General features: G+C 73.4%; 58 protein-coding genes (2 of these 58 cut by a window edge). 24 read left to right on the top strand and 34 right to left on the bottom strand.

The annotated features are described in order from the left end of the window. Positions 1-494, bottom strand: partial view of a helix-turn-helix transcriptional regulator gene (locus NLX85_RS09120; protein WP_254333295.1) — the 5' portion only. Its footprint begins 307 nt before the window's first position; the window shows 494 of its 801 coding nt (coding positions 1-494); it begins with the start codon at positions 492-494; its stop codon lies off the left edge, out of view. Between the two features lie 205 nt (positions 495-699). Here NLX85_RS09120 and NLX85_RS09125 point away from each other — a divergent pair, with 205 nt between their 5' ends. After that, entirely contained in the window at positions 700-1,050 is a 351-nt protein-coding gene (locus NLX85_RS09125; RefSeq protein ID WP_254333297.1) for a hypothetical protein, read from the top strand. 604 nt (positions 1,051-1,654) lie between these two features. Here the strand turns inward: NLX85_RS09125 and NLX85_RS09130 are convergent. The 6 genes from NLX85_RS09130 to NLX85_RS09155 form a co-directional block, all read right to left on the bottom strand. Beyond that, positions 1,655-2,980 carry an ABC transporter ATP-binding protein gene (locus tag NLX85_RS09130; RefSeq protein ID WP_254333299.1) on the bottom strand — a complete coding sequence of 442 codons (1,326 nt, stop codon included), beginning with the start codon at positions 2,978-2,980 and terminating at the stop codon, positions 1,655-1,657. Positions 2,981-3,129: 149 nt separating this feature from the next. Beyond that, on the bottom strand, positions 3,130-5,322 hold the full coding sequence (locus NLX85_RS09135) for a bifunctional glycosyltransferase family 2 protein/CDP-glycerol:glycerophosphate glycerophosphotransferase (RefSeq protein ID WP_254333301.1): 2,193 nt from the start codon (positions 5,320-5,322) through the stop codon (positions 3,130-3,132). Between the two features lie 16 nt (positions 5,323-5,338). Then, entirely contained in the window at positions 5,339-7,306 is a 1,968-nt protein-coding gene (locus NLX85_RS09140; protein ID WP_374628061.1) for a DUF5941 domain-containing protein, read from the bottom strand. After that, positions 7,303-8,046, bottom strand: a complete 744-nt coding sequence (locus tag NLX85_RS09145; protein WP_254333303.1) for an ABC transporter ATP-binding protein — start codon at positions 8,044-8,046, stop codon at positions 7,303-7,305. The genes NLX85_RS09140 and NLX85_RS09145 overlap by 4 nt, the downstream gene beginning before the upstream one ends. Continuing rightward, positions 8,047-8,874, bottom strand: a complete 828-nt coding sequence (locus NLX85_RS09150) for an ABC transporter permease (protein WP_254333305.1) — start codon at positions 8,872-8,874, stop codon at positions 8,047-8,049. Positions 8,875-8,938: 64 nt separating this feature from the next. Then, complete coding sequence (locus tag NLX85_RS09155; RefSeq protein ID WP_254333314.1) at positions 8,939-10,309, bottom strand: L-serine ammonia-lyase; 1,371 nt, start codon at positions 10,307-10,309, stop codon at positions 8,939-8,941. A 301-nt stretch (positions 10,310-10,610) separates the two neighbouring features. Here NLX85_RS09155 and NLX85_RS09160 point away from each other — a divergent pair, with 301 nt between their 5' ends. Beyond that, the gene (locus NLX85_RS09160; RefSeq protein ID WP_254333316.1) at positions 10,611-10,817 is read left to right on the top strand and encodes a PspC domain-containing protein; all 207 of its coding nucleotides are present in this window, start codon (positions 10,611-10,613) and stop codon (positions 10,815-10,817) included. Positions 10,818-10,862: 45 nt separating this feature from the next. On the opposite strand, the gene NLX85_RS09165 is transcribed toward NLX85_RS09160, so the two are convergent. The 7 genes from NLX85_RS09165 to pdxH form a co-directional block, all read right to left on the bottom strand. Then, entirely contained in the window at positions 10,863-11,627 is a 765-nt protein-coding gene (locus NLX85_RS09165; protein WP_189193200.1) for a DUF4230 domain-containing protein, read from the bottom strand. Positions 11,628-11,727: 100 nt separating this feature from the next. Further along, the gene (locus tag NLX85_RS09170; RefSeq protein ID WP_254333318.1) at positions 11,728-12,888 is read right to left on the bottom strand and encodes an acyl-CoA dehydrogenase family protein; all 1,161 of its coding nucleotides are present in this window, start codon (positions 12,886-12,888) and stop codon (positions 11,728-11,730) included. A 31-nt stretch (positions 12,889-12,919) separates the two neighbouring features. Continuing rightward, a complete protein-coding gene (locus tag NLX85_RS09175; protein ID WP_089011473.1) occupies positions 12,920-13,225 on the bottom strand; it encodes a type II toxin-antitoxin system VapB family antitoxin in 306 nt (101 codons plus the stop codon). A gap of 131 nt (positions 13,226-13,356) precedes the next feature. After that, positions 13,357-13,959, bottom strand: coding sequence for a nitroreductase family protein (locus NLX85_RS09180; RefSeq protein WP_254333320.1), 603 nt, complete (start codon positions 13,957-13,959; stop codon positions 13,357-13,359). A 2-nt stretch (positions 13,960-13,961) separates the two neighbouring features. Continuing rightward, positions 13,962-14,891 carry an aldose 1-epimerase family protein gene (locus NLX85_RS09185; protein WP_254333322.1) on the bottom strand — a complete coding sequence of 310 codons (930 nt, stop codon included), beginning with the start codon at positions 14,889-14,891 and terminating at the stop codon, positions 13,962-13,964. A 156-nt stretch (positions 14,892-15,047) separates the two neighbouring features. Further along, positions 15,048-16,346, bottom strand: coding sequence for an MFS transporter (locus tag NLX85_RS09190; protein ID WP_254333324.1), 1,299 nt, complete (start codon positions 16,344-16,346; stop codon positions 15,048-15,050). Further along, positions 16,343-16,972 carry a pyridoxamine 5'-phosphate oxidase gene (gene pdxH / locus NLX85_RS09195; RefSeq protein WP_254333326.1) on the bottom strand — a complete coding sequence of 210 codons (630 nt, stop codon included), beginning with the start codon at positions 16,970-16,972 and terminating at the stop codon, positions 16,343-16,345. Before pdxH ends, NLX85_RS09190 begins: the two co-directional genes overlap by 4 nt. 274 nt (positions 16,973-17,246) lie before the next feature. Between pdxH and NLX85_RS09200 the strand changes: the two genes are divergently transcribed. The 4 genes from NLX85_RS09200 to NLX85_RS09215 all read left to right on the top strand — a co-directional run bounded on the left by NLX85_RS09200 (position 17,247) and on the right by NLX85_RS09215 (position 22,053). Beyond that, the gene (locus NLX85_RS09200) at positions 17,247-18,353 is read left to right on the top strand and encodes a citrate synthase 2 (protein WP_254333327.1); all 1,107 of its coding nucleotides are present in this window, start codon (positions 17,247-17,249) and stop codon (positions 18,351-18,353) included. A gap of 249 nt (positions 18,354-18,602) precedes the next feature. Beyond that, on the top strand, positions 18,603-19,730 hold the full coding sequence (gene serC, locus NLX85_RS09205; RefSeq protein WP_091314975.1) for a phosphoserine transaminase: 1,128 nt from the start codon (positions 18,603-18,605) through the stop codon (positions 19,728-19,730). A 189-nt stretch (positions 19,731-19,919) separates the two neighbouring features. Then, positions 19,920-21,008, top strand: a complete 1,089-nt coding sequence (gene sepH, locus NLX85_RS09210; protein ID WP_254333329.1) for a septation protein SepH — start codon at positions 19,920-19,922, stop codon at positions 21,006-21,008. Positions 21,009-21,066: 58 nt separating this feature from the next. Continuing rightward, positions 21,067-22,053 (top strand): aldo/keto reductase, encoded by a 987-nt coding sequence (locus tag NLX85_RS09215; protein ID WP_254333331.1) that lies wholly within the window; start codon positions 21,067-21,069, stop codon positions 22,051-22,053. Positions 22,054-22,107: 54 nt separating this feature from the next. On the opposite strand, the gene thpR is transcribed toward NLX85_RS09215, so the two are convergent. The 5 genes from thpR to NLX85_RS09240 form a co-directional block, all read right to left on the bottom strand. Next, entirely contained in the window at positions 22,108-22,686 is a 579-nt protein-coding gene (gene thpR, locus NLX85_RS09220) for an RNA 2',3'-cyclic phosphodiesterase (RefSeq protein WP_254333333.1), read from the bottom strand. A gap of 3 nt (positions 22,687-22,689) precedes the next feature. Next, positions 22,690-23,199 (bottom strand): hypothetical protein, encoded by a 510-nt coding sequence (locus tag NLX85_RS09225; RefSeq protein ID WP_254333335.1) that lies wholly within the window; start codon positions 23,197-23,199, stop codon positions 22,690-22,692. A gap of 118 nt (positions 23,200-23,317) precedes the next feature. Then, on the bottom strand, positions 23,318-24,604 hold the full coding sequence (locus NLX85_RS09230; protein ID WP_254333342.1) for an MFS transporter: 1,287 nt from the start codon (positions 24,602-24,604) through the stop codon (positions 23,318-23,320). Between the two features lie 76 nt (positions 24,605-24,680). After that, a complete protein-coding gene (locus tag NLX85_RS09235; RefSeq protein WP_254333343.1) occupies positions 24,681-25,130 on the bottom strand; it encodes a MarR family winged helix-turn-helix transcriptional regulator in 450 nt (149 codons plus the stop codon). 64 nt (positions 25,131-25,194) lie between these two features. Next, positions 25,195-26,676: an NCS2 family permease gene (locus tag NLX85_RS09240; protein ID WP_254333345.1), complete on the bottom strand. Its 1,482-nt coding sequence runs from the start codon at positions 26,674-26,676 to the stop codon at positions 25,195-25,197. Between the two features lie 134 nt (positions 26,677-26,810). Here NLX85_RS09240 and NLX85_RS09245 point away from each other — a divergent pair, with 134 nt between their 5' ends. Next, positions 26,811-27,026: a DUF2530 domain-containing protein gene (locus tag NLX85_RS09245; RefSeq protein WP_256566634.1), complete on the top strand. Its 216-nt coding sequence runs from the start codon at positions 26,811-26,813 to the stop codon at positions 27,024-27,026. Positions 27,027-27,044: 18 nt separating this feature from the next. Here NLX85_RS09245 and NLX85_RS09250 read toward each other — a convergent pair whose 3' ends face one another. Beyond that, entirely contained in the window at positions 27,045-27,884 is an 840-nt protein-coding gene (locus NLX85_RS09250; RefSeq protein WP_254333349.1) for a DUF3027 domain-containing protein, read from the bottom strand. Between the two features lie 87 nt (positions 27,885-27,971). On the opposite strand from NLX85_RS09250, the gene NLX85_RS09255 reads away from it, so the two are divergent. Next, positions 27,972-29,567, top strand: coding sequence for an MFS transporter (locus tag NLX85_RS09255; RefSeq protein WP_254333351.1), 1,596 nt, complete (start codon positions 27,972-27,974; stop codon positions 29,565-29,567). Next, a complete protein-coding gene (locus NLX85_RS09260) occupies positions 29,564-30,214 on the top strand; it encodes a futalosine hydrolase (RefSeq protein ID WP_254333353.1) in 651 nt (216 codons plus the stop codon). Before NLX85_RS09255 ends, NLX85_RS09260 begins: the two co-directional genes overlap by 4 nt. Before the next feature lie 2 nt (positions 30,215-30,216). On the opposite strand, the gene NLX85_RS09265 is transcribed toward NLX85_RS09260, so the two are convergent. After that, the gene (locus NLX85_RS09265; protein WP_308210690.1) at positions 30,217-30,885 is read right to left on the bottom strand and encodes a response regulator transcription factor; all 669 of its coding nucleotides are present in this window, start codon (positions 30,883-30,885) and stop codon (positions 30,217-30,219) included. After that, positions 30,882-32,108, bottom strand: a complete 1,227-nt coding sequence (locus tag NLX85_RS09270; RefSeq protein ID WP_254333361.1) for a sensor histidine kinase — start codon at positions 32,106-32,108, stop codon at positions 30,882-30,884. The genes NLX85_RS09265 and NLX85_RS09270 overlap by 4 nt, the downstream gene beginning before the upstream one ends. Positions 32,109-32,254: 146 nt before the next feature. Between NLX85_RS09270 and NLX85_RS09275 the strand changes: the two genes are divergently transcribed. Together NLX85_RS09275 and NLX85_RS09280 are read left to right on the top strand one after the other, a co-directional pair. Further along, on the top strand, positions 32,255-32,812 hold the full coding sequence (locus tag NLX85_RS09275) for a hypothetical protein (protein WP_254333363.1): 558 nt from the start codon (positions 32,255-32,257) through the stop codon (positions 32,810-32,812). 70 nt (positions 32,813-32,882) lie between these two features. After that, entirely contained in the window at positions 32,883-33,713 is an 831-nt protein-coding gene (locus NLX85_RS09280; RefSeq protein ID WP_254333365.1) for a 1,4-dihydroxy-6-naphthoate synthase, read from the top strand. Here the strand turns inward: NLX85_RS09280 and NLX85_RS09285 are convergent. Together NLX85_RS09285 and NLX85_RS09290 are read right to left on the bottom strand one after the other, a co-directional pair. After that, positions 33,674-34,060, bottom strand: a complete 387-nt coding sequence (locus NLX85_RS09285; protein ID WP_026267952.1) for a cold-shock protein — start codon at positions 34,058-34,060, stop codon at positions 33,674-33,676. The genes NLX85_RS09280 and NLX85_RS09285 overlap by 40 nt on opposite strands. A 27-nt stretch (positions 34,061-34,087) precedes the next feature. After that, the gene (locus NLX85_RS09290; protein ID WP_254333367.1) at positions 34,088-34,711 is read right to left on the bottom strand and encodes an HAD family hydrolase; all 624 of its coding nucleotides are present in this window, start codon (positions 34,709-34,711) and stop codon (positions 34,088-34,090) included. 62 nt (positions 34,712-34,773) lie between these two features. Here NLX85_RS09290 and NLX85_RS09295 point away from each other — a divergent pair, with 62 nt between their 5' ends. Next, a complete protein-coding gene (locus tag NLX85_RS09295) occupies positions 34,774-37,239 on the top strand; it encodes a helicase-associated domain-containing protein (RefSeq protein WP_254333369.1) in 2,466 nt (821 codons plus the stop codon). Between the two features lie 35 nt (positions 37,240-37,274). Here NLX85_RS09295 and NLX85_RS09300 read toward each other — a convergent pair whose 3' ends face one another. Next, entirely contained in the window at positions 37,275-37,511 is a 237-nt protein-coding gene (locus NLX85_RS09300) for a hypothetical protein (RefSeq protein ID WP_254333732.1), read from the bottom strand. Between the two features lie 103 nt (positions 37,512-37,614). Beyond that, on the bottom strand, positions 37,615-38,481 hold the full coding sequence (locus NLX85_RS09305; RefSeq protein WP_254333371.1) for a L,D-transpeptidase family protein: 867 nt from the start codon (positions 38,479-38,481) through the stop codon (positions 37,615-37,617). A gap of 175 nt (positions 38,482-38,656) precedes the next feature. On the opposite strand from NLX85_RS09305, the gene NLX85_RS09310 reads away from it, so the two are divergent. The 3 genes from NLX85_RS09310 (at position 38,657) to NLX85_RS09320 (ending at position 42,170) form a co-directional block, all read left to right on the top strand. After that, entirely contained in the window at positions 38,657-40,336 is a 1,680-nt protein-coding gene (locus NLX85_RS09310; RefSeq protein WP_254333373.1) for a DNA repair helicase XPB, read from the top strand. Positions 40,337-40,473: 137 nt separating this feature from the next. Next, complete coding sequence (locus NLX85_RS09315; protein WP_254333375.1) at positions 40,474-41,286, top strand: alpha/beta hydrolase; 813 nt, start codon at positions 40,474-40,476, stop codon at positions 41,284-41,286. Continuing rightward, the gene (locus NLX85_RS09320; protein WP_374628072.1) at positions 41,172-42,170 is read left to right on the top strand and encodes an alpha/beta fold hydrolase; all 999 of its coding nucleotides are present in this window, start codon (positions 41,172-41,174) and stop codon (positions 42,168-42,170) included. The genes NLX85_RS09315 and NLX85_RS09320 overlap by 115 nt, the downstream gene beginning before the upstream one ends. A gap of 402 nt (positions 42,171-42,572) precedes the next feature. On the opposite strand, the gene NLX85_RS09325 is transcribed toward NLX85_RS09320, so the two are convergent. Next, positions 42,573-43,436 (bottom strand): GNAT family N-acetyltransferase, encoded by an 864-nt coding sequence (locus tag NLX85_RS09325; protein WP_254333378.1) that lies wholly within the window; start codon positions 43,434-43,436, stop codon positions 42,573-42,575. Positions 43,437-43,540: 104 nt separating this feature from the next. Between NLX85_RS09325 and NLX85_RS09330 the strand changes: the two genes are divergently transcribed. Next, entirely contained in the window at positions 43,541-44,014 is a 474-nt protein-coding gene (locus NLX85_RS09330) for a DUF1801 domain-containing protein (RefSeq protein ID WP_254333379.1), read from the top strand. A 78-nt stretch (positions 44,015-44,092) separates the two neighbouring features. Here the strand turns inward: NLX85_RS09330 and NLX85_RS09335 are convergent, their stop codons facing one another. The 3 genes from NLX85_RS09335 to NLX85_RS09345 are packed head-to-tail and all read right to left on the bottom strand — an operon-like array spanning position 44,093 to position 46,341. Continuing rightward, a complete protein-coding gene (locus NLX85_RS09335) occupies positions 44,093-44,938 on the bottom strand; it encodes a patatin-like phospholipase family protein (RefSeq protein ID WP_254333387.1) in 846 nt (281 codons plus the stop codon). A 59-nt stretch (positions 44,939-44,997) separates the two neighbouring features. Next, a complete protein-coding gene (locus NLX85_RS09340) occupies positions 44,998-45,735 on the bottom strand; it encodes a TIGR03089 family protein (protein WP_254333389.1) in 738 nt (245 codons plus the stop codon). A 27-nt stretch (positions 45,736-45,762) separates the two neighbouring features. Then, positions 45,763-46,341 (bottom strand): TetR/AcrR family transcriptional regulator, encoded by a 579-nt coding sequence (locus NLX85_RS09345; RefSeq protein ID WP_254333391.1) that lies wholly within the window; start codon positions 46,339-46,341, stop codon positions 45,763-45,765. Between the two features lie 87 nt (positions 46,342-46,428). Between NLX85_RS09345 and NLX85_RS09350 the strand changes: the two genes are divergently transcribed. After that, the gene (locus NLX85_RS09350; RefSeq protein ID WP_254333393.1) at positions 46,429-46,797 is read left to right on the top strand and encodes a DUF4267 domain-containing protein; all 369 of its coding nucleotides are present in this window, start codon (positions 46,429-46,431) and stop codon (positions 46,795-46,797) included. 28 nt (positions 46,798-46,825) lie between these two features. Continuing rightward, a complete protein-coding gene (locus NLX85_RS09355) occupies positions 46,826-47,320 on the top strand; it encodes a cupin domain-containing protein (RefSeq protein WP_189193234.1) in 495 nt (164 codons plus the stop codon). A 27-nt stretch (positions 47,321-47,347) separates the two neighbouring features. On the opposite strand, the gene ligD (NLX85_RS09360) is transcribed toward NLX85_RS09355, so the two are convergent. Together ligD (NLX85_RS09360) and ligD (NLX85_RS09365) are read right to left on the bottom strand one after the other, a co-directional pair. Continuing rightward, complete coding sequence (ligD, locus tag NLX85_RS09360) at positions 47,348-48,262, bottom strand: non-homologous end-joining DNA ligase (RefSeq protein WP_254333395.1); 915 nt, start codon at positions 48,260-48,262, stop codon at positions 47,348-47,350. Then, on the bottom strand, positions 48,252-49,190 hold the full coding sequence (gene ligD / locus NLX85_RS09365; protein ID WP_254333397.1) for a non-homologous end-joining DNA ligase: 939 nt from the start codon (positions 49,188-49,190) through the stop codon (positions 48,252-48,254). Before ligD (NLX85_RS09365) ends, ligD (NLX85_RS09360) begins: the two co-directional genes overlap by 11 nt. Positions 49,191-49,275: 85 nt before the next feature. Here ligD (NLX85_RS09365) and NLX85_RS09370 point away from each other — a divergent pair, with 85 nt between their 5' ends. Next, on the top strand, positions 49,276-50,313 hold the full coding sequence (locus NLX85_RS09370; protein ID WP_254333399.1) for a Ku protein: 1,038 nt from the start codon (positions 49,276-49,278) through the stop codon (positions 50,311-50,313). Positions 50,314-50,352: 39 nt separating this feature from the next. On the opposite strand, the gene NLX85_RS09375 is transcribed toward NLX85_RS09370, so the two are convergent. Then, positions 50,353-50,745: a PPOX class F420-dependent oxidoreductase gene (locus NLX85_RS09375; protein WP_212838326.1), complete on the bottom strand. Its 393-nt coding sequence runs from the start codon at positions 50,743-50,745 to the stop codon at positions 50,353-50,355. Between the two features lie 170 nt (positions 50,746-50,915). Between NLX85_RS09375 and NLX85_RS09380 the strand changes: the two genes are divergently transcribed. From NLX85_RS09380 to NLX85_RS09400, 5 genes are all read left to right on the top strand, one after another. Further along, positions 50,916-51,581, top strand: a complete 666-nt coding sequence (locus NLX85_RS09380; protein ID WP_254333401.1) for an FKBP-type peptidyl-prolyl cis-trans isomerase — start codon at positions 50,916-50,918, stop codon at positions 51,579-51,581. 139 nt (positions 51,582-51,720) lie between these two features. Beyond that, entirely contained in the window at positions 51,721-52,578 is an 858-nt protein-coding gene (locus tag NLX85_RS09385) for a hypothetical protein (protein ID WP_254333733.1), read from the top strand. 26 nt (positions 52,579-52,604) lie between these two features. Then, positions 52,605-52,865, top strand: coding sequence for a YciI family protein (locus NLX85_RS09390; RefSeq protein ID WP_254333403.1), 261 nt, complete (start codon positions 52,605-52,607; stop codon positions 52,863-52,865). A gap of 27 nt (positions 52,866-52,892) precedes the next feature. After that, positions 52,893-53,546, top strand: coding sequence for an HAD family phosphatase (locus NLX85_RS09395; protein WP_254333405.1), 654 nt, complete (start codon positions 52,893-52,895; stop codon positions 53,544-53,546). Between the two features lie 166 nt (positions 53,547-53,712). Further along, a complete protein-coding gene (locus NLX85_RS09400; RefSeq protein ID WP_254333406.1) occupies positions 53,713-54,726 on the top strand; it encodes an NADPH:quinone reductase in 1,014 nt (337 codons plus the stop codon). A 185-nt stretch (positions 54,727-54,911) separates the two neighbouring features. Here NLX85_RS09400 and NLX85_RS09405 read toward each other — a convergent pair whose 3' ends face one another. After that, on the bottom strand, positions 54,912-55,272 hold the end of the coding sequence (locus NLX85_RS09405) for a fatty acid--CoA ligase (RefSeq protein WP_254333408.1). 1,289 nt of this gene lie beyond the right edge of the window; only the last 361 of its 1,650 coding nucleotides appear in the window; the start codon falls outside the window, past its right edge — the gene reads right to left on this strand; the stop codon is at positions 54,912-54,914.

Genomic DNA, 55,272 nt, shown 5'->3' on the forward strand with positions numbered 1-55,272 from the left:
CCGACCGGCCGCTCCAGCACGGTGTAGTCGAGGACCGCCACGAACTGCGGCGGCCCCGGCCGGTTCAGCACCGCCTGCCGGGCCAGCCGCGCGGCGAGCGGCTGCTCGATCTCCTCGCCGACGAGCTGCGCCGCCCCCTCGTAGAGCGCCCGGGCGTACGCCTCCGTCTGGAGCAGCCCCGGCACCACCAGCGGCTCGAAGCTGCGCAGCGCGGTTGCCTCCTGCTCGATGGACACCCACTCGCGGAACCAGGGCATGAGGCTCTCCCGGATCAGGGCGTCCCGGATGCGGACCAGCAGACCACCGGCCCGCAGCGCCTCGTCGCAGCGCTGGGCGAACTCCTCCCGGGGCGGGCGCCGGCACTGCTCGACGGCGGCCACCAGCGACGCCGAGTAGTTGACCCGCTCGCCCAGCGCCTCCTGGGAGAGCCCCGCGTCGCCGCGCAGCCGGCGCAGCTCCCCGGCGAACAGCTCCAGCATCGGCATCCGGCTCATCTGCACACCTCTGCACACCTCTGCACATCGGGGAACGACCGGCCGGACGGCCGGGCTGGTGGGGGCGGAACGGCTTCCGACCCTAACGCCCCGGTGACCAGACTGTCACCCAGCGGAGTCGCCCGTACCCGTCGAGGAGCGACTCCCGGGCCCGCCCCCTTCCCCCGATCCGGGGCGGGCCCACCCCCGACGAAGCGAGGCGCACATGCACCCATCCAGTCGAGCAGAGGGACCGGCCACAACGGGCGGGGCGGGCGGGGCGGCGGACCGGCCGAGGGCGTACCCGTCGCACGCGCCGCCGCACACGCCGCTGCGGCCGGTGTGGTGCTGCCGGGCCTGTGGGCAGCCGTGGCCGTGCGCGCAGGCGCGCCTGCTGCTCAAGGCCGAGTACGCGGACGACCAGATCGGCCTGTCGCTCTACCTGTGCGGGCTGCTCCACGAGGCCGCCCGGGACCTCTACCGGCTGAACCCGGACGACGGGCCGGCCCCCGCCGACCTCTTCCGCCGGTTCGTGGCCTGGGGCCCCTACCGCCGGCCGGTCGTGGACCCGCCGTAGCGGTTCCCGGGCTCCACGACCCGGACCACCGCCGAGCCATCCGCCGTTCACTGGCGCCGCTCCCCGATGCCGCGGTCACTGTGCGTGCAGGCGCCACTGGTTTCACCGTGAGTGACACCGCCGGCGGGCGGCGAAGCCTCTGCCCGCCTTTGCTCTGCAGCCCTCCACGCACCACTAGCTTGAGCTGCACTTTCTCCGCGGCCTCCCGCGTGCCTCCGGGCCGGTGCGGTCACTCAGCGCAAGTGCTGCCTCCGTGGCTGCAGAGCAAAGGCGCGGCGAAGCATCCCTCCGGCCGGACCGACCGTGACATCGCGTGACCCGCCCCGACCGTGACACCGCGCGGCCCAGCGCGCCCGAGCGCCCCGCCCCGACCGTGACACCGCGCGGCCCTACCCGGCCCGCCCCACCCGGCCCCGACACCGCGCAGCCCACCCGGAACGCCGCGGGGAGGACGTAACACAGCGCGGCCCACCACAGGCAACCAGGATGGAAGGCACCGCACAGGCAACCGCACGCCGACGGGCACCCGGCGGGGAGAACCGCCGGTGACGCTAGACCGGGGTACCGCCGACCTGTCGCCCCCGGCCCGACTCCGTCACTATCCTCAGCGCCAGCCCACGTCGATCCGGTCGCCGCGCTCGTCGAAGAAGTGCAGCGCGTCCATCCGCACCTGGACGGCGAGCGGGTGCCCCGCCGACACCGCCGGGTACGGGGCCAGCCGCACGGCCAGCTCCGCCGGACGGCGGTGGTGCCGGCCCGGGTCGGGAAGCACGCTGGTCCGGCTCCCGCCGCCGGTGCCGTTGCCGTTGCCGTTCGGCGCGGCGGAGACCGGGGCGTCCGCCGCCCGCCCGGCGAGGCGCTGCATCACCTGGCCGAACCGGCGCAGGCCGCGCTGGCCGGAGGCGGCGTTCTCCGCGGGGGTGCCCATCTCGTCCACCACGATGGCCGTGGCGCCGATGTCGAGGAAGGCCAGCGACTCGTGGCCGTGGTGCTCCAGGTAGCGGATCCGGCCGTGCAGCACGTCACCGACGGTGTCCGGGGCGACCGGGGTGAGCGCCTCGGCCCGCATGCCCACCACGATCCGCTCGCCGTGGTAATGCGCCACGGCTCGGCTGCGGATGTCGTCCCAGGGCAGGTAGAGCGCCTGCTCGCCGAGGTTCAACGCCACGTACCGGTCGAGGTGGACGTAGACCGAGGCCTCCAGCAGGTTCATCCGCGGGCTGCCGAGGAACGCGGCGACGTAGAGGGTGGCCGGGCGGCCGTACACCTGGGTGGGTGTGCCCACGTCCTGGAGCACGCCCTTGCGCATGATGGCGACCCGGTCGGCCATGGTCAGCGCCTCGGCCTGGTCGTGCGTGACGTAGATGGTGGTGACGCCCAGCTCGCGGGTCAGCCCGGAGATCTCGGCGCGCAACTCGGCGCGGAGGCCGCTGTCCAGGTTGGAGAGTGGCTCGTCCATGAGGAAGAGGCCGGGCCGGCGCACTATCGCCCGCCCCATGGCCACCCGCTGCCGCTGGCCGCCGGAGAGCTGGCTGGGCTTGCGCCCCAGCACGTCACCGATGCCCAGCGCGCTCGCCACGTCCTGGATCCGCTCGCCGCGCGGCCCGGGCTCGATGCCGGAGAGCCGGAGCGGGAAGCCGATGTTGTCGCCCACGGTCATGTGTGGATAGAGGGCGAAGTCCTGGAAGACCATGGCGATCTTCCGGTCCCGGGGCGGCAGGTCGTTGGCCACCTCGCCGCCGAGCATCACCGCGCCCGAGGTGGGATCCTCCAGCCCGGCGACCATCCGCAGCACGGTGGACTTGCCGCAGCCCGAGGGGCCGAGGAGCACCATGAACTCGCCGTCGTTGACATCCAGATTGATGGTGTCGACCGCGACTGTTCCGTCCTGGAACACCTTGGTGACATCCTTGAGCGCGACGGTCGTCACCGTCTCCTCCCCAGCTCTCGGCGAACCCGGGAATGACTGTGACCAGGATCATGGGATCCGCACATCGGGTAAACGTGCGATGTTCACATCGTGAAAGACCTATTACGCGGGATAGGCGGCCTTCCATCCGCAAGGTGACCGTCGAGTAACTATCGGGCCGGCTCGTTCAGGAAGACCCGGCGGACCACCCGCTCGGCGGCGTGCCCGTCGTCCAGCGCGCAGAACCGCTTCCGGAACCGTTTCCGGGCCTGCTCGGCTTCCGCCCCGCGCACCGCGCCGCCGCGGAAGACGTCGAGCAGCCCGGGAAAGTCGACGGCCACGGCGCCCGGCGGCTCGGCGAGCAGGTCGAAGTAGACACCCCGGGCCACCCGGTACGCGTCCCAGTCCGGCGCGTAGACCACGATCGGCCGGTCCAGCACCGCGTAGTCGAACATCGCCGAGGAATAGTCGGTGACCAGCACGTCCGCCGCGAGGTACAGGTCCTCCACCCGGTCGTACGTGCTCACGTCCAGCACCGCGCCGTCGGACGCGCCCCGGAGTTGCCGTTCCCGGTCGTGGAAGTAGTGGCTGCGCATCAGCAGCCGCCCGGACGGGCCGAGCACGTCGCGCATCCGGTCCGGGTCGAACGGGGGCCGCCAGCCGGGCAGGTGCTCGCGGTGGGTCGGCGCGTAGAGCACCACGTACTCGTCGGGGCCGATGCCCAGCGCGGCGCGGGCCTGGCGGCACTCCTCGGCGGTGGCCAGCGCCAGCCGGTCGTTGCGCGGATAGCCGACCTCCAGCGTGGTGTAGTCGGCCGGGTAGGCCCGCTCCCACATCTGGGTGGAGAAGCTGTTCGCGCTGACGCTGTAGTCCCAGCGGTCCATCCGGTGCAGCAGCTTCGTGAAGTTCATCCCCACGGCGCCGACCGGATAGCGCTGCTGGTCCAGGCCCATCACCTTGACCGGGGTGCCGTGGTGGGTCTGCACGTGCACCGAACCGGGTCGCTTGCGGACGAAGTCCGGGAAGTTGACGTTGTTGACCAGCCAACGGGCCCGGGCCAGCACCCGGTAGTAGTCCCGGGTGCCGGCGACCACGTACTCCACGCCAGGTGGCAGGACGTCCACCCGGTCCCGGCGGACGATCCAGACGCCGCGCACCTGCGGGGCGAGCCGGCGTGCGGCCGTGTAGATCGCGGCCGGGTTGCAGGCGTAGCCCCGGTACCAGTACGCCGCGTAGACGGCGAGCGTCGGGTCGAGCGGGCGGTGCAACTCGGCCCGGTAGTACTCGCGCAGCGCCGCGTCCCGGGCCCTGCGGGCGGTACGCCGGGCCACCGGCAGCACCCGCCGCCGGACCCGCCGGGCCGTGTGCCGCGCCTGCTCCTCCGCCTGGTGGGCGGCGCGGAGCGCGCCGAACGTACGCCACCGCCCGGCCGCCACCAGCCGGTGCTTCACCCCCTCCAGGCCGGGCGGGACCGGGTAGCCCTCGGGCGGCAGGAAGCGGACGTAGTCGGCGTGGATCTGGGCGAAGAACGGCGGCCGCAGATCGGCGTCGAGCCGCTCGCCGTTGCCCAGCACGGTCAGGTAGTGCCAGATCATCCGCTCGAAGACGGCCGGGCGCAGGTCGGCCACCGCCGGCCCCCAGCGGTCCATCAGCCGGAACACCCGGTGCCACTGCGCGAAGACCTCGAAGTGCCGGTCACCCCGGGTCCGGGTGATCGCCCCGGTCCGGCGCTGCCGGTAGTTGAGGCACACCCGGTCCAGCACGCCGATCCGCTCGGCGGCCATCAGCGCGGGATAGCTGAACGAGACGTCCTCGTACCAGCCGGGTTCGAAGCGCAGCCCCTGCTCGACCAGGAACTCCCGGCGGACCAGCCGGTTCCAGGCGGTGTGCAGCAGCCGCAGGGTCTCCGGCCGGTCCCGCAGCCCGAAGGTCGCCTCGCCGGGCGGCTCGGGGAACACGTCCCGCATGGCGCTGCGGGTGGCGGCGTTGTTCCAGTGCGTTCGGACGTGGTCGACGACCAGCACGTCCGGGCGGGTGGCCCGGAGCCGGTCGGCCACGTGCGGCAGGCAGCCGGCGACCAGCCAGTCGTCCCCGTCGACGAACCAGACGTACTCGCCGACGGCCCGGTCCAGCCCGATGTTGCGGGCCGGACCGAGCCCGACGTTCTCGACGAGCCGCACCGGGTGGACCCGGGGGTCGCGGGCCGCGTACTCGTCCAGGATCTCGCCGCTGCCGTCCGGGGAGGCGTCGTCGATCCCGATCACCTCGAGGTCGTCGAACGGCTGGTCGAGGATCGAGTCGAGACACTCCCGCAGGTAACCCTGCACCTTGAAAGCCGGTACGACGAAGCTGATCAGGGTCATCCCGGCCGGCCCTCCGTCAGCCCGGCGAGCGGTCACCCCCACGGACGCGGGCCGGCAGGACCACCCAGGCGAGGACCACGCTCGCGACAAAAACCACGAGAAGGTACGTACCGAGTGTAGCCAGAGCGATGCTCGCAATTCCGGCGATCGACCCGATGGTCAGCAACGCGGAGCGCCCCTCCCAGCCGAGCGTGGCGGCGTGCAGCGGCGGAGCGGCCTGCCGCTTCTCCAGCCGGGCGGTCAGGTCGTAGTGGTGCAGGGTCAGCACGAAGACGTACCCGAAGATCAGCCACGGCGACACCCGCCCGGCCACCCCGACGGCGATGGCGAAGAGATACTCCCCCGCCCGCAGCGCGGCCGGGACCAGCCAGTCCAGCGGTCCGCCGTGCGCGCTCCGCGCGCCGTGCGCCCCGCTCATCAGGAGGACGAACGCGAACGCGAACGCCCAGCCGGGCAGGTCGTCCCCGACGCGGATCGTCAGCAGCGCCCACAGCAGCAGGCCCGCCGCGCCGAGCGCACCGAGCACCGCCAGCACCAGCGGTTGCCGCACCGCCGGCAGCCGCCCGGCCGCCGGCAGCGTCCGGGCCAGCGGCCCGTCGTCGCGGTGCAGGCCGGTGTCGACCGTGGTCAGCACCGGCACCCGCATCCAGCGCGCCCGCAGCGTGCGCAGCGCCCCGGTGTACGCGAACGCCAGCACGCCCCACACCAGCACCGCGCAGAGCGCCACCAGCGGCCCGAACAGCGCGGCGGCCACCGCCATGAGCGCCCACCGCTCACCGATCGGGAAGACCACGGTCCGCTTCAGCCAGTAGGAGACCGAGCCGGTGTCCGCCTGCACCTTGGTCGAGGCGGCGTTCAGCTTCCCACCGATGCCGCCCGCGTCCCCGGTCGCCGCCCGGGGGCGTCGCGCCGCCTCGTCGTGCAGCACCCCGTACCAGGTGTCGGTCATGTGCCGCACGGTCTGGAGGGTCATGGCGGCGATGGCGAGGGCCCAGCCGTAGCGGAAGCCGGCGTGCGTGGCGCCGTAGCCGAGACCGGCGTAGACGACGTACTCCTTGGCCCGGTCGGCCATGGTGTCCAGCCAGCCGCCCCAGGCGCTGAAGTGCCGGGTGTAGCGGGCCAACTGGCCGTCCACGCAGTCGAGCACGAAGCCCAGGTAGAGCAGCACCCCACCGGCCACCAGCGCGGCCCGCCCGCCCACGCCGAAGAGCACCGCTGCGGCCACCGCGAAGGCCACCGAGATCATGGTGACCCCGGTCGGGCCCAGCCCGATCCGGGCCGCCGCCTTGGTCACGTAGGGGGACCAGGTGCTGACGAAGAACGTGGTGAAGAAGTCGTCCCGCTCCTTCACCGACAGCTTCAGCTCGGCCCGGTCCTCGTTCACCGCCGCCACGGCGGCCTGCGCCGCGGCCAGTTCCGCCGGGTCGGCGACCCGGTGCGCCACGAGCAGGCGTACCCGGTGGGCGAAGACCAGGGCGCCGCAGCCGACCAGACCGGCGACGATCCGGTCCAGGGCGGACGCCGGGCCGTCCGGGGCCGGGCCGCCGGTCGCGGGCCCGGCCGCGGCGCGGGCGGCGGTGGCGAGGGCCGGCAGGTCGGCCGGGCCGACCCGCAGCGCGCCGCCGAACACGCCGGTCGCGCCCTCCGGGTCGTCCACCGCGACCACCTGGCCGCGCTCCTCGCGGACCGTGGCCTGCCCGGCGGCCGGCGGATCGGTGAGCACCAGGGCGACCGTCGGCCCCACCGGGCTGGTCGCCAGATGCTTGAGTACGGCGGTGTGCGCCACCAGGTCCGCCCCGCTGACCAGCACCGGCCCGGTGGCGGCGGCCACCAGGTCGGCCAGCTCGGACAGGTCGGCGGCCACCCGCACCTCGTCCGCCCCGGCCCGCCGCCACTGCCCGGTGAGCCGGTCGGCCAGGCGCTCCCCGGCGTCGGTGGTCAGGCCCGCCGCCGGCCCGGCGGCGAGCACGATCGCGAGCGTCACCGCTGCGTCGCGCTGGCGTACGCGTGCAGCGCCTGGTCGATCGTCCCGTCGACGGTCATCCGCCCGGCGTCGAGGTAGAGCCCCCGACGACAGAACCGGGTGAGGTCCTTTTCGTTGTGTGACACCAGCACCAGCGTGCGCCCTTCCGCGAGAAGTCGCTCGATGGTCGCATAGCACTTCGCGCGGAACTCCGCGTCCCCGACCGCGGTCACCTCGTCCACCAGCAGCACGGGGTGCGGCAGGTGGGCGATCACCGCGAAACCCAGCCGGACCTTCATCCCCGACGAGTAGTGCCGGACCGAGGTGTCGATGGCCCGTTCCACCTGCTCACCGGCGAACGAGACGATCTCGTCGAAGTGCCGCCGCAGGTATCCCGTCGACAGCCCGTGCAGCCCGCCCACCAGGTAGAGGTTCTCCCGGCCGGTCAGGTCCCCGGAGAAGCCGGCGGAGAGTTCCAGCAGCGGGGCCACCCGGCCGTGCACCCGGATGGAGCCCTCGTCGGGGATCAGCACCCCGGCGATCAACCGCAGCAGCGTGCTCTTGCCCGTGCCGTTGCGCCCGACCACGCCGACCGTCTCGCCCGGCTCGATGCGGAACGAGACGTCCCGCAGCGGCCAGAACCGGCCGGCGTCCGGGTCCCGGGAGCCCCGGTGGATGAGCAGTTCCCGCAGCCGGAGCTGGCGGCGGCGGTTGCGGACGAACCGGATGCCGAGCCCGTCCGCCTCGATGATGGCCGCCATTCACAGTTCCTTGAGCACGGCGGGTTCGAGGCGGCGGAACGACCACCAGCCCAGCGCGAACACCAGCAGGCTGCCCGCCACGGTGACGGTGAGCAGCCGGGCGTCCGGGAACTCGTCCGGATACCAGATCGCGTGGTGCAGCTGGAAGATCCCGACCAGCGGGTTCAGCTCGTACGCGACCTTCAGCCAGCCCGGCATGCCCGAGCCGCGGACCAGGTCCAGCGGGTAGATGATCGGGGTGGCGTAGAAGAGCAGCCGGATGATCAGCCGCATGATGCGCTCGATGTCGCGCATCAGCACGTTGCCCGCCGACAGCAGCAGCGCGAGCCCCACCAGCAGGACGAACTGCACCGCCACGGCCAGGGGCAGCGCGAGCAGCGTCCAGCCGAGGTGGATCCGGCCGTGGGCGGCGTAGAGGGCCGCGATGGCGACCAGGATGGGCAGGCCGGCGGCGTACTCGGCGAACCGGCCGGTGACCCGGCCGATCGGGAAGACCTGCCGGGGCAGGTTCATCGTGGTGATCAGCCGGGCCTGCCCGGTCAGCGCGTTGGCCGCCTCGGTCAACGCCGAGCTGGCCCACATCCAGGCGAAGATCCCGGTGATCAGGAAGAGCGGGTACGACCCGGCCGCGTCACCGAGGTGCCGCCGGGTGGCGCCGGAGTAGAGCACGCCGAAGACGAACCAGTAGATCAGGCCCATGCCGAGCGGCTCGATGAGCGACCAGAGGTAGCCCAGCACGGACTGCTGGTACTTCACCGCGAGATCGCGCCGGACCAGGATGCGCAGCGAGGTGCGGGCGGACCAGAGCGCGGCGACGCCGGACGTCACCGTCCCATCCTCGCCCCGGCCGCCCCGGCCCGTCGTACGGACGGGCGGGGTCACCCCTTCGGGTTCAGCACTCGATGACGTTGACGGCGAGGCCGCCCCGCGCCGTCTCCTTGTACTTGATCTTCATGTCGGCGCCGGTCTCCCGCATGGTCTTGATGACCTTGTCCAGCGACACGGCGTGCACGCCGTCCCCGCGCAGCGCCAGCCGGGCCGCGGTGATCGCCTTGATGCTGGCCACCGCGTTCCGCTCGATGCACGGGATCTGCACCAGGCCGCCGACCGGGTCGCAGGTGAGCCCCAGGTTGTGCTCCATGCCGATCTCGGCCGCGTTCTCCACCTGCTCGGGCGTGCCGCCCAGCGCCTCGGCCAGCCCGGCCGCCGCCATCGAGCAGGCCGAGCCCACCTCGCCCTGGCAGCCGACCTCGGCCCCGGAGATCGAGGCGTTCTCCTTGAACAGCACACCGATGGCGCCGGCCGCGAGGAGGAAGCGGATCACGCCCTCCTCGGAGGCGCCCGGCACGAACCGGGTGTAGTAGTGCAGCACGGCGGGGATGATCCCGGCGGCGCCGTTGGTCGGCGCGGTGACCACCCGCCCGCCGGCCGCGTTCTCCTCGTTGACCGCGAGCGCGAAGAGGGTGACCCAGTCCATGGCGTGCAGCGGGTCGCCGGCGTCGCCCTCGGCCTCCAGGCTGCGGCGCAGCTCGGCGGCCCGGCGGCGCACCTTCAGCCCGCCCGGCAGCACGCCGTCATGGGCGCAGCCGTTCTCGACGCACTCCCGCATGACCCGCCAGATCTCCAGCAGTCCGGCCCGGACGTCGGCCTCGCTGCGCCAGGACAGCTCGTTGGCGAGCATCACCTCGCTGATCGACAGGCCGGTCCCGCTGGTGACCGTGAGCAGCTCCGCCCCGGTGAGGAACGGGTGGCGGACGCGGGTGCTGTCCGGCTTGATCCGGTCGGCCCCGGCGGCCGCCTCGTCGACCACGAACCCGCCACCGACGGAGTAGTAGGTGCGCGCCCGGACCTGCTCCCCGGCCGCGTCGAAGGCCGCGAAGGTCATCCCGTTCGGGTGGTACGGCAGGGAGCGGCGGCGGTGCAGCACCAGGTCCCGGTCCGGGTCGAAGTCGATCTCCTGGCTGCCGAGCAGGCTGAGCCGCCGCTGCGCGCGGATCCGCTCCACCCGCGGCCCGACCGAGTCGGTGTCGACCGTCTCCGGGGACTCCCCCTCCAGCCCGAGCAGCACGGCGCGGTCGCTGCCGTGGCCGTGGCCGGTGGCGCCCAGCGAGCCGAACAGCTCGGCCTGCACCCGCGTGACGTCGGCGAGCTGGCCGTCGGCCTTGAGCCCGGCCACGAACGTCCGCGCGGCGCGCATCGGCCCGACGGTGTGCGAGCTGGACGGCCCGATGCCGACGCTGAAGAGGTCGAAAACACTGATCATGGCTGCACTTCCTCGCCGTCGTCCCCGTTGTGCGGGTCCGGCCCGGTGTGTGCCGCTCCCCGGTGCGGGGGCGGCGGGCGGCACCCGGGGTGTGGGCGCCCGACCGGCGAGCCTACCCTCCGCGCCTGCCGTCAACCCACCGTCACCGTCTGGCCGGCCGGTGAATCGGTCATGGCCGGCGGGGGTAAAGCACCTACGGGTTCCCGGGTCGCCGATCCTCCTCGGGGCCGAGGGCGGGACGCGCTCCCGTTCCTACCGTGGAATCAGCGCGGCGGATCGCCGCAGAAGTGGGAGTTCGACGATGAGTCGCAAACTGGTCCGGCCCCGCCAGGGGCGCGTGTTCGCCGGTGTCTGTGCCGGCCTGGCCCAGCGGTTCGGCATGTCGGCCGGCATGGTCCGGCTGCTGTTCCTGCTGTCGCTGCTGCTGCCCGGCACCCAGGTGATCGTCTACCTGATCCTCTGGGTCCTCATGCCGAACGAGGACCGCTACCTCGCGACCGGCCGCTGACCCGCGCCGCCCGCCCCGGTAGCACCGGGGCGGGCGACGGCGGCGTCAGGACGCCGTGTAGGTGACCGTCACCTTCTGGTAGCCGAGGGACCGGAGCAGGCCCTCCAGCATCTTGCGGGTGTTCTCCTCGGCCCGGGCGGTGAGGCCGCTGTCCCGGGCCGCCGCGGTGATCCGGTCCTCGGCGAGCTGGTAGACCTGCTGCTGCCGGTTGGGGTCGCCGCCGACCAGGTCGTTCAGCCGGTTGATGAGGCCGCGCTGCTCGGCGAAGACGTAGCTCTTGTCCATGTCCAGGTCGGTCTCGCCGAGCTGCGGCGCGGGCAGCTTGATCTCCACGGACTTGCCGTCGTCGGAGACCACCACCGCCCCGTCGGCGATCTTGGCAAAGTCGACGTACGCCTCGATGCGGCCCGCCCCGACGAAGAGCGTGCGCTCGTTGAGCAGGAAGTCGGGCACGTTGCGGCGGTCCTTCTGCACGTCGACCACCACCTGGAAGTTGCCCTCGGCGGCCACGTAGCGGCTCAGGTCGCGGATCGACTTGAGCAGCGGCGGCTGGCTGCGGTCGGTCTGCTCCTTGGCGAACGGGTTGCGGAAGTCCGGGAGCAGGCCGGTCGCCTGCACGCCGAGCAGCACCACCACGGCCAGCGCGGCCGCGCCGAGCACCCAGAGCAGGCCGCGTGCCGGGGCGCCCGGCGAGCCCGGGCCACCACGGCCGGGCTCGGGTGGGACGTCCGACCGGGCCCGGAGAGACTCACCGGTCGGATATTCCGGGAACTCCCTGGTGGGCTGGTTGATGTCACCGTCGCGGGCCATCGCCCCTCACCGTCCTCGTCAGAAACATCGACTGAGAATGACGGTACGGCCACCGTGCGACACTCGCTCGCCGAGCGAGCCGATCGGGTGGATCCGCAGGTCAGGCGAAGGCGGAGAGCCCGGTCAGCCGCTGGCCGATGACCAGCTGGTGGATCTCCGAGGTGCCCTCGTAGGTCAGCACGCTCTCCAGGTTGTTGGCGTGCCGCATCACCGGGTACTCACCCGAGACGCCGTTCGCGCCGAGGATGGTCCGGCACTCCCGGGCGATGGCGATGGCCTCCCGGACGTTGTTCAGCTTGCCCACGCTGACCTGGTCCGGGCGCAGCTTCCCGGCGTCGGCGAGCCGGCCCAGGTGCAGCGCCAGCAGCAGCCCCTTGTTCCACTCGACCGCCATGTCGGCGAGCTTGGCCTGGGTGAGCTGGAAGCCGGCCAGCGGCCGGCCGAACTGCGTCCTGGTGGTCGCGTAGGACAGCGCCGTCTCCAGGCAGTCCCGGGCCGCGCCGAGCGCGCCCCAGACGATGCCGTGCCGGGCCTCCGTGAGGCAGCTCAGCGGCGCCTTGAGCCCGGTCGCCTCGGGCAGCCGGGCGTCCGCCGGGAGCCGCACGTCGTCGAGGGCGATCTCGCCGGTCACCGACGCGCGCAGCGACATCTTGTGCCGGATCTCCCGCGCCGTCACCCCCGGCGTGTCCATCGGTACGGCGAAGCCGCGCACGCCCTCGTCGGTGCGCGCCCAGATCACCCCGACGTCGGCGATCGGCGCGTTGGTGATCCACAGCTTGCTGCCGTTGAGGATCCAGTCGTCGCCGTCGCGGCGGGCGCGGGTGGCCATCGAGGCCGGGTCGGAGCCGTGGTCCGGCTCGGTCAGCCCGAAGCAGCCGATCGCCTCGCCGGCCGCCATGGCGGGCAGCCAGCGCTGCTTCTGCTCCTCGCTGCCGTAGCGCCAGATGGCGTACATGGCCAGCGACCCCTGCACCGAGACCAGCGAGCGGATGCCGGAGTCGCCGGCCTCCAACTCCAGGCAGGCCAGCCCGTACGCGACGGCCGACGCGCCGGCGCAGCCGTAGCCGGTCAGGTGCATGCCGAGCAGGCCGAGCTTGCCGAACTCGCGGGCCAGCTCGCGGGCCGGGACGTGGCCGTCCTCGTACCAGCCGGCGACGTGCGGGCGGACCCGGTCGTCGATCAGTTGGCGCACGACGGCGCGGATCTGCCGTTCCTCCTCGCCCAGCGACGCGTCGATGTCCAGCAGGTCGAGAGGGGTCATGGCGTCACCTTAACGAAGACTCAGGGGCGCGTCACTCGGCCTGACCGCTGAGCACCAGCACCCGGGCGTGGATCTGGTTGCGCTGCTGGAGCGCCGCGCGCAGCGCCCGGTGCAGGCCGTCCTCCAGGTAGAGGCCACCGTTCCACTGCACGACGTGCGGGAAGAGGTCGCCGTAGAAGGTGGAGTCCTCGGCGAGGAGCTTGTCCAGCGCCAGCTCCCGCTTGGTGGTGATGAGCTGGTCCAGCCGCAGCGGGCGCGGCGGGATCTCGGCCCACTGCTTGAGCGTGAGGTTGTGCTCCGGGTAGGGACGCCCGTCCCGGACCGCCCTGAAGATCACGGCACGCTCCCCTCCCCCCGGCCGGCCTGATGATGTCGGTGCCAGCCTAGCCGCACCCGCCACACCGCGTTTTACTCCCTCATGTCGGTTTCGCTACCGCCGATACCCAGGCCGGAAGCGCTGAACCACGGTCAATTCCAGCGACCTCGCCGGACCACCTCGTCCACCGGACGGCGGCCGCGGCGCAGCGACGGTGACCGGTGGTCGGGTGCCCGGTAACCTACCGTGACCGCGCCGATCGGGTGGTACTCCGCCGGCACGCCGAACGCCTCCCGGTACGCCCCGATCCGCTGCGGCGGGATGCCGAAGAAGCAGGCGCCCAGCCCCTCGTCGACGGCGGTGAGCAGCATCAGCAGGGCGGCGAAGCCGGTGTCGACGTACCAGTAGGGCACCGGCCAGCGGTCCTCGGAACGGTCCGCCCACCCCTTGTCCGGCTCGGCGTAGCGGTCGAGGTACGCGGAACGGTTGGCGTGCGGCACCACGATCAGCGGGGCCTTGCGCATCCCGGCGAGCCAGCGTTCCCGGCCGCCGCCGTCCGGGGTGGCCGCCGCCCAGAACCGCTCGCGGTCGGCCGGCTCCTCCAGCACCAGGAAACCCCAGCCCTGGGCGAACCCGGCCGACGGGGCCCGGACGGCGTGGTCCAGCAGCCGGTCCACCACCTCGGGCGGGACCGGGCGGTCCGGGTCGTAGTTGCGGACCATCCGGCGGCGCCGGACGACCTCGGCGAACTCCACGCTCAGGCCCCGGGCCGGATGCCCCAGGCGCCCCGCCAGGTCTGCCCGGGAGCCAGCGTGATCAGGTCCTTGCCGGAGCGGAACGCGTCCGCCGGGCAGGTCATCGGCTCGACCGCCACCGAGCGCCGGTGCCGCTCCCCGGTGAGGGTGTCCCCGGTGAAGACCTGCCACCAGCCGAACTCGGCGTCCGCCCAGATGTGCACCGCGGCCGAGCCGTCCGGCGCGGCCAGGGTCACCGCCGAGCCGCCGTCGGCGTCCCGCTCCACGTCGCCGAAGGCCAGGTCGAGCACCGCGTCGCCGATCGGGCGGGGTTCGGTCCAGTCGTACTCGGTGCCGGCCACCTCGGTCGCGGCCACCGGCAGCAGCCGGGTGTCCAGCAGCACCCGGGTGCGCCCCGGCACCCGCAGCGACAACTCCTCCACGCCGACCTTGGGCAGTTGCAGGTAGGGGTGCACGGAGAAGCCGAACGGCGCCGGCTCGCCGGACAGGTTTGTCACCTCGTGCTCGGCGCGCAGCCCGCCCGCACCGACGCTCCACCGGCTCCGCAGCCGCAGCGCCCACGGGTAGCCCGGGCTCGGCGGCAGCTCGTAGCCCAGCGTCACGCTCCCCGGCGACTCCTCGACGAGCTGCCACCGCACCCAGTTGACCAGGCCGTGGATGGCGTTGTGCCGGGCGGGCTCGGTCAGGTCGAGCTGCAACGACCGGTCGCCGAACGTGTACGCGCCGTCCCGGATGCGGTTCGGCCAGGGGGCCAGCACGTGACCGGCCGAACCGGGGCAGAGCTCGTCCGCCTCGTACCCGTCGAGGTAGTCGACCCCGTCGTGCCGGTAGGTCCGCAGGCCGCCGCCGACCTCGACCACGACGGCCTCGTGGCCGCCGGCGGCAATGGTCCACTGTGTCCCCGACGGGGACGGGCGCGCGTCGGTCTCCATGCCGGCGACCTTAGCCCGTCACCCCCACCCGGCGCGGGGCCCGCCCGGCGGCGTCCCAGCGTGCGGCCGGTTCCGGGCCCCGGGCCGCGGTTCGCCGCCCCGGGCCACCGTCAGTTCCGCCCGCCGGCCCGGCGTCGGTCCGCCCCGGGCCGGCGCTCAGTTCCGGTCGCCGGACTGGGCGGCGGCGCGGTAGCGGAGCAGCGCCGGGAAGACCGCGACAAGCGCGACCGCGAGGACGGCGGAGGCCAGGCCGCCGGCGACCATGGCGGCCCCGGTGCCGAACCCGGCGGCCATCGCCCCGGCCCGCAGGTCGCCCAGGCGCGGGCCACCGGCGACCACCACGGTGTTGACGCCCTGGAGCCGGCCGCGCATCCGGTCCGGTGCGTAGACCAGCAGCATCGACTGGCGCAGGGTCGCGCTGACCAGGTCGGCGGCGCCGGCCAGGCCGAGCAGCGCCACCACCAGCCAGAGCTGGCGGGCCAGCCCGGCGGCGGCGATCGCCACGCCCCAGCCGACCACGGCCACCACCAGCGCGAGCCCCTGCCGGCGCACCCGGCCGATCCAGCCGGAGGTGAGGCCGCCCAGCATGGCGCCGATGGCGATGGCGCTGTAGAGCCAGCCGACCGCCGCCCCGCCGCCGAACCGCTGGTGCGCCAGCTCGGGGAAGAGGGCCCGGGGCATGGCCAGGATCATGGCGATCAGGTCGATGGCGAAGGAGAGCAGCAGCACCGGCGTGGTGGCCAGGTAGCGGAGCCCGTCGACGATGCTGGCCAGCCCGGCCTTGCGGGACGTGCCGTCGCCGCCCGGGTCGGGCTCGGGCGGCATGGTCGGCAGCCGCAGCGTGGCCCAGAGCGACACGGTGAAGAGCAGCGCGTCCACGCCGTACGCGATCGGCAGCCCGGCGTCGGTGCGCCAGGTGGCGAAGATCAGGCCGGCGGCCAGCGGCCCGAAGACCGAGGTCGCCGTGAACGTGGTGAAGTTCAGCGTGCTGGCCGCCGGAACGAGGTCGGCGGGCACCAGGCGGGGCAGGATCGCGCTGCGGGCCGGCGAGGTGATCGCGAACGCGATCGACTGCACCGCGACCAGGGCCAGCAGCAGCGTCGGGCTGCCCACCCGCAGCAGCGACTGGAGCAGCAGCGCCAGGGTCGACGCCCAGAGCAGGCCGCCACCGGCCAGCAGCACCAGCCGCCGGTCCCGGGCGTCGGCGACCGCCCCGCCCCAGAGCCCGAAGACCAGCAGCGGCAGGAAGCCGGCGATCCCGAGCAGGCCGACCCAGAGCGAGCCGCCGGTCAGGTCGAACATCTCCACCGGCACCGCCACGGCGGTGAACTGGAAGCCGAACATCGCCACCGCGTTGCCGAGCCACACCCGGCGGTACGCGGGCACGCCCAGCGGGCGCAGGTCGATCGCCCAGCGGCGCGCTCCGCGCGGCCGGGCCTCCCTGACCCCCGTCACGGGGCCAGCCGCTCGGTGACCCAGACCCCACCCTCGGTACGTCGGAACCGCAGCCGGTCGTGCAGCCGGCTGGCCCGGCCCTGCCAGAACTCCACCGTCTCCGGGCGCACCCGGAACCCGCCCCAGTGCGGCGGCGCGGGGATCACGTCCACGTCGGCGAAGCGCTCGGCCGCCGCCCGGTACGCCGCGTCCAGCGCCGCCCGGTCCGGGACCACCTCGGACTGGGTGCTGGCCCAGGCGCCCAGCTGGGAGCCGCGCGGCCGGCTGGCGAAGTACGCCTCGGTCTCCGCCCGGTCGACCCGCTCGACCCGCCCGGTGACCGTCACCTGCCGGTGCATCGGGAACCAGGGGAAGACCAGGCTGGCCCACGGGTTGGCGGTCGCCTCGCCGCCCTTGCGGGAGCCGTAGTTGGTGTAGAAGACGAAGCCGTCCGGGTCGTACCCCTTGAGCAGCACGGTGCGGCCGCTCGGCCGCCCCTGCGCGTCGGCGGTCCCGACCACCATGGCGTTCGGCTCGGGCAGCGGATGAGCCACCGCGTCGGCGAACCAGCGGCCGAACTGCGTGTGCCAGTCCGGCGCGAGATCCGATTCGGAAAGGCCCAGGTCGGCGGCGTACTCGTTACGCATACCGGCCGGGGCAGGTGTGTCGCCCGTCACTCTCGTCGTCCCTCTCCCGGGGATGCCGGCGTCCCCCGACGCTGGCCAGGCCCCACCACCCAGTCTTCTCCAGCCCGTGAGCCTGTCCACCGGCGGGGATGTCATGTGGCGCACAGTCGCCGCGGGTCGCGAATCCGGTTACCGAGCAGGCAAGATGTTCCGAACACATCCCTGAGGGTCGCCTAAGCCGCGGGCCCGCCGAGCCCCGCGCGGCCACCACCACCGCCGGAAGCCAGGAGACGACATGGCCGACTTCAAACCGGGCCTGGAGGGCGTCGTAGCCTTCGAGACCGAGATCGCCGAACCGGACCGCGAGGGCGGCGCGCTGCGCTACCGCGGCGTGGACATCGAGGATCTGATCGGTCAGGTCTCCTTCGGCAACGTCTGGGCGCTGCTGGTGGACGGGCGCTTCGGCCCGGGCCTGCCGCCGGCGGAGCCGTTCCCGGTGCCGGTGCACTCCGGCGACATCCGCGTCGACGTGCAGTCCGCGGTCGCCATGCTGGCCCCGTACTGGGGGCTCAGCCAGCTCCTCGACATCTCCGACGAGCAGGCCCGCGAGGACCTGGCCCGGGTGTCGGTCACCGCGCTCTCCTTCGTGGCCCAGTCCGCCCGCGGCCTCGGCCTGCCCGCCGTGCCGCAGAAGGAGATCGACAAGGCGGAGACCATCGTCGAGCGGTTCATGAAGCGCTGGCGGGGTGAGCCCGACCCGCGGCACGTCAAGGCCGTCGACGCCTACTTCATCTCGGCCGCCGAGCACGGCCTGAACGCCTCCACCTTCACCGCCCGGATCGTCGCCTCCACCGGCGCCGACGCCGCGGCCTGCATTTCCTCCGGCATCGGCGCGCTCTCCGGCCCGCTGCACGGCGGCGCCCCGTCGCGGGTGCTCAGCATGCTGGCGGCCGTCGAGCGCAGCGGCGACGCCGAGGGCTACGTCAAGGGCGTCCTCGACCGGGGCGAGCGGCTCATGGGCTTCGGCCACCGGGTCTACCGGGCCGAGGACCCGCGCGCCCGCGTGCTCCGCCGCACCGCCAAGGAGCTGGGCGCGCCGCGCTTCGAGATCGCCGAGGCGCTGGAGAAGGCCGCCCTGGCCGAGCTCCAGGCCCGCCGCCCGGACCGGGTGCTCGCCACCAACGTCGAGTTCTGGTCGGCCGTGGTGCTCGACTTCGCCGAGGTGCCGGCGCACATGTTCACCTCGATGTTCACCTGTGCCCGGATGGGCGGTTGGTCCGCTCACATCCTGGAGCAGAAGAAGCTCCAGCGGCTGGTCCGCCCGTCGGCCCGCTACGTCGGCCCGGGCAGCCGGAAGCCGCAGGAGGTCGAGGGCTGGGACGCCATCCCGCACGGCGTCTGACCCTCCCCCGCGTACCCCGTCCAGGGCCCGGTCCGTCGCGGACCGGGCCCTGGCGCGTTGTGGCGCATCCCTCAGCCCCGGTGGTGGGACCAGCCGCCGGAGCGGGTGGCGCGGGTGCGAGGATGAAGGCCGGCAGTGCCGCCGGACCGGGCTCGGACCCGGCTCCGCCGCGCGCCCGCGCGTGGCCGCCGTCGCTCCGCGCCCGCTGAAAGGGCCCGCCCTCGCCCATGCGGAAGGATCGAGAAAACCGTGGCTGACGCACCGACCATCCGGATTCCCGACGACATCAGGCCCGCCGACGGCCGCTTCGGCTGCGGGCCGTCCAAGGTCCGTCCGGCGGCGGTCTCCGCGCTCGCCGACGTCGCCACCAGCTACCTGGGCACCTCGCACCGGCAGAAGACGGTCCGCGACCAGGTGGCCCGGCTGCGCCGGGGCATCGCCGAGTTCTTCTCCCTCCCCGAGGGCTACGAGGTGGTGCTCGGCAACGGCGGCACCACCGCCTTCTGGGAGGTCGCCACCTTCGGCCTGGTCCGCGACCGGGCCCAGTTCGCCAGCTTCGGCGAGTTCGGCGCCAAGTTCGCCAAGTCGGTCAAGGACGCCCCGTTCCTGGGCGAGCCGACCGTGCGCAAGTCCGACGCGGGCAGCGCGCCGACCCTGGTCGCCGAGGCGGGCGTGGACGTCTACGCCACCCCGCACAACGAGACCTCCACCGGCGTGGCGGTGCCGATCAGCCGGGTGCCGGGCGCCGACGAGGGCTCGCTGCTGCTGGTCGACGCCACCTCCGGCGCCGGCGGCCTGGAGGTCAACGTCGGCGAGACCGACGTCTACTACTTCGCGCCGCAGAAGTGCTTCGGCTCCGACGGCGGCCTCTGGCTGGCCCTCATGTCGCCGGCCGCGCTGGCCCGGGCCACCGAGATCAAGGAGTCGGGCCGCTATATCCCGGCCTTCCTCGACCTGGTCACCGCGATCGACAACTCGCGGCTGGAGCAGACCTACAACACGCCGGCGCTGGCCACCATCTTCCTGGCCGCCGAGCAGACCGACTGGATGAACTCGCAGGGTGGGCTGGCCTGGGCGGCCAAGCGCACCGCCGAGAGCGCCGGCATCGTCTACGGCTGGGCGGAGCGCTCGTCGTTCGCGACCCCGTTCGTGACCGACCCGGCGCTGCGCTCCAACGTGGTCGCCACCATCGACTTCGCCGACGGCGTGGACGCCACCGCGATCGCCAAGGCGCTGCGCGCCAACGGCATCGTGGACACCGAGCCCTACCGGAAGCTCGGCCGCAACCAGCTCCGCGTCGCGCTCTTCCCGGCGGTCGAGCCGGCCGACGTGGAGGCGCTCACCGCGTCCATCGACTACGTGGTCGAGCGACTCTGATCACCCGGTGACGGTGGGTGGTCGTCGGGGCTCCGGCGACCACCCACCGTGATCATCGCCGCAGCTCAGTCGCAACATGCCGGGTGTCGCATCCCCCACCTTCGGGTAGATGAGCGTACGGTGGTCCGAGGACGCCCGGGTGGCCGGCTCGTGGCGTGACGGCCAGCGAAGCGGGACGGAGGCAAGCCCATGCGCCCAGTACGCTTCGTCGCCCTTTCGGAGGACGGCCAGGCTCTGGTGCTCGCCGACGAGGTCGGGCGCCTGCTCGCCCTGCCCATCGACGAGCGCATCGCCTCGGCGATGCACGCCGAGCCGGGCTCGACGCCGCTCGCGGTGGTGCCGTCCGCCGCCGATCCCACGCCGTCGCTCTCCCCGCGGGACATCCAGGCCCGGATCCGTTCCGGCGAGTCCGCCGAGGACGTGGCCCGGATCGCCGGCGTTCCGGTCGACCGGGTGCTGCGCTACGCCGGCCCGGTGCTCCAGGAGCGGGCCATGCTCGCCCAGCACGCCCGGCGCACCCGGCTCAAGGGCGCCGAGAAGCCGACCCCGCTGGCCGAGGTCGTCAACGGCCGGCTGGCCCAGCACGGGATCGACACCGAGAAGATCTCCTGGGACGCCTACCGGCGCGACGACGGCACCTGGCGCATCATCGCCACCTGGCCGTCCGGCAAGGCCACCGCGCAGGCGGTCTGGGACCTCGACAAGCTCCGGCAGAACGTCACCCCGCACGACGACATGGCGCAGTACCTGTGCGCCGAGCGGCCCACGCCGATCCTCGGCCAGGAGCCGGCGCCGGAGCGGGGCGGCCACGCGCTGCCCGGCCCGTCGCGCGGCGAGCCGAGCCGGGGCGGGCACGGCCTGCCGTCGCCGTCCGAGCACGCCCGTCCGGGGCGGGACCCGATCCGCGCCGGCCGCGACGCGCTGCTCGCCTCGCTGGACCGGCCGCTCGGCGGCACCTCCGGCCGCGGCCTGGACACCCGCTCCCCGGCCGCGCTGGCCGGCCCCGACGCACCCCGCCAACGGGCGGTCACCGGGGGCGCGGCCGCGCTGCTCGGCGGCGGCCAGGGCTCCGCGTTCGACGACGACTCGGACGCGCCGAAGGAGATCCCGACCGTGCCGTCGCTGGCCGTGCTCCGGCCGCGGCGCACCGGCCCCACGGCGACGACCGGCGGCAGCGGCACCGAGTCCACCGAGGCCGGCGGCAAGCCCCGCAAGCGGCTGCCGAGCTGGGACGACGTCCTCTTCGGCACCGGCCCGGCGGCCCGCGAGTCCTCCTGACCCACGGCCACCCTGGCAAGGCGAGGCACTCTAAGTGCCCGCGTGCCAGGGTGGACCCATGGAGTACACGAACCTGGGACGCACCGGTCTCTCGGTGAGCCGGCTCTGCCTCGGCACCATGAACTTCGGTCCGCAGACGACCGAGCCGGGAAGCTTCGCCATCATGGACCGGGCGCTGGAACACGGGATCAACTTCTTCGACACCGCGAACGTCTACGGCTGGAAGCTCGGTGAGGGCGTCACCGAGCAGATCATCGGCCGCTGGCTCGCGCAGGGCGGCGGGCGCCGGGACAAGGTCGTCCTGGCCACCAAGGTCTACGGCAAGATGGGCGAGTGGCCCAACGAGCAGGGCCTGAGCGCCCGGCACATCATCCGGGCCGCCGAGGACTCGCTGCGCCGGCTCCAGACCGACACCATCGACCTCTACCAGATGCACCACGTCTCCCGGAGCACGCCGTGGGAGGAGATCTGGCAGGCCATGGAGACCCTGGTCGCCCAGGGCAAGGTGCTCTACGTCGGCTCGTCCAACTTCGCCGGCTGGCACATCGCGCAGGCGCAGGCCGCGGCGGGCCGCCGCAACTTCCTCGGCCTCGTCTCGGAGCAGAGCATCTACAACCTGATGACCCGGCACGTCGAGCTGGAGGTGATCCCGGCCGCGCAGCACTACGGGCTCGGCATCATCCCGTGGTCGCCGCTGCACGGCGGGCTGCTCTCCGGGGTCATCCGCAAGATGGCCGAGGGCGGCGCGGCCCGGGGCGCCACCGGCCGGTCGGCCGACGCGCTGGCCGAGCACCGGACCACCATCGAGGCGTACGAGAAGCTCTGCGCCGACCTGGGCCACGACCCGGCCGACGTGGCGCTGGCCTGGCTCCTCTCCCGCCCCGGCGTGACGGCCCCGATCGTCGGCCCGCGCACCATGGACCAGCTCGACCGCAACCTGGGCGCCCTGTCCGTACGCCTGGACGAGCAGACGCTGGAAAAGCTCGACGAGCTGTTCCCGCCGGTCGGCAACGGCGGCCCCGGCCCGGAAGCCTGGGCCTGGTAGTTCCCCTCGCCGGGGTGGGCCTTCCGCCTGCCCCGGCGAGCCTGGCCACCGCGCTCACACGGGCCAGGTGGCCAGGCGGTCGTAGGTGGGGTGCGGGCCGGGGTGGCTGCGTACCAGGACCAGTTCGTCGGCGCTCCACTCCGGGCCCAGGTAGTCATGCAGGGTCTCCCGGTCGGCCAGCACGTCGGCGCGGTCGATCCGGTCGCCGGGGCGGGCGATGGTCAGGTGGGCCCGGAACGGCTTCTCGTCGTGCGGCAGCCGGGCCCGGCGCAGGCCGGACCGGATCAGCCGGGCGAGCACGGCCAGCGCGTCGACCTCGCCGCGCACGTCCACCCAGAGCACGGTGAACCGGCCGCGCCCGAAGCTGCCCCCGCCGCCGAGCCGCAGCCGCGGGGAGCTGCCCCGGGCGTCGCGGAACGTCTGCGCGGCGAGGCCGAGCGCGCTCTCCACGTCGACCAGCCGGTCGTCGGGCACGTCACCGAGGAACGCCAGCGTGAGGTGGGCGTTGGCCGGGTCGGCCAGCCGGACGTTGGTGCCGGCCGCGGAGGCGGCGCCGGTGCGCAGCCGGGCCACCTGCGCGCCCAGGTCGTCGACCGCCGGCTTCGGCGGGTAGACCGCGACGAAGAGCCGCACCGGTCAGCGGTGACGCTGGTGGTGACCGGGGCGGGCGGCGGGCAGGGTCAGCCCGGCGGCGTGCAGGAGGCCCTCGACGCGTACCCGTTCGATCTCCCGGTCGACGCCGTCCAGCTCGGTCAGGTGCTCGGCGATGCCCAGCGCCCCGCAGGCGGCCCGCAGCCGCTCGTCGTACGCGTCGATGACCGCGCCGTGCCAGACCACCGAGCGGTCGCTCGCGGCGAGCCGGTGGCCGCCGAGGCGGCGCAGGTCGACGGCGAGCTGTTCCAGCGGGCGGCGGTTCTCCCGGTCGAACTCGGTGAGGTCGATGTCCCGGGTGAGCGACTCGGCCTCGATGGCCCGGTCCAGCCGGGCGATGGTGCGGCGTTCCCGGCGGTGCTCGCGCCATTCGGCCCACCCGCAGGCCACCCGGTCGAGGATCTCGTCGGCGCAGAAGACCAGCGCGAACAGGGCCGGCAGGCAGCAGACAGCGAGGATCGCCAGCATCAGCAGCAGTCCCCGTCCCACTCCCACGTATCGACGCTAAGCCCCGTTGTCCCCGCCCGCCACCCGATTGGCGAGATCCGGACGCGAATGAATGAGGAAGGACCGGTCCCCAGGGCGGGAACCGGTCCTTCGGGCGGTCGACGGGTCACTCGGCCCCGGGCGACACCACGTAGAAGCGCGGCATGGGCAGCACCCGCATCCGCAGCCGGGCGCCGGAGCGGCGCAGCTGCCAGGTGAGCGCCAGCAGCGCGGCGGCCAGCGAGATGAGGCCGCCGATCCAGATGCTCGCGCCGGCGCCAAAGGTCTCGGCCACCCAGCCGATGATCGGCGCGCCGACCGGGTTGGTGCCGAGGAAGACGAGCACCCAGAGCGCCATGACCCGGCCCCGGAAGGCGGCGTCGACGCCGAGCTGGACCCGCTGGTTGGCGGCCTGGGCGAAGAACACCATGAAGAATCCGGTGGGCAGCAGCAGCGTGACCACCAGCCAGTACGCCGGGGCGAGCCCGACCAGGGTGCCGAAGCTGGCGCAGCCGACCGCCGCGCCGAGCACCAGCCAGACCGAGGGCCGGCTGCGCCGGCCGGTGCCGGCGAGGGCGCCGACCAGCGCGCCGACCGCCAGGGCGGTGCTGAACAGGCCGAACGAGGCGGCGCCGGTGTGGAACACGGTCTTGGCCAGCGCGGCGAGGGTGAGCTGGAAGTTGAACAGGCTCATCCCGATCACCGACATGACGACCATCGGCAGCAGGAGGTCGGGGCGGCGCGCGACGTACCGGAGGCCGTCGACCACCTTGGCCTGGTCGCGCTGGCCGGCCGGCGGCAGGTCCTTGCGGTGCAGCTCCGCGGCCCGCATCCGGACGACGTTGACCAGCGGGGCGATGGAGCTGAGCGCGCTGAACAGGAAGACCGGGCCGACGTCGAAGGCGGCGATGGCCAGGCCGGCGACGGCCGGGCCGACGATCCGGGCCGAGTTGAAGGTGGCCGCGTTGAGGGAGAGCGCGTTCGGCAGCAGCGGCACGCCGACCAGTTCGGAGACGAACGCCTGCCGGACCGGGGTCTCCACGGCGTTGGCGACGCCGAGCAGGGCGGCGAACGCGAAGACGTGCCAGAGCTGCACCAGACCGGTGACCACCAGGACGCTCATCACCAGCGCCAGCACGGTCCAGAACGCGTTGGCGACGAAGAGCAGCATCCGCTTGTCGTAGCGGTCGGCGAGGCGGCCGGAGAGCAGGGTCAGCAGGAGGACGGGGGTGAACTGCAACGCGGTGACCACGCCGAGCGCGGTCGCGGAGTTGTCGCTGAGCTCGAGGACGAGCCAGTCCTGGGCGATGAACATCATCCAGACGCCGATCAGTTTGATCAGCTGCCCGGTGGCGAAGAGTCGGTAGTTACGGACTCGTAGGGACTGGAACATCGTGCTCAGCTTGGCCTGCACTCTAGGTGCGCCTCCTCGCGATCATGTACGCCTCATCCACAACGGACGAAGCGGACCGCAAGACGCGGGTACCCGTTCAGGCGCGAGCGATGCCCTGGAGGATGTCGGCGGCACGGCTCAGCGTGTCGCGTTCGTCCTCGGTCAGCGCGGCCAACCGGCTGGCCAGCCACTCGTTGCGGGCCCGCTCGAACTGGTCGAGCACGGCCCGTCCCCCCTCGGTCGCCGCCAGGATGACCTGCCGTCCGTCGGTCGGGTGGGGGGTGCGCTGCACGAGGCCGCGCTCCTCCAGCTTCGCGACGATCTTCGTCATCGTGGGCGGCTGCACCCGCTCGACGTCGGCCAGCTCCCTGGGTGTCAGGGCGCCCGCCAGCTTGAGGCTGGTGAGCGCCGAGAGCTGGGTGACCGTGAGGTCGCCGACCGGGCGGGCCTGCCGGACCCGCCGGTTGAGTCGGGTGATCGCATCACGCAGCTGAGGGGCCAGCTGCGCCGGTGGCACGCGTTTCGCCGTCACCGTCCGCTCCGTCACAGTAGTTAGCTTAACTAATGAGCCTGGCTAACGACATGCGATATGACCAGGCTCACCAGCGACTTCAGAGCACCACGGACTCGATCGGCCCGCGCAGGAAGTAAAGGACGAACAGGGCGGCCACTCCGTACAGCAGGGGGTGGACGTCCCGGACCTTGCCCTTTGCCAACTTCAGCAACACGAACGTGATCACGCCGGCCCCGATGCCGTTCGAGATCGAATAGGTGAAGGGCATCAGCACGATGGTGAGGAACGCCGGGATGGCGATCTCGTAGTCGGTCCAGTCGATGGTGCGGACCGCCGTCATCATGAGGAAACCGACCACCACGAGCGCCGTCGACGCGGCCTCGAAGGGCACCACCGCCGACAGCGGCGCCAGGAACATGGCCAGCAGGAACAGGGCGCCGGTCACCAGGTTGGCCACCCCGGTCCGGGCGCCCTCCGCGACCCCGGCCGCGCTCTCGATGTACGACGTGTTGCTCGACACCGAGGCCGCGCCACCCGCGGCGGCGGCGATCGAGTCGACAAGCAGGATCTCCCGGGCCCGCGGCGGGGTGCCCCGCTCGTCGAGCATGTCGCCCTCCTGGCCGATGGCGACCATCGTGCCCATGGTGTCGAAGAAGTCCGTGATGAGCAGGGTGAAGACGAACATCAGCGGGACCAGCCAGCCGACCCGGGTCCACGAGTCCAGCACGTTGAAGTTGCCGAGCAGGGAGAGGTCGGGGACGTCCACCACCTTCTTCGGCAGTTCGGGCACGTTCAGCGCCCAGCCCTTGGGGTTGGGCTTGCCGTCGACGAAGGACGGCCCGATGTTGCCGACCGCCTCCACGATGATCGCCAGCACGGTGGAGACCAGGATGCCGATGAGGATCGCGCCGCGGATCCGGCGTACCACCAGCACCAGGGTGAGCAGCAGGCCCACCACGAACACCAGCAGGGGCCAGCTGACGATCTTGCCGCTGATGCCCAGCCCGACCGGCACGGTCGTGTTCGCGACGTCCGGCACCCGGCGGACGAAGCCGGCGTCGACCAGGCCGATGATGGTCAGGAAGAGGCCGATGCCGACGCCGATCGCCGTCTTGAGCTGGGTCGGCACCGAGCGGAACACCGCGGTACGCAGCCCGGTGAGCACGAGGATGCCGATGAGCACACCCTCGATCACCACGAGGCCCATGGCGTCCGCCCAGGTCATCTGAGGCGCGATCTCGAACGCGACGAGCGCGTTCACGCCCAGCCCGGCGGCCAGCGCGATCGGGAACCGGGCCACCACGCCCATCAGGATGGTCATCACGCCGGCGACAAGCGCGGTGGCCGCCGCCAGCGCCGGGATGGCGAGCTTGCGGCCGTCGCCGTCGACGGCACTGCCCAGGATCAGCGGGTTCAACACCACGATGTACGCCATCGTGAAGAACGTGGCCAGACCGCCCCGGACCTCCCGGCCCGGCGTCGACCGCCGGGCGGAGATCTCGAAGAAGCGGTCGAAGGCGTTGCGCGGGTGCGCGGGATCGGGTGGGGTGCCGTGGTCCGGCGGCGGCGCTATGGCCATCGGGTCCTCACATATTGATCGACCGGTTGTCGCGCGCATCGTCCCAGATCACTCACGGGCAGGGAAGAACGATCGCGTACGCTGGGCGCGTGCCCCAGGAGCAACAACCGCGGCCCGAGCCGCTCGACCCGCCGATGGTGCCGATCGCCGTCGCCGGGCTGATCGTCTGGGCGGTGGCCGGGCTGGTGCTGCTGCTCTTCTTCCGCGACTGGCTCACCGGGCACGGGCACGAGAACTGGCTCTGGACCTGCCTCGCCGGTTTCCTGTGGGGCTTTCCCGGGCTGGCCGTGATGATGCGGCACGACGCCAACCGGCGCCGCCGCCGGGCGGCCGCCGCCCGTCAGGGCTGACGGTTCAGGGCTGACCGGTCAGGGGTGGCCGTACGGCTCCGCCGGCTCGGCCGCCTCCACCGAGCCCGGGGCCCGGCTCACCGACACCGCTTCCACCGCGCTGTCGTCGTAGACCGTGGGCAGCTCGTCCACCGGGCTCTCGGCCGCCTCGATCAGCGTCTCCGAGTGGGCGCCGCAGCCGTGGTCGGCGCTGACGACCCGGCCGTCGTCGGGGGCGTAGAAGTTGCCGCAGGCGCCGAAGGACTGCCGCAGCGCGCCGGCGAGCGGCAGGTAGAAGCCGCAGGTGCCGCAGCGGGCGGCGGCGGGCGCGGCCACCGAGATCGCGGCGTCGGGCCCGTGGTCGCCGTCGTACCAGCGCTGGGCGGCCTCGGTGCGGCCCTCCCGGGACAGCACGCGGGACCGGCCGAGGCCCAGCTCCCAGGCGGTCTCCTCCACGGCCGGGTCGTCGGAGAGCAGGTAGCCGGGGGCGAGCCGCTCGTCGTCCGCCGGGGTGGGCAGGAGGTCACCGGGGCCCAGGTCGCCCGGCTTGAGCCGCTCCTGCCAGGGCAGCCAGCCCGGGGCGAGCAGCGCGTCGCCGCCCGGCAGCAGCACCGTCTCGCAGATGGTGACCGTGCGGCTGCGCGGCACCCGGGTCACCGTGACGGCCCAGCGCCAGCCCCGGTAGCCGGCGAGGCGGCACTCGAAGTAGTGCGTGACGAGCCGGTCGCCCTCGGCGACGGCCTGGAGGTGGTCGCCGACGTCGGCGGGGTCCACCTCGGTGATGGCGGAGCGGGCCACCTCGACGGCGGCGGCGCACACCTGGTCGAGCCGGGGAGCGCGGGCGGAGGCGGGCCTGGTCACCGGACCATTGTTCCCCATGCCGGCCGTGGAGTCACAGGCACTCCCCGGTGTCGTTCTCCCCGGGTGGTGCGGCACGGGTGGATCAGATGGGCGAGGATGGGACGCATGCCGCTGTCCTCCCGCTCCGGCCGGTCCGTCCTCGGGCGGACCGTCGGCACCGGCATCCGCGCCACCCGCCTGCTGCTCCGGGGCTCGCTGCACGGCGGGCGGTGGATGACCCGGCGGGCCGGGACGGCCCGCGCGCGCAGCGCCGGCAACGAGGTCGGCATGGTCCGCCTCTTCGACCTGCACGCCCTCTCCTGCGCCGGGGACACCCTGATCGCCATCGGCCTGGCCGGGACGATCTTCTTCGACGTGCCGCTGGGTGAGGCCCGCAACAAGGTCGCGCTCTACCTGCTGGTGACCATGGTCCCGTTCGCCATGCTCGCCCCCGTGGTCGGCCCGCTGCTGGACCACTTCCGGCACGGCCGCCGGTACGCGCTGGCCGCCACCATGCTCGGCCGCGCCTTCCTGGCCTGGTTGATCTCCGACTACATCGGCGGCTTCGGGCTCTACCCGGCCGCGTTCGGGGTGCTCGCCCTCTCCCGGGCGTACGGGGTGGCCCGCTCGGCGGCGGTGCCGCGGCTGCTGCCGGAGGGGCTCGGGCTGTCCCAGGCGGGCGCCCGGGCGAGCGTCTACGGCACGGTGGCCGGCGCGCTGGTCGCCCCGATCGGGCTGGCCGCGTTCTGGTTCGGGCCGCAGTGGCCGCTCCGGGTCGCCTCGCTGATCTTCCTGATCGGCATGGTGATCTCGCTCCGGCTGCCGCCGCGGGCGGACTCGGAGCCGCCGGAGCGGGTGCCGCGTCCGCTGCGGGCGCTGCGCCGCCGCGACGGGGAACGCCCGCTGGGCCGGGGGCGGCCGGCCGGCCGGCTGGTGATCGCCACGCTGATCGGCTCGGCGGCGCTGCGCGGGCTCTACGGCTTCCTGCTGCTCTTCCTGGCCTTCGCGATCAAGGCCGGCGACCTGACCACCGACTTCTTCGGCCGGAACCTGGGCGCCCAGGGCGCGCTGGGCCTGGTCGGCGGCGCGCTGGCGGTGGGCAGCTTCCTGGCCACCGCGATCGGCACCCGGCTGCACATCCACCGCCCGACGGCGATCCAGTCCAGCGGCACGATCATCGTGGCCGGGGTGGCGGTGCTCGCCGCGCTGAAGTTCTCGCTGCCCCTGGTGGCACTGCTCTGCCTGGTCGCCGCGCTGTTCAGCGGGATCGCCAAGCTCGCGGTCGACGCCTCGATCCAGGAACGCATCCCGGAGCGGCTGCGGGCCAGTTCCTTCGCCCACTCGGAGACCGTGCTGATGCTCGCCTTCGTGGCCGGCGGCGGCCTCGGGCTGGTCCCGTTCACCGGCCGGATCGGCGTGGCGGTGGCCGCCTGCGTGGCCGCGCTGGTGGCCGCCCGCGGGGTGCTGGTGGCCACCCGGCTGCGCGGCGAGCACCTGGTCGGCCGCCCGCTCGGCGACGACGAACTGGCCAACGAGGGTGTCGAGTTCGACGACCCGGCGCCCACCTCGCCGGCCCCGCCCCGGGCCGACCCGCCGCCGCCGGTCGACGACGACGAACTGGCGCCGCCGGGGTTCCACATCTACCGCCCGTCCTCCTCCGTCGGCGGGCCGGGCGGCACCGAGGACGAGAACCGCCGGGAGCCCCGGGGACCGGTGGTGTGACCGGGTTGCTGGTGGTGACCGCGGTACCCGCCGAGGCGGACGCGGTCCGGGCGGGCCTCACCGATCCCACGGTCACCGTCGTGCCGGTCGGGGTCGGCCCCGCCGTCGCGGGCGCGGCCACCGCGCGGCTGCTGGCGCTCGCCGAGGCGGCCGGACGGCCGTACCGGGCAGTGGTCAGCGCGGGCATCGCGGGCGGCTTCGTGGGCCGGGCGCCGGTCGGCGGCACCGTGCTGGCGAACCGCAGCATCGCCGCCGACCTGGGCGCCGAGTCGCCCACCGGCTTCATCCCCGTGGAGGACCTGGGCATGCCGGCCGAGCTGCTGGGCGGCGGCAGCGTCGTGCCCGCCGACCCCGGCCTGCTGGGCGCCCTGCGGACCGCCCTACCGGCGGCCACCGTCGGCGCGGTGCTCACGATCAGCACGGTGACCGGCACCGCCGCGAGCACCGCGGCGCTTGCCGACCGGCACCCCGACGCGGTGGCCGAGGCCATGGAGGGGTACGGCGTCGCCGTCGCCGCCACCCAGGCCGGCCTGCCCTTCGCCGAGCTGCGGACGGTGTCCAACCCGATCGGCCCCCGCGACCGCGGGTCGTGGCGGATGCGCGAGGCGTTCGCGGCGCTCACGGCGGCGGCCGCCGCCCTGCGCTGAGGTCATTCGCCGGGGACGACGAGCCCGGACTCGTACGCGTAGACGACGGCCTGGACCCGGTCGCGCCGGTCGAGCTTGGTGAGGATCCGGCTCACGTGGGTCTTCACGGTCTGTTCGGCGATGACGAGGTCGGCCGCGATCTCCTGGTTGGACAGGCCGCGCGCCATGCGGACGAGCACCTCCACCTCGCGCGGGGTCAGCGTGTCGAGGGCGGCCGGCCGCTGACGGGGGCCGGGCGACTGCCGGGCGAACCGCTCGATGAGCCGGCGGGTGACCGAGGGCGCGAGCAACGCGTCGCCGGCCGCCACCACCCGTACCGCCTGCACCAGTTCGCTGGCCGGGGCGTCCTTGAGCAGGAAGCCGGCGGCGCCGGCCCGCAGCGCCTCGTAGACGTAGTCGTCGAGGTCGAACGTGGTGAGCATGAGCACCCGGGGCCGGTGCGCCGGCGGCGGGGCGTCGAGCAGCAGCCGGGTGGCGGCGAGCCCGTCCAGCCGGGGCATCCGCACGTCCATGAGGACGACGTCGGGCCGGAGCCGGCGGGCCAGCGTGACGGCCTCCAGCCCGTCGGCGGCGCCGCCGAGCACGGTGATGTCGGGCTGGGCGGCCAGCAGCGCGCCGAAGCCCTCGCGCACCATCGCCTGGTCGTCGACGACCAGCACGGTTGTCGTCACGGCACGTCCTCCGGGTCGCCGGCGCACGGGAAGGTGGCCTCGACGGCGAAGCCGCCCGCGCCGTCGGGGCCGGCCGACAGCGTGCCACCCAGCAGGGTGACCCGCTCACGCATACCGGCCAGGCCGTGCCCGCCGGCCCGGGGCTGCGGCGGTGCGTCCGGCGCGGCGTTGACGACGCTGACCCGCAGCAGGTCGGCGTCGCGGCGCACGGCGACGGCCACCGGGGCGCGGCCGGCGTGCCGGGCGGCGTTGGACAGCGACTCCTGCACGACGCGGTACGCGCACAGGCCGACGGTGGCCGGCACCCCGGCGGTGCCCGTGGTGTCGAGGGTGACCGGCACGCCGGCCCGGCGCGCGCCCTCGACCAGGGCGGGCAGGTCGTCCAGGGTGGGCTGCGGCGCGCGCTCCGGCGGGTCGGCGCCACGCAGCGTGCCCAGCAGGCGGCGCATGTCGGCCAGCGCGTCCCGGGCGCCGGCGCTGATCGAGGCGAACTCGGCGCGCACCGGCTCGGGCACCCCCGGGTGCCGGTACGGCGCGGTCTCGGCCTGCACGGCGATGAGCGACATGTGATGGGCGACCACGTCGTGCAACTCCCGGGCGATGCGGGCGCGTTCCTCCAGGGCGGCGCGGCGGGCGTACTCGGCGCGGGTCAGTTCGGCCTGCTCGTGCAGGGCGCGGCGGGCCCCGGCGCGGCCGGCGAGCGCGTCGAGCAGAACCGCGTACGCGGCCAGCGCCAGGCTGCCGCCGACGCTGTCCGGGCCGGGGATCCACAGCCACAGCAGGGCCACCATCAGCGCGAACATCGTCCACAGTGCCGGCCGGCCGTAGCGCAGCGCGGCCACGGTGAACGCCAGCACGAACACCGGGATCTGCGGCGGGTCCCAGGCCCAGCTGCCCCAGGGGTCACCGGGGGCGAGCGGGGTGAGCAGGGCGGCCAGCCAGCCGACCCGCCAGGCCAGCAGCGGGTACCGGACCAGCAGCGCGAGCGGCGCCACCTCGGCCAGGCCGACGAGGGTGGCCCAGCCGTCCGCGCCGGGATGCGCCCGGGCGGCGAGCGCCGCGCACAGCGGGAACCCCACGACGGTGGCGATGGCGAGCAGCACGACCACCGCCCGGCGCACCGGAGCGGGCCGGCCCGCCAGCCAGGACGGCGCCGGGTCGGTCGCCGTCACGACGGTCCGTAACCCGCGCCACCCGTGCTCGACGATCCGACTGGTCCGCATCACCGGCGAGCCTATCGACGGCGAGCCGGCCGGCGCGTGGCGCTGGCGGGGGATCTCGCACCCGCCGGCGTCATACCCGGGAGCCACCCGAGGTTGGCTCCGCACGGCGATGTGCCGGGACCACTGCGCTCCGTAGCGTCGCCCCCATGACGATCATCCAGGTACGCAGAGACTGGTCCGGCCACGCCCGTGGCGTGCTCCTCGACGCCGTGTACTGCGGCGGGCTGGCGGTGGTGAGCGCGGCCGGGCTGGGCCTGGTCCTGGCCGGCCGGCCCGCGGCGGCGGCCCGGCTGTCCGGCCGCTGGCAGCGGTTGCGCGGGGAACCGGCCACCCAGCCGGTCCGGGGTCTGCCGGTGGCCGGCAACGCGCTCATGGGGCTGGTGCTGGGGGTGCTGGCGGTCATCCCGCTCGGGATCGAGGCGCTGTTCGTGGCCCGGGGCGTGCTGTACGGCGTGGTGGACGGCGGCCCGTACGACACCTCCTGGGGCGGCCCCACCCGGGGCGGCGCCTGGCTGGCGCACTTCCTCGTGGGGGTGCCGTTCGCGCTTGCCGGGCTGGCGGCGATGTCCGGCCTCGCCCTGTTGCACCGGCGCTGGACGGCCTACCTGGCCGGCGAGCGGGGTGGGGCGTGGGTGGTGCCGGTGGCGCTGCTGGCGTGCGGGGCCGCGGCGGTGCTCTTCGTCGCCTGGCTGCACCAGATCTGAGGGCGGTTGCCCGTCACACCCGGCGGGCCGGGGTGGCGGGCGCCGGACGGGGCGGGGTTACGGTGGGGGCGTGGCGCTCTCCCTGGCGATCTCGCCCTGCCCCAACGACACGTTCGTCTTCGACGCCCTGGTGCACGGCCGGGTGCCCGGCGCGCCGCCGGTCGAGGTGACCTACGCCGACGTGGACGTCACGAACACGGCCGCCGAGCGCGGGGCGTTCGACCTCGTGAAGGTGAGCTACGCGGCGCTGCCGTGGCTGCTCGACGACTACCACCTGCTGCCCTGCGGGGGCGCGCTGGGCCGGGGCTGCGGGCCGCTGGTGCTCACCCGGGGCGACCGGACCGACCTCTCCGGCGCGACGGTGGCGGTGCCGGGCGAGCGGACCACGGCTTACCTGCTGTTCCGGCTCTGGGCGGCCGACCAGGCGCCGGCCCGGATCGAGGTGGTGCCGTTCCACGAGATCATGCCGGGGGTGGCCGCCGGGCGGTACGACGCCGGGCTGGTGATCCACGAGGCGCGCTTCACCTACCCGCGGCACGGGTTGACCGCCCTGGTCGACCTGGGCGAGTGGTGGGAGGGCGACACCGGGCTGCCGATCCCGCTCGGCGCGATCCTGGCCCGCAAGGGCGCGGTCGACCCGGTCGAGGCGGCCGCCTGGATCCGCGAGTCGGTCCGGCAGGCGTGGGCCGACCCCGAGGCCAGCCGGGAGTACGTGCTCGCGCACGCGCAGGAGATGGAGCCCGACGTGGTGGACCGGCACATCGGCCTCTACGTCAACGAGTTCACCGCCGACCTGGGAGAGGCCGGCTTCGCCGCCGTGGAGGCGCTGCTGGGCCGGGCCGCCGACGCCGGGCTCGTCCCTCAGACCTCCAGCTCGCGCGCCACCGCGTGGACCAGCTGAGCGATCTTCTGCGCGGTCTTCCGGTCCGGGAAGCGGCCGCGGCGCAGGTCCGGCTGGACCTTCGCCTCCAGCACCTTGATCATGTCTTCGACCAGGCCGTGCAGCTCCTCGGCCGGCCGGCGGCGCAGCTCCGCCACCGAGGGCGGCGCCTCCAGCAGCTTGACCCCCATGGCCTGGGCGCCCCGCCGGCTGTCCACCACGCTGAAATCGACCCGCTGGCCGCCCTTCAGGTCGGCGACACCCGCCGGTAGCGCGCCCTTGGGCAGGAACACGTCGCCACCCTCGTCACTGGTGACGAACCCGTATCCCTTGGCCGCGTCATACCACTTCACTCGACCCGTCGGCACCTGAAACCCCTGCTTCGCTCGGAACCTCTACCCCTCCAAGGCTAGCCCGATGATCCGGTCCAGCGCCGCCGGGAATCCGGTGAGATCATCCAGCACCACGTGCGCTCCGGCGGCGCTCAGCTCGTCCCTCGCGCAGGGGCCGGTCGCCACTCCCACGCCCGGGATTCCCGCAGCTTGCGCGGCGACCATGTCGGCCACGTGATCGCCCACGTAGAGCGTCGCGCCGTGCTCCCGCAGCGCGGTCGCCTTCTCCTCCGCGAACAGGTCGCCGGCCAGCTCGTCGACGGCCAGCCCGAGGTGGTCCAGGTGCAGCTTCGCCAGCCGGCCCAGCTTCGAGGTCACCACCATGACGCGGCCGCCGCGGGCGTGCACCGCCTCGATCGCGGCCTCGGCGCCGGGCGTCGGCAGGGACGGGGTGATCGCGTACGCCGGGTACAGCTCCCGGTACGTCGTCACCGCCTCGTCGACCTGCTCGGGCGGGAACCAGTGGGCGATCTCGGTGCGCAGCGGCGGCCCGAGGCGGGAGACCGCCAGCTCGGAGTCGACGGGCACGCCGGTCAGCGCGGTCAGCGCCCGGTAGGCGGCCGCGATGCCGGGGCGCGAGTCGACCAGGGTCATGTCGAGGTCGAATCCGACCATGAGCGGGGGCATGCCGAGAACGTACCCGTTCCGACGGGCGGGACGGCCCCTGGCCGGGCTAGCGTGGAACGACGATGACCACCTCACTCGCCGACCACCTGCGGACCCTCCCCGACGAGTCCCTGGCCGCGCTCCTCCAGCTGCGGCCGGACCTCGTCGTGCCCGTGCCGGCAGACGTCTCCGCCCTCGCCATCCGCGCCCAGTCGCGGGTCTCCGTGGCCCGGGCGCTCGACGGGCTGGACCAGTTCACCCTCCTGATCCTGGACGCCGCCCGGCTCACCCGGGCCCCGGAGGGCGGCGGCACCACCACCGAGGCGATCATGGCCCTGGCCACCGCCGGCCCGCACCCGCCCGCCCCGGCCGTCGTCCGCGGCGCCGTGAACAAACTCCGTGCGCTCTTCCTGCTGTACGGGCCGGAGCACGACCTGCACGTGGTGGGCGGCGTCGACGAGGTGTCCACGTACCCCGCGGGGCTGGGCCGGCCGGCCGCGGAGCTGGACCCGCGCGCGGCGGCCGTCTGCGCGGACCCGGCGAAGCTGCGCCGGACGCTGCTGGCCGCCCCGCCTTCGGCCCGGGCGATCCTGGACCGGCTCGCCGCCGGCCCGCCGGTCGGGACCGTGCCCCCGGGCGCCCTGGACGCCCCCGCCACCGGCGAGGAGGACGTCCTCCCGCCGGACCTGGTCAACGGCGGCGCGGCCACCGGCTCCCCGATCCGCTGGCTGGTCGAGCACCGGCTGCTCGTCCGGATGTCCGCCGTGAAGGGCGGCGGCACCGTCGAGCTGCCCCGCGAGGTGGCGCTGCTGCTGCGCCGCGACAGCGGCCCGCTCGGCCCGCTGCGCACCAGCCCGCCGCTGGTGTCGAGCCCGCCGCGCGAGGCCAAGGCCGTCGACTCGGCCGGCGCCGGGCAGACCATGGAGGTGGTCCGGCACACGGAGGCGCTGCTGGAGGCCCTGGCCGCCGAGCCCGCCCCGGTGCTGCGCTCCGGCGGCGTGGGCGTCCGCGACCTGCGCCGCCTGGCCCGCGGCCTCGGGCTGGACGACCCGACCACCGCGCTGATCTTCGAGGTGGCGTACGCGGCCGGGCTGCTCGGCGAGCTGGACCTGACCGGCACGGTCACCGCCCGCTACGGCGGCGACCAGCAGATCCTGCCCACCGGCGGGTACGAGGTGTGGCGGGCCGCCTCGCTGGCCCAGCGCTGGGAGCAACTGGCCCGGGCCTGGCTGACCATGACCCGCCAGGTGGGCCTGGTCGGCCAGCGCGACGACCGGGACCGGCCCATCTCGGTGCTCTCCGCCGAGGCGGAACGCGCCGGCGCCCCGGCCGCGAGGCGCTCGGTGCTGGCCGTGCTGGCCGACCTGGCCCCGGCGACCGCCCCCACCCCCGACGAGGTGCTGGAACTGCTGGACTGGCGGGCGCCCCGCCGGGCGCGGGGCCGGGAGGCGGCGCACCGCGAGGTGCTGGCCGAGGCCGCCCAGCTCGGGGTGACCGGGCTCGGGGCGCTCACCTCGTACGGGCGGCTGCTGCTTTCCGAGCTGACCGACGACGAGCGGGGCGAGGACCCGCTCGGGCTCTACTCCGACGCCGAGTCGGGCGAGCCGTCCACCGCCGTCCGCGCGCTGGACGCGCTGCTGCCCGCCCCCGTCGACCACTTCCTCGTGCAGGCCGACCTGACCGTGGTGGTGCCCGGCCCGCCCGACCCGGCGCTCGCCGCCGAGTTGGACGTGGTGGCCGAGCACGAGTCGGCCGGCGGAGCGAGCGTGCACCGGGTCACCACGGCCAGTGTCCGGCGGGCCCTGGACGCCGGCTACTCCGCCGACGACCTGCACGCGCTGTTCCGCCGCCGGTCGCGTACCCCGGTGCCGCAGGGGCTCAGCTACCTGGTGGACGACGTGGCGCGCAAGCACGGCGGGCTGCGCGTCGGGTCGGCCGGCGGCTACGTGCGCAGCGACGACGAGGCGCTGCTCACCGAGGTGCAGGCCGACAAGCGGCTGGAGTCGCTGGCCTTCCGGCGGCTCGCCCCCACGGTGCTGGTCACCCCGTACCAGGTGAACCGCATGCTGATCGCGCTGCGCGACGCCGGCTACGCGCCGGTGCCCGAGGACGCCGGCGGCGCGGCGGTCCTCGCCCGGCCGAAGACCCGGCGGGCCCCCGCCCGGGTGCCGGTGACCAGCCGCAGCCTCGACCCGCTCGCGGCGCCGCGGCTGCCGATGCCCCGGCTGCTCGGCGTGGTCGAGCAGATCCGCCGCGGCGAGGCGGCCGCCCGGGCGGCGCGGCGCGCCCCGGAGGTGGTCCGCGGGTCGGCGCGCAAGGGCCCGGGGCCGGCGCACACCCACAGCGACGCCCTGGCCGTGCTCCAGCAGGCGGTACGCGACAAGGCGCTGGTCTGGGTCGGCTACGTCGACGCGCACGGGGCGACCGCGTCCCGGCTGGTCCGGCCCGTCTCGATCGGGGCCGGCTACCTGCGCGCCGAGGACGAGCGCACCGAGATGCTGCACACCTTCGCGCTGCACCGCATCACCGCGGCGGTGCTGGAGGACTGAGGCGACGGTTCCGGCCCGGCGCGCCGGGGCCGTCGTCAGTCCCCGTTGCGGCGCAGGGTGCCGATCACCGAGACGGCGAGCAGCAGCCCGAACGCGGCCCCGGCCGACTCGCCGACCGAGTCGACGAAGCCCTGCCGCTGCACCAGCAGCCCGAAGAGGAACCAGCCGAAGATGCCGGTGGCGGCGGCCGCGTAGCCGACCAGGACCGCGGTGGAGACCTCCTGCTGGCGCGCCCGGTCGTTCTCGGGAAGCACGTCGTGATCGACGGTCATCTCCAGTCCCTCCCGCCCCGTGGTGGACCCGACCTCCAGCGTGGCACCGGAGGGGGTCACCCGGACAGGGGATAAAACCCTGATCCGGCTGGGACGGTGACGCTCAGGTGCCGGAGCGGTGGCCGAAGACGACCACGCGGGTGCCGACCGAGCCCAGCTCCCAGAGGCGTACGGCGTCGCGGTGCAGCAGGTTCACGCAGCCGTGCGAGCCGATCCAGGGGTTGTGCAGGTAGGTCGTGGTCTCGTGGAAGCCGATCCCGCCGTTGAACCGCTGCCAGTAGGGCAGCCACACCTTGTACGGGTTGGACCACTCCCGCATGTTCTTCCCACCCACCGTGTAGGTGCCGGTCGGGGTGGCGTAGCCGGCCATGCCGGTGCGGGTCACCGTCGGGCCCATGACCACCTTGCCGCCGCGCATCGCGAAGACGGTCTGCCGGGTCAGGTCGACGCAGAAGGTGAGGCCCGAGCCGGCGTGGCAGCGCCCGGTGTCGGTGTCGGCCAGCCGCTTCGCCACGTCGTACGTGGTGGCGCCGGCGCGACCGGCGGCCGGGCTGATCCCGTACCGGCTCTGGAACTTCTTGATGGCCGTGCAGTCGGCGGCCGACTGCTTGCCGTCCACGGTCAGCGTCCCGAAGCCGCCCAGCCGGGTCAGGTACGTCTCCACGGCCCTCTGGTGCTCCCCCTGCGGGCACCCGGCGGACTTCGACGGCTTCGGCGTGGCCGGCTTCGGCGTGGTGCTTCGGGAGGGTTTCGGCGTGGCCGTCCGGCTCGGCTGCGCCGACGGGGACGCGGTCGGCTGCTCCGGCGTGGGCGACGCGCTCGCCCCCGATGGCTGTTCCGTCACGCCGACGGGGGCCGGGGCGGCCGCCCCGGATCCGTCGCCCTGCGGATCGAGCGCGCACGCACCGACGCCGACCAGCACGACCGCTGCCAGGCTGACGGCCCGGACGGCGAACCGGACACGCTTCATGGGCCCTCCCCCTGGACAGTTGTCCCGCTTGCTAGACGTACGGGAGGAGTGTGACGTTGCCTGTCCAGCGAGACTTTTTCCCGACAGTCTTCGGCGTGCAACACTGGATGGTCCGCCTTCGGCAGGTCAGCTGCCGTGCGGGCGAGAATTTCCGGCTCTTGGAGAGGACGCTGGCGTGAGCGGTGGACCACTGATCGTGCAGTCGGACAAGACCCTGCTGCTGGAGATCGACCACCCCGACGCCCAGGCGTGCCGGATGGCCATCGCGCCCTTCGCCGAGCTGGAGCGCTCCCCCGAGCACGTGCACACCTACCGGCTCACCCCGCTGGGGCTGTGGAACGCCCGGGCCGCCGGCCACGACGCCGAGGGCGTGGTGGACACCCTGATCAAGTACTCCCGCTACCCGGTGCCGCACGCACTGCTGGTCGACGTGGCCGAGACCATGGACCGGTACGGCCGGCTCCAGCTCGCCAACGACCCGGCGCACGGCCTGGTGCTCCGCGCGCTGGACCGGGTGGTGCTCATCGAGGTCGCCAAGAGCAAGAAGCTCGCCGGGATGCTGGGCCCGAAGCTCGACGACGACACCATCCAGGTGCACCCGTCCGAGCGCGGCCGGCTCAAGCAGGCGCTGCTCAAGCTCGGCTGGCCCGCCGAGGACCTGGCCGGCTACGTCGACGGCGAGGCGCACCCCATCGAGCTGGCCGAGTCCGGCAAGGACGGCGGCAAGCCGTGGACGCTGCGGTCCTACCAGCGGGAGGCCGTCGAGGCGTTCTGGGCCGGCGGCTCCGGCGTGGTGGTGCTCCCCTGCGGCGCCGGCAAGACCCTCGTCGGGGCGGCCGCCATGGCCGAGGCGAAGGCGACCACGCTGATCCTGGTCACCAACACGGTCGCCGGCCGGCAGTGGAAGCGCGAGCTGATCGCCCGCACCTCGCTCACCGAGGAGGAGATCGGCGAATACTCGGGCGAGCGCAAGGAGATCCGCCCGGTCACCATCGCCACGTACCAGGTGCTCACCTCCCGCAAGAAGGGCGTGTTCACCCACCTCGACCTGTTCGGCGCCCGCGACTGGGGCCTGGTCGTCTACGACGAGGTGCACCTGCTGCCCGCGCCGATCTTCCGCTTCACCGCGGACCTCCAGGCCCGCCGCCGGCTCGGCCTCACGGCGACCCTGGTACGCGAGGACGGCCGCGAGGGCGACGTGTTCAGCCTGATCGGGCCGAAGCGGTACGACGCGCCGTGGAAGGACATCGAGTCGCAGGGCTGGATCGCGCCGGCCGAGTGCGTCGAGGTCCGGGTGACGCTGACCGAGGCGGAGCGGCTGGCGTACGCGACGGCCGAGGCCGAGGAGCGGTACCGGATGGCGGCTACGGCGCGGACGAAGTTGCCGGTGGTGCGGGCACTTGTGGAGCGGCACCCGAATGAGCAGGTGTTGGTGATCGGTGGGTACATCGATCAGTTGCACCAGCTTGGGGAGTACCTGGACGCGCCGATCGTGCAGGGGTCGACTACCAACAAGGAGCGGGAGCGGCTCTTTGACGCGTTCCGGTCGGGTGAGGTTAAGACTCTGGTGATTTCCAAGGTCGGGAACTTCTCGATTGACCTGCCGGAGGCTGCTGTCGCGATTCAGGTGTCGGGGACGTTTGGGTCTCGGCAGGAGGAGGCGCAGCGGCTAGGGCGGGTGCTGCGGCCTAAGGCCGATGGGCGGCAGGCGCACTTCTACACGGTCGTCTCCCGGGACACGATCGACACGGAGTACGCGGCGCACCGGCAGAGGTTCCTCGCCGAGCAGGGGTACGCGTACACCATCGTGGACGCCGACGACGTGCTGGGACCGAAGCTCCCGACGATCGACTAACTGACTCGCACACTCCCGCTCGGCGTGCTGCTGTTCACCAGCGCCGCCTGATCCGTTCCGGTCACATCTCGGCGAGCAATTCGGTCTAATTGGTGTAACTCAGCAGATCGAAAACCTCGCCGAAAGGCCGCCCGCGCATGAAGACGATCGTTCTCGTCCACGGCTTCTGGGTGACCCCTCGCAGCTGGGAACACTGGATCGACCGCTACCAACGGGCCGGCTACCACGTCATCGCGCCGGCCTACCCAGGGTTCGAGGTGGAGGTCGAGGCGCTCAACGCCGACCCGACGCCCATCGCGGAGGTGACGACCCCGGCGATCATCTCGCACCTGGAGTCGGTGGTCGGCGCCCTCGACGAGCCGCCGATCATCATCGGCCACTCTGCGGGCGGCGCGTTCACGCAGGTCCTGCTGGACCATGGATTCGGCGCCGCTGGCGTGGCGATCAACTCCGCGGCGACGGAGGGCGTTCTCGTCACCCCGCCGTCCCAGATCAAGTCGACGTTCCCTGTGCTGAAGAACCCTGCGAACCGGCACAAGGCAGTCGGCCTGACGCCCGAGCAGTGGAAGTACACATTTGGCAACACCTTCACCGAGGAAGAGTCCCTCGAGCTCTACCAGCGGTATCACGTCCCGGCATCCGGGCGGATCCTGTGGGACAGCGTGCTGGCGAACTTTCAGCCCGGCCCGCAGGACATCCACGTCGACTACCACAACGACAACCGGGCGCCGCTGCTGTTCGTCTCCGGCAGCGAGGACCACCTCATGCCGCCGAGCGTGCAGCGGTCCAACGCCAAGCACTACAAGTCCTCGAAGACCATCACCGAGATCAAGGAATACGAAGGCATGGGACACCTGCTGCCCGCGCAGAAGGGGTGGGAGGAGGTCGCCGACGACGTCCTGGCCTGGGCCGTGGAGCACTCCGGCTGGCCGGCCGCGACCGGCGCCTGAGGACATCCGCATCAGACACATCGGCCGGCAAGCCCACCATGACGAATCGGAAGGACAGCGGCATGAGCTACATCACCGCCAAGGACGGCACCGAGATCTCCTACAAGGACTGGGGTGCCGGCCCGGTTGTCACCTTCTCCCACGGCTGGCCGCTGAGCGCGGACGCGTGGGACGGGCAGATGCTCTTCCTCGTGCAGAACGGCTTCCGGGTCGTCGCACACGACCGCCGTGGCCACGGCCGGTCGAGCCAGGCGTCCGGCGGCAACGACATGGACGGCTACGCCGACGACCTCGCGGCGGTCATCGAGGCGCTCGACCTGACCGACGCCACGCTGGTCGGGCACTCGACCGGCGGCGGTGAGGTCGCGCGCTACATCGGCCGACACGGGACGGGACGGGTCGCCAAAGCCGTCCTCATCTCCGCCGTGCCGCCGATCATGGTGCAGACGCCGGACAATCCCGAGGGCCTGCCCATCGCCGTCTTCGACGAGATGCGCGCCAACCTGCTGAAGGACCGGTCGCAGTTCTACCAGGACCTGGCGCAGATGTTCTACGGCGCCAACCGGCAGGGGGCGAAGGTTTCGAAGGGGATCCTCGACCAGTTCTGGCTGTGGAGCATGCAGGCCGGCCTGTGGAACGCGTACGAGAGCATCAAAGCCTTCTCCGAGACGGACTTCCGCGACGACCTCGCCAAGTTCGACATCCCCACCCTGGTTCTGCATGGCGAGGACGACCAGATCGTCCCGGTCAAGGACTCGGCGAGGAAGACCGCCCAGCTCATCCCGAACGCCAAGGACATCTACTACCCGGGCGCGCCACACGGCATCACGTCCACACTCCAGGACCAGGTCAACAATGACCTGCTCGCGTTCCTGAAGAGTTGACCGAGGCGACGAGCTCGGTTTAGCCCTGTTAAGTCCTGAATTGAGGACCCTCCTACTTAAGCACCGACGCCGCGGCCAGTGGTGGCGGAATGTCGGCTGGCACAGCGGGTACGCGGACGGGAGGCAGGGCGGGTAGAACGCTGTGCCGCGGAAGCGTCATCTCCGATCTGAGGCACGAGAGAAGAGAGGCACGCGATGAAGGACAGAATCCTCACCCCGATCAAAAGGGCGACAAAGAGCATCCAGGTGCGCCGTAGACGGGGAGACTCCCTGATCGCCAAGGCAAAGGCCACCCGGCCCGGCCGGGTCTTCCAGTAAGCCCGACACCCCGGACCACCCGTCCGGTGGAGACAAGCACTGCCAGCGCGCTCGGCCTCCATGAAGGGCCGAGCGCGCCCGACGCTACGAACGGCGACGCAGGTAGCGAGCCCGCCGGCCAGCATCCACGAACCCGAGCCGCCGGTACAGCCCCGCCGCCGGGTTGTTGTCGTTGACGCAGAGCCACACTTCCCGCGCCCCGTCGGCCGCCAGGCCCCGCAGCGCACGAGCCACCAGGTACGCCCCGACCCGCCGCCCCCGCCAGCCCGGGACGACGCCCACCTGGTCGACCCAGTTGTCGATGACGTTGACGAAGCCGACGGCGGCACCGTCGGGACCACGGGCGATGAGCGACAGGTCCGGCCGGTACCCGTCGTCCTCCCCCAGCTCACCCAGCCACTCCTCGGCCGTGGGATCGGCGAAGCCGGGCCGGTCGGCGAACGACGCCCGGTAGGCCTCGAACAGCTCGGGACCGAGCGTCGCCGGCTCGGTGGTCACGTCGACGGGCCGGGCGACCTCCGGGAGCGCGTCGAGGTCGTGCCGCTGCACCCATTCGGCGAAGGTCCGCTCGAAGCCGCGCGCCGTGAACAGCGAATCCGCGCCCGGGCTCCACGACTCGGTGGTCACCAGCAGGTCGGCATCACCCGCCTGCTCGCCGGCCCAGCTCAGCAGCAGGCCGCCGAGACCCCGCGCCCGCCAGTCCGGATGCACCAGGCCGGTGCTGGTGGCCGCCTGCCCGCCGAGGCCGACCCCCACGGCCGCGACCAGGCTGCCGTCGTGCCAGGCGCCGAGGGTACGCGTCTGGAACAGCCGCGCCCGCAACAACGGGGTACGGGCGAACAGCGGCAGCCCACCGTCAACGGCCAGGCACCCCTCGGCCAGCCGGGTCAGCTCCGGGAGCTGTCCCTCGCCGAACGCTTCCCAGGTCAGCGCGTCCGTCCCGTCCATGCCTACCCCCGTCGTCAACGGCCCACCGACCGGCCAGCAACCATGTGTGGCCCGGCAGGCAGTAGGCACCCCACCGGCGGCGGGTGTCAACCAGATTCGGGCCGATGGTTGTCGTACCGACCTGGGAGCATCAGCTCATGGCGACCTCGAAGCAGCCGGTGACCGTGCCGACCGGCGCCAGCGTCGACAACTTCCTGGCGGCCGTGCCGGACGACCGCCGGCGGGCCGACGCCGAGCGTCTCTGCGCCCTGTTGGGCGAGGTCACCGGCGAGGCCCCGGTCATGTGGGGTCCGAGCATCGTGGGCTTCGGCACCTACCGCTACACCTACGCGGGCGGGCGCACGGGCGACTGGCCGCTGGTCGGCTTCTCCCCGCGCAAGCAGCAGCTCGTCGTCTACCTGGTGGGCGGCTGCGAGGAGCGCTATTCGTCGGTGCTCGCCCGGCTCGGCCCGCACAAGACCGGCAAGGGCTGCCTCTACCTGAAGCGACTGGACGACGTCGACGAAAGCGCCCTGCGCGAGCTGGTCGACCGGACGGTCCGCGTGCACAAGGGCGTCGACCGGGCCAGCCAACGCTGACCGGAGGCGGGGTCAGATCGCAACCCGCAACAGCGCGTCGGCGAACGCCTTGTGCCCGCCTCCGGCGGCTGAGGGCAGTCAGTTCCAGACGGCCGCGACGGCGGCGGCGTGCGCGGCACCGACGGCTCGCCCGGCGCGGGCGGACGCCGCGCGGGTCGCGGGTGACAGCGCGTTGGTGCCGAATGCGTCGACGGACGCCTGATCGGCGCTGATCACGTGGACGTTGGCTGGGGCGAGTGCGGCGATCTCGGCGTCAAGGTCACCCCACGGCTGCGGCGTGCCGGCGAGGGTCGGCTGGATGATCAGCACGCGGTCGGCCCCGGCGGCCAGGTCGGCGTTGGTCATCGAGCGCACTCCGCCGTCGACGTAGCGGCGATCGCCGATCGTGACCGGCGGCCAGATGCCGGGTACGGCACAGCTGGCGGCGACGGCGTCGCGCAGGGTCACGCCGGACTCGCGGGTGAAGATGGCCTCGTCGCCGGTCTCCGCGTCGACCGCGGGCAGCAGCAGGCGCCGGTCGGGCCACTGCTTCACGGGGAGTCGGGCGTCGATCGCGGCGAGCCGGACGGCCGGGTCGACGGTCTGCGCGGCGAGGGCGATCCCGCCGATCCGGCGGCGGGCGTCCTCCGGCCCGGTCGCGCCGGTCAGCACGGCGGCGTAGTCGGCGAAGAGCTTCTCCGTGTCGACGTCGACCTCGATCTCGGCGGTCTCGGGGCGGAGCTGGGCCGCGTACAGGTCGTCGAGCGCGACGCCGCTGGTGATCTGCGCGGCGACCGACGAGCCGGCGGAGGTGCCGACGATCAGGTCGGCGGCGAGGATCCGGTCGGCGAGGGTGGGATCGGCGTCGGCGAGGCCGCGCAGGACGCCCAGCTCCCAGGCAATCCCGGCCACGCCGCCACCGGCGAGTACGAGTGCGTTCGTCATGATCAGCAGCCTTGCACAGCGGGCGGGCGCAGTGGTTCCCGCCGATCGTGACGGCCGCCTCAGAGGACCCGGGTGGCCTGCTCCGCCGTGACGTGGGCGTCGAGCCGCGACCGGTCCAGGTTGGCGCACAGCACCACGGACGCGCCGGCCGCGAGCGGGGCGAGCAGCCACTTGAGCGGCTGCTCGTGCTCGGCCGCGTCGACCAGCAGCCGGTCGCCGGCGCGCAGGTCGAGCTGCTTGGCGTACTCCCGGGCCACCGCGCCCCACTCGCCGTAGCTGGTGCCGTCCGGGCTGGCCGGGTCGGTCGGGCGGAGAACGCCCAGGTCGGGCGCGATCTCGGGGTGCCGGAGCACCTCCGTGGACCAGTCGAGCCAGCCCGGCGGCACCGAGGACAGCGGGCCGGAGCCGGTGCCGACGAGGTAGCGGTGCGTTCCGTCGGGCACGTCCTCCAACCAGTCGTCGAGGCGTTCCGGGGTGACGAACACCGCGTCGTACGGCAGGTCGGCGCCGGGTTCGAGGACCGGCAGCCCGGCCAGGGCCCGGGGCCGGAACGAGACCGACAGCCCGACCGACCAGGCCCCGATGAGCACGGCCGCAGTACGCCAGTGCGGCGGCAGCAGCACGGCCACGCGGTCGCCGGGGCGCAGCCCGCAGCCGTCCCGGAGCAGCCCGGCGCTGCGGGCCGCCCACACGCCCAACTGCTGAGCGGTCAGGTCGGTGCGCTCGCCGGTGGCGTCGTCGAGGTAGCTGAGCAGCGGCTCGTGGGTCGCTACGGCGACGGGTGCGTGGTCGGCCATCGGGTGCGCTCCTCCCTGGCGGTCAGCTCACCCTAGCCGGGCGAACCGGTCGACCAGGAGGGCCAGCCGCCGCTCGTGTTCCTCCCGCCGGAGCCGGCCGTTGCGCATGAGCGAGACCAGGCCGTGCAGCCCGCTCCAGAAGGTCTCGGTGAACGTCTCCAGGTTGTCGTCACCGGCGAAGGGTCGCAGGGTCTCGGCCAGCTCGGCGAAGGCCCGGACCAGCTCGACCGGCGTGTCCTGGCTGGCGAAGGACAGGTCGGTGGGGAGGTTGAAGATCGCGTCGTAGAGCGCGGGCCGGCGTTCGGCGAAATCGGCGTACGCCCTGGCGATGCCGGCCACCGCCTCCCGCGCGTCGGTCGCGGCGGCCCGGGCGGCGGCGAGTTCGGCGGCCAGGTCGCCGGAGCCCTCCACGGCGACGGCCGCCATGATGGCGCCCTTGCCCTTGAAGTGGCTGTAGAGGACGGGCTGGCTGTACTCGATCTCGGCGGCGAGCCGGCGGGTGGTGACCGCGTCCCAGCCTTCCGACTCGGCCAGCTCCCGGGCCGCGGCGACGATCGCCCGCTCCCGTTCCGCCCGCTCCCGCTCGCGCCGCTCCCGAATCGCCATGGCCAAAACTCTAGCACCGCTAGCCAAGCTGCCGCCGCTCTGCTAGCTTCGCTCTTGGATCTAGCAGCGCTAGCAAACGGAGTCGACATGCTCACCCCCATCGCCTACGGGCTCGCCGTCGTCCTCAGCCTCTTCTGCGTCCTCATCGGCGCGCGGTTCCTTCTCGCGCCTCAGGCCTCGGCCGCCGGCTACGGCGTCCCGGTCAAGCCGGACGAGGACCCCGCCTACCTCACGATCAAGGGCCTGCGCGACCTCAGCTACGGCCTGCTCGGCCTCGCGCTCATCGCCTTCACCAACGCCGAGGCGGTCGCCTGGTACATGCTCATCGTCGCGATCAACCCGCTGGGAGACACCCTCATCGTGCTGCGCCACGGCAGGAAGGCCGTCGCCTTCGGCGTCCACTTCGCCACCGCCGTGGTCGTCCTGCTCAACGCCGCCCTGCTGTTCGCCCTCTGACCCGCACCGCCACGACAGGAGTAGCGCGATGTCCCTGATCACGCCCGACTTCGACCGGTCCGTCATCGTCCGTGACGCGGACGCCGAGGTGGTGGGCCGCGCCCCCACCACGATCCGGCTGCTCGCCGACAGCAGCGCCACCGGCGGGGCGCTCTCCACCCAGCGGGTCACCCTGACCGACGGCGCGGACGGCGCACGGCCGCACCACCACGGCAACTCCGCCGAGCTGTTCTACCTGCTCGACGGCACCGCGCAGCTGCTCTCCGGCGAGCAGGTCGTCACCGCCGAGCGCGGCGACCTGGTGATCGTGCCGCCGGGCGTGGCGCACGCGTTCGCCGCCGCGCCCGGCGAGAACGCCGACATCCTCATCGTCATCACCCCCGGCGTCGAACGGTTCGAGTACTTCCGCCACCTGGAGCGCATCGCCTACGGCAAGGTGCCGCCGGAGAGCCTGCTGGAGGTGCAGGAGCTCTACGACACGTACTTCCGCAGCAGCGCCGCCTGGGACGCCGCCCGCCGCTGACCCCCCGGCCCGGACTGCCCGGATCCCTCAGCGGCCGGGCAGTTCCGGGCCTCCGTCGAGCAGCGGGGCCAGCAGGTCGCCCTGCTTCTCCACCCGCTTCAGCACCTCGGGGGCGGTGTACGGCTTCGTCGACGGCCGCTTGCCGGCCGCGCCCGCCTCGACCTCGTCCCAGGTCAGCGGGGTCGACACCGAGGGCACGTCCTGGGCCCGCAGCGAGTACGGCGCCACCGTCGTCTTGGCCGCGTTGTTCTGGCTCCAGTCGATGAAGACCTTCCCGGGGCGCAGGTTCTTCGCCATCTTCGAGACGACCAGCTTCGGGTGTTCCTTCTCCAACTCTTGCGCGATCCGCTTCGCGTAGTCGGAGACGACGTCGGCGTCCTGGGTGCCGGCGATCGGGCAGCACAGCTGCATGCCCTTCTTCCCCGACGTCTTCGGGTAGCTGTCGATGCCGTCCTCGGCGAGCCGGTCCCGCATGAGCAGCGCGACCTGGCAGCACTGCTTCAGCGCGGCCGGGGCGCCCGGGTCCAGGTCGACCACCATCATGTCCGGATGCTCGCCGACCTTCCACTGCGGCGTGTGCAGCTCCAGCGCGGCGAGGTTGGCCAGCCAGACCAGGGTGGGCAGGTCGTCGGCGACCACGTAGTCGATGGTCTCCCGCCCCTTGCTCGACCCGGGGGCGGGCAGGTTCTCGGTGCGTACCCAGCCGGGGGTGGCGGCGGGCGCGTTCTTCTCGAAGAACGAGCCGCCGTCGACGCCGTTGGGGAAGCGGATCCGGGTGAGCGCCCGGTCCTGGAGGTGCGGCAGCAGCACCGGGGCGATCCGGGTGTAGTAGTCGATCACCTCGCCCTTGGTGAAGCCGGCCTTCGGGTAAAGGACCTTGTCCAGGTTGGACACCTCCAGCGAGCGGCCCTCCACGTCCACCTTGAGACGATCAGCTGGCATCGTCGACCTCCTCGGCCGGCTTGTCGGGGCGCAGGCGCAGGATCCGGGGGAAGCGCAGCCGGCCGTCGGGGGTGCGCTGGCCGTACTTGACCTCCACCACGACCTGAGGAGCTACCCAGTTCGCGCCGCGGGCATCCTCGCGCGGCACGTCCCCGGCGAACGGCGACCCGGCAGTGCGCAGGGGCTCCAGCTCGCGCAGCAGTTCGCGTTCGAGGGCCGCGCCGATCCCGCCGCCGACCCGACCCCGGTAGGTGAGCCGCCCGTCCGGCCGGGGCACCCCGACCAGCAGGCCGCCGACCTTCCGCGCGCCGGGCCGCCAGCCGCCGACCACGAAGTCGCCGGTCACCTCCAGCTTGACCTTCACCCAGTCCGGCGAGCGCACCCCGGGCCGGTAGACCGCGTCGACCCGCTTGGCCATCACCCCCTCCAGGCCGTGCTCGCCGGCCGCCGCGTAGGTGGCCGGGCCGTCGCCGAAGACGGGCGGCACCGCCCACCGGGCGGCGCCGAGCCCGAGGGACTCCAGGATCTCGCGCCGCTCCCGGTAGGGCCGGCCGGTCAGGTCCGCGCCGCGCAGCCGCAGCACGTCGAAGATCATGTACGTGACGGGGACGGTTGCCGCGAGCCGGGCGGCCTTGACCGCGTTGCGGACGTGCATCCGCTCGGCCAGGGCGGTGAACGACGGCTGACCGTCGGTGAAGAGGACCACCTCGCCGTCCAGCAGGGCGTCGTCCACCTGCTCGGCCAGGGGGATCAGTTCGGGGTACGCGGTGGTGATCTCGACGCCGGAACGGGCGTACAGGTGCTGGTGGCCGCGGCTGATGTCGGCGAGCGCGCGGACCCCGTCCCACTTGAACTCGTACGCCCAGCCGTCACCGGCCGGGAGCTGCCCGGTCATCGCGAGCATCGGCTTCAACGGCGCGCCGGGCACCTCATGACTGTAGTTGCACACGGAAGCGCGTGCGTCCCGTTCGATCATTTGCGATTCTGGTCAGAACCGGGGAGAGGAGCGCGTCATGCGGGCGATCTGGAAGGGAGCGGTGTCGTTCGGCCTGGTGTCGATCGGGGTGAAGGTCTACTCGGCCACCGAGGAGAAGGACATCCGCTTCCATCAGGTGCACCGCGAGGACGGCGGCCGCATCCGTTACAAGCGCACCTGCTCGGTCTGCGGCGAGGAGGTGACCTACGACGAAATCGCCAAGGGCTACGACATCGGCGGCGGCGAGATGGTCATCCTCACCGACGAGGACTTCGCCGAGCTGCCACTGACCACCTCGCACGCCATCGACGTGCTGGAGTTCGTGCCGGCCGAACAGGTCGACCCGATCCTCTACAACAAGGCGTACTTCCTGGAGCCGGAGGGCTCGGCCACCAAGCCGTACGTGCTGCTGCGCGACGCGCTCGCCGACTCCGAGCGGGTGGCGATCGTCAAGGTGGCGCTGCGCCAGCGGGAGCAACTCGCCACCCTGCGGGTCCGCGAGGGCGTGCTGCTGCTCAACACCATGCTCTGGCCGGACGAGGTACGCCAGCCCGACTTCGGCTTCCTCGACGAGGACCTCAAGGTGCGTCCCCCGGAGCTGGCGATGGCCAGCTCACTCATCGACTCGATGGCCGGCGAGTTCGAGCCGGACGCCTTCACCGACGACTACCGGGCCGCGTTGCAGGAGGTCATCGACGCCAAGGTCGAGGGCCGCGAGGTGGTCCAGCCGGAGGAGGAAGAGGCCGCGCCGGCCGCCGCCGTGGACCTGATGGCCGCCCTCAAGGCGTCGGTCGACCGGGCCCGGGCGGCCCGGGGCGAGGCGCCGGAAGGCGGGGCGGGCGAGCCGACCCCGATCTCGGCGGCACGCTCGGCGCAGAAGGCCGCCAAGGCCACCAAGGCGCCGGCCAAGAAGGCGGCCGAGAAGAAGGCCCCCGCGAAGAAGGCGCCCGCCAGGAAGGCGGCGGAGAAGAAGGCCGAGCCGGCCAAGAAGACCGCCGCCAAGAAGACCGCGGCGAAGAAGGCCCCGGCCAAGAAAGCGGCCGAGAAGAAGGCCGCCCCCCGCAAGACCGCCTGACGTCGAGGGGCCGGCCACCGGCCCCTCGACGGCGGTGGCTCAGCCCCGGCCGAGCTTCTCGGTGGGGGTGATGCGGACGATCACCCGCTCCTCGCCGGGCCGGCGGAACGGGTAGGTGTCCTGCCCCAGATACTTCTGCGCCATCCGGTCGATGTGCTCGTCCGCCCCCTCGGTGACCAGCTCGGCGGTGCCCTTGACCCACAGGGTGCGGAAGTCGTCCGCCTTGTCCACGACGGAGACCGCGACCACCGGGTTGCGTTCGATGTTGACGTACTTCTGCCGGCCCTTGGCCGTGTTGAAGACGATGTGCTCCCCGTCGGTGTCCACCCAGACCGGGGTGACGTGCGGGGTGCCGTCGACCTCGATGGTCGCCACGTGGGCGAGCTGCGGCTCGGCGAGCAGGGCCAGGTCTTCTTCGGTGAGGATCGCCATGGACGAGAACCTACCCCCGCGGCCCCGGTCGTCACCGATGTTCCCTCCGGGCCGGCTTGCCGGGATCCGCCCGGCCGTAGGAGCACCGGGGGCGTCCGGGCGGGTACCGTGTGCGCTGGCCTCGGCGGCGGCCCGCCGGGGGCACCCACCCCACCCAGCAGGGAGTCGACGTGAGCGAGCGCGTGCAGAACCGGTCGGCGGGCCAGAGCCCGGGCACCAAGGCGGAGCGGCGGCTGGCCGCCCAGCTGGCGGCGAAGAAGGCCGCCGAGGCGAAGCGCCGCCGGCAGTCGATTCTGGGCGCCTTCGTCGGTGTGCTCGCCGTGGCCGGCCTGGTGGCCGGCATCGTCTGGAAGAACAGCGGCGACGACGACAAGCCAGCGAACACCGCCGCGTCGGCGAGCGCGAGCGCCGCCCCCTCGGCCGAGCCCACCGCGCCTCCCGCCCCGCAGCTCCCCGCCGACATCGACCCGGCGCTGAAGACGAAGCCGGCCGTCGAGGCGGGCAAGGGCGAGCTGACGAAGCTCACCGTGACCACGCTGGTCAAGGGCAAGGGCCCGGCGGTCAAGGCCGGCCAGAACATCACCACCAACTACGTGGGCGTGTTCTACAAGGACGGCAAGGAGTTCGACGCGTCCTGGAACAACGGCCAGCCGGCCACCTTCCCGATCGGCGTCGGCCAGGTCATCCCGGGCTGGGACAAGGGCCTCGTGGGCGTGCCGGTGGGCAGCCGGGTGCAGCTGGACATTCCGGCCGAGCTGGCGTACGGCAACGACGCGTCGGGCGGGCGTCCGGCCGGGCCGCTGCGCTTCGTCGTCGACGTGCTCGCCGCGCAGTAGCTCACAGCAGGCTTCCGCACGGTCACCCAGCGGCAGTAGGTTCAAGGTCACCGTGGGCGGTACCCCCGCCCGCGGCGATCTGCCCACCGACGCGGAGGTGCACGTGGCGGCGCTGGACGACACCGGGCTGGCCCGGCTGATGTGGACGCACTTCGAGCCGGTCCACGCGGTGACCTACTTCCACCCCAGGGCCCGCGCCGCGTACGAGGCGGTCGGGCTGCGCGGCTACTGGCGGGGCTACTTCGCCGGCCGGGCCGCCCCGCTGGGGGCGGTCGGCGCGCCGAGCGTGGTGGCCGCCTTCTTCAGCTTCGCGCCGGCCATGGTGGCCCGGGCGCTGCCCTCGGTGTGGCGGCTGGCCACCCCCGAGGAGGCGCTGCGCGCCCGGCTCACCGGCGCCGTGCAGGCGCTCGCCGAGTTCACCTACGAGCTGCCCGAGTCGCACCTGGTCGAGGCGGCCGACCTGCTGGAGGAGGCGGCCGGGCACGTGGAGCCGGCCGGGCGGGTGCTCGGCGCGGTCAACGCCGCCCTGCCCCGGGGCGAGTACCCGCTGGCCCGGATGTGGCAGGCCGCCACCACGCTGCGCGAGCACCGGGGCGACGGGCACGTGGCCGCGCTGGTCGGCACCGGTCTGGCGCCGGCCGAGGTGGTGGCGTGGCGGTGCCGCGTCGACCAGTCCCGCGAGTTCCACCAGGCGGCCCGCGGCTGGACCGACGACGAGTGGGCCGCCGCCGAGGAGCGGCTGGTCGAGCAGGGCTGGCTGACCGCCGACCACGCGTCGACCGAGCACGGCACCGCGACCTTCCGGGCCGTCGAGGAGGCCACCGACCGGGCCGCCCTCGGCCCGTGGCGGGCGCTGGGCGCGGAGCGCACGGCCCGGCTGCGCGAGCTGCTCGACCCGATCGCCACCCGGTGCCGCACGATCATCCCGCCGAAGGCCCCGATCGGCCTGCCGGCGCAGCGAGGCAACGCCACGGACGCGGCGACCCCGGCCCGCTGAGCGGCGGACGGCGTAGCCTGCCTGGCATGTGGATCGTGGAACTGGCGTTCACCGAGGCGCCGGAGCGGCTCGCCGCTCGCCCCGCCCACCGCGCGCTCCTCACCGAGCTGCACGGGAAGGGCATCGTCCGGACGGCCGGCCCGCTGGCCGACGACTCCGGCGCCGTGCTCGTGTTCGACGTCCCGGACCGGTCGGAGCTGGACCGCCTGCTCGCGGCCGACCCGTACTTCACCACGCCCGGTGTGGAGGTCACGCGCGTCCGGGAGTGGGCGCCGTTCCTGACCTGATCCCGGTCGATCCGGCAGGATGGGTACGTGGTGGACGCGGTGCTCTTCGACCTGGACGGCGTGATCGTGGACTCCGAGCCCGTCTGGGAGGAGGTCCGGCGGGCGTACGTGGCGGAGCACGGGGGCACCTGGCAGCCGGACACCCAGCGCCGGCTCATGGGGATGAGCACCGGCGAGTGGGCCGCCTACCTGAGCGGTGAGCTGGGCGTCGACCGGAGCGCCGAGCAGGTCGCCACCGAGGTGGTGGCCGAGATGACCCGGCGGTACGCGGAGCGCGTACCGCTGATCGACGACGCGGTGGCGGTGGTGCGCCGCACGGCCGCGCGGTGGCCGCTGGGGTTGGCCAGTTCCTCCCCCACCCGGCTGATCGCGGCGGCGCTGGACGCGACGGGCCTGGCCGACGCGTTCGGCGCGACCCTGTCGACCGAGGAGACCGCCCGGGGCAAGCCGGCGCCGGACGTCTGGCTGGCGGTGGCCGCGCGGCTCGGCGTCGACCCGGCCCGCTGCGTGGCCGTGGAGGACTCCTCGAACGGGGTCCGCTCGGCGGCCGCCGCGGGTTGCCGGGTGGTGGCCGTGCCGCACGGCTCCTACCCCCTGGACCCGGACGCGGAGAAGCTGGCGGCGGTGGTGCTGCCCTCGATCGACGCGCTCACCCCGGACGTGGTGGCGCGCCTCGGCTGAAATCCGAGCCGATCGCGCGGCGGTCGGGCGCTCGACCACCGGCGCGCCCGACATGTCGCTCTTCTGCCGCCCCTCATCCGGTTGTACGGTTTCCGGGGTGCGGCCGATCGGAATGATCGCGGGGCGGCCGGGTAGCGCAGCCGGCACGACGGCGGAGGGGACGGCGATGAGGGCGATCGTGTACGAGACCAACGGGGACGCCTCGGTGCTCCAGCTCGTGGACCGGCCGGTGCCCGAGCCGGGCCGGGGCGAGGTGCTGGTGCGGATGGCCGTGGCCGGGGTGAACCCGACCGACTGGAAGGCCCGCCGCGCCTGGCCGCTGCCGCAGGGCTGGCAGATCCCCGGGCAGGACGGCGCCGGGGTCATCGAGGCGGTCGGCGAGGGCGTCGACCAGATCCTCATCGGCGAGCGGGTGTGGCTCTGGGAGGCGGCCTGGCAGCGGCCCTGGGGCACGGCCAGCGAGTACACGGTGGTGCCGGTCCGGCACGCGGTGAGCCTCGGGTCGGCCTCGTTCGACCTGGGCGCCGCGCTGGGCATCCCGTTCATGACGGCGCACCGCTGCCTGACCGCCGGCGAGTTCATGCCGGACAAGCTGCACGCCGGCGCGTTGAGCGACCACGTGGTGCTGGTGCAGGGCGGGGCGGGCGCGGTGGGCAACGCGGCCATCCAGTTGGCCCGCTGGGCCGACGCCTGCGTGATCGCCACGGTGAGCAGCCCGGAGAAGGCGCAGCTCGCCGCGGCGGCGGGGGCCAGCTTCGTGGTCAACTACCGCGAGCAGGACGTGGTCGAGGAGGTCCGCAAGATCGCGCCCGACGGGGTGCACACGATCGTCGAGGTGTCTGCCGCGCAGAACGCCGCCGCCGACGTGCAGTTGCTGCGTACGGGCGGTGCGGTCTGTGTGTACGCGGACGACGGGGGCGAGCAGGTGACCCTGCCGATCCGGGCGCTCATGATGCCGAACGCCCGCTGGCAGTTCGTGCTCATCTACACGGCGCCGAAGGCGGCCAAGGCGCAGGCGGTGACGGACATCGCGGCGGCCGTGGCGCAGGGCGCGGTGCGGGTGGGCGAGGAGGCCGGCCTGCCGCTGCACCACCACTCGCTGGCGGCGGCCCGGGCGGCGCACGAGGCGGTGGAGAACTCGGTGGTCGGCAAGGTGCTCATCACGACCAGCGAGACGTGAGAACGCGAAACCGATTTCGCCATCATCGGGACAGAGGCGAACAAGTTTCGCGAGAATGACATTGCGGGTCGCCCCGCAATGGACGGGCGGCCCCGGCGCGGTGCGAACGCCGGGGCCGCCCTCTGGGGAGGAATGTTCGAGAGGAACACGTCCTACCCGCTCTGGCGACGGTACGCCGGAAAGTGTTACGGCGCGGTCAGTTCACGTACGTCCAGGCCACCGTCGGCGTACCGGGATCGCACCACCTTCTTGTCGAATTTGCCGACGCTGGTCTTCGGAACCGCGTCGATGAACGCCCAGCGCTCCGGCAGCTGCCAGCGCGCCACCGACTTCCCCAGGAAGTCCCGCAGCTCCTCGGCGGTGACCGAGGCGCCCTCCCGGACCACCACGGTCGCGAGGGGCCGCTCGTCCCAGCGCTCGTCCGGCACGCCCACCACGCACGCCTCCAGCACGGCCGGGTGCGCCATGAGGGCGTTCTCCAGCTCGACGGAGGAGATCCACTCCCCGCCCGACTTGATCACGTCCTTGGCCCGGTCGGTGAGGGTG

Origin of the sequence: Micromonospora sp. A3M-1-15 (assembly GCF_024213425.1) — a bacterium.
In the GTDB taxonomy this organism is placed as follows: Bacteria; Actinomycetota; Actinomycetes; order Mycobacteriales; family Micromonosporaceae; genus Micromonospora; species Micromonospora chersina.

Bases quoted from the DNA above. Each gene is read 5' to 3' on its own strand.
- NLX85_RS09125 (WP_254333297.1), top strand. From the start codon at position 700: ATGCACCCATCCAGTCGAGCAGAGGGACCGGCCACAACGGGCGGGGCG.
- NLX85_RS09135 (WP_254333301.1), bottom strand. From the start codon at position 5,322: ATGACCCTGATCAGCTTCGTCGTACCGGCTTTCAAGGTGCAGGGTTAC.
- NLX85_RS09145 (WP_254333303.1), bottom strand. From the start codon at position 8,046: ATGGCGGCCATCATCGAGGCGGACGGGCTCGGCATCCGGTTCGTCCGC.
- NLX85_RS09155 (WP_254333314.1), bottom strand. From the start codon at position 10,309: ATGATCAGTGTTTTCGACCTCTTCAGCGTCGGCATCGGGCCGTCCAGC.
- NLX85_RS09160 (WP_254333316.1), top strand. From the start codon at position 10,611: ATGAGTCGCAAACTGGTCCGGCCCCGCCAGGGGCGCGTGTTCGCCGGT.
- NLX85_RS09165 (WP_189193200.1), bottom strand. From the start codon at position 11,627: ATGGCCCGCGACGGTGACATCAACCAGCCCACCAGGGAGTTCCCGGAA.
- NLX85_RS09170 (WP_254333318.1), bottom strand. From the start codon at position 12,888: ATGACCCCTCTCGACCTGCTGGACATCGACGCGTCGCTGGGCGAGGAG.
- NLX85_RS09185 (WP_254333322.1), bottom strand. From the start codon at position 14,891: ATGGAGACCGACGCGCGCCCGTCCCCGTCGGGGACACAGTGGACCATT.
- pdxH (WP_254333326.1), bottom strand. From the start codon at position 16,972: ATGCGTAACGAGTACGCCGCCGACCTGGGCCTTTCCGAATCGGATCTC.
- NLX85_RS09200 (WP_254333327.1), top strand. From the start codon at position 17,247: ATGGCCGACTTCAAACCGGGCCTGGAGGGCGTCGTAGCCTTCGAGACC.
- sepH (WP_254333329.1), top strand. From the start codon at position 19,920: ATGCGCCCAGTACGCTTCGTCGCCCTTTCGGAGGACGGCCAGGCTCTG.
- NLX85_RS09215 (WP_254333331.1), top strand. From the start codon at position 21,067: ATGGAGTACACGAACCTGGGACGCACCGGTCTCTCGGTGAGCCGGCTC.
- NLX85_RS09240 (WP_254333345.1), bottom strand. From the start codon at position 26,676: ATGGCCATAGCGCCGCCGCCGGACCACGGCACCCCACCCGATCCCGCG.
- NLX85_RS09245 (WP_256566634.1), top strand. From the start codon at position 26,811: ATGGTGCCGATCGCCGTCGCCGGGCTGATCGTCTGGGCGGTGGCCGGG.
- NLX85_RS09250 (WP_254333349.1), bottom strand. From the start codon at position 27,884: ATGGGGAACAATGGTCCGGTGACCAGGCCCGCCTCCGCCCGCGCTCCC.
- NLX85_RS09255 (WP_254333351.1), top strand. From the start codon at position 27,972: ATGCCGCTGTCCTCCCGCTCCGGCCGGTCCGTCCTCGGGCGGACCGTC.
- NLX85_RS09270 (WP_254333361.1), bottom strand. From the start codon at position 32,108: ATGCGGACCAGTCGGATCGTCGAGCACGGGTGGCGCGGGTTACGGACC.
- NLX85_RS09275 (WP_254333363.1), top strand. From the start codon at position 32,255: ATGACGATCATCCAGGTACGCAGAGACTGGTCCGGCCACGCCCGTGGC.
- NLX85_RS09290 (WP_254333367.1), bottom strand. From the start codon at position 34,711: ATGCCCCCGCTCATGGTCGGATTCGACCTCGACATGACCCTGGTCGAC.
- NLX85_RS09295 (WP_254333369.1), top strand. From the start codon at position 34,774: ATGACCACCTCACTCGCCGACCACCTGCGGACCCTCCCCGACGAGTCC.
- NLX85_RS09300 (WP_254333732.1), bottom strand. From the start codon at position 37,511: ATGACCGTCGATCACGACGTGCTTCCCGAGAACGACCGGGCGCGCCAG.
- NLX85_RS09305 (WP_254333371.1), bottom strand. From the start codon at position 38,481: ATGAAGCGTGTCCGGTTCGCCGTCCGGGCCGTCAGCCTGGCAGCGGTC.
- NLX85_RS09315 (WP_254333375.1), top strand. From the start codon at position 40,474: ATGAAGACGATCGTTCTCGTCCACGGCTTCTGGGTGACCCCTCGCAGC.
- NLX85_RS09325 (WP_254333378.1), bottom strand. From the start codon at position 43,436: ATGGACGGGACGGACGCGCTGACCTGGGAAGCGTTCGGCGAGGGACAG.
- NLX85_RS09330 (WP_254333379.1), top strand. From the start codon at position 43,541: ATGGTTGTCGTACCGACCTGGGAGCATCAGCTCATGGCGACCTCGAAG.
- NLX85_RS09335 (WP_254333387.1), bottom strand. From the start codon at position 44,938: ATGACGAACGCACTCGTACTCGCCGGTGGCGGCGTGGCCGGGATTGCC.
- NLX85_RS09340 (WP_254333389.1), bottom strand. From the start codon at position 45,735: ATGGCCGACCACGCACCCGTCGCCGTAGCGACCCACGAGCCGCTGCTC.
- NLX85_RS09345 (WP_254333391.1), bottom strand. From the start codon at position 46,341: ATGGCGATTCGGGAGCGGCGCGAGCGGGAGCGGGCGGAACGGGAGCGG.
- NLX85_RS09350 (WP_254333393.1), top strand. From the start codon at position 46,429: ATGCTCACCCCCATCGCCTACGGGCTCGCCGTCGTCCTCAGCCTCTTC.
- NLX85_RS09355 (WP_189193234.1), top strand. From the start codon at position 46,826: ATGTCCCTGATCACGCCCGACTTCGACCGGTCCGTCATCGTCCGTGAC.
- ligD (WP_254333395.1), bottom strand. From the start codon at position 48,262: ATGCCAGCTGATCGTCTCAAGGTGGACGTGGAGGGCCGCTCGCTGGAG.
- NLX85_RS09370 (WP_254333399.1), top strand. From the start codon at position 49,276: ATGCGGGCGATCTGGAAGGGAGCGGTGTCGTTCGGCCTGGTGTCGATC.
- NLX85_RS09375 (WP_212838326.1), bottom strand. From the start codon at position 50,745: ATGGCGATCCTCACCGAAGAAGACCTGGCCCTGCTCGCCGAGCCGCAG.
- NLX85_RS09385 (WP_254333733.1), top strand. From the start codon at position 51,721: ATGTGGACGCACTTCGAGCCGGTCCACGCGGTGACCTACTTCCACCCC.
- NLX85_RS09390 (WP_254333403.1), top strand. From the start codon at position 52,605: ATGTGGATCGTGGAACTGGCGTTCACCGAGGCGCCGGAGCGGCTCGCC.
- NLX85_RS09400 (WP_254333406.1), top strand. From the start codon at position 53,713: ATGAGGGCGATCGTGTACGAGACCAACGGGGACGCCTCGGTGCTCCAG.